Here is a 57,671-nt window from a genome sequence, read left to right on the forward strand (position 1 = left end):
CTCACAGGCCGGACGCCGCAAAGAAGCAGAGACCGGTGAGAAAAGCGATGAATTCAATCTCCAGAAGGGGATCATCATCGCCGTTATTTGTGGTGTTCTGAGCGCCTTCATGGCTTTCGCCATCGAGGCAGGCCAACCGATGCAGGATCTTGCAATCGAGCTGGGTGTCGATCCGCTTTACCAGATCATGCCAAGCTATGTCATCATCATGCTGGGCGGTTTCACCACCAACGCCATCTATTGCATCTACAAAGCCCGCCAGAACAACACGGTCCAGAAAATCCGCAATGACCGCAGCGGTCTCGTTCGCAATGCGCTTCTATCCATGGCTGGTGGCGTGATCTGGTACCTGCAGTTCTTCTTCTACGGTTGGGGTCATGTTCAGATGGTCGGCTCGAATCTCGGCTTCATCAGCTGGACCCTGCATATGTCATTGCTCGTCTTCTGCGGCGGCCTGTTCGGCTTCCTGATGAAGGAATGGGTGGGCAGCAGCGCGCTTACCCGACGTGTCCAGTATGCCGGCATGGGGGTCATCATCTGCTCCACCATCGTTATCGGCATTGCGGCCAACTAGGAGGAGGATCTCATGAAACGTGAAGCATTCAAGATGAAGCTGATCGGCGATGTCGCCAAGGAATATCAGCGCCGCCACGCAGAAATCTGGCCGGAGCTGGTCAAGCTTCTCAAGGACGCGGGCATTTCCGACTATGCCATCTATTTCGACGCAACAACCAATGAGTTGTTCGCGGTTCAGAAGGTCTCCGGCGAGGCTGGTGCTGCCGATCTCGGGGCAGAAGAAATCGTGCAGAAATGGTGGAGCTATATGGCGGACATCATGGAAACCAACCCCGACGACTCGCCGGTCTGCGTCCCTCTCAAAGAGGTCTTCTATCTGGCCTAAGGCTCCGCGCCAAAGAGGCGGTCGCGACAGTGAGACCGTCTCGGCTTATAGCAAAGCACTCAATTATCTGGAGAATTTCACATGACAAACCTCAAGCTAGGCGTATTCGGCATTGGCCTTGATACCTACTGGCCCCAGTTTGACGGCCTCAAGACACAACTGGAAGGCTATCTTGATCAGGTCGGCCAGAATATCGCCAAATCCGGCGTGGAAATCGTCAATGGCGGTCTGGTTGACAGCGTGGAAATGAGCGAAGGCGTCGAAGAAAAGTTTCGCGATGCTTCCGTCGATGCCCTTGTGCTCTATATCACAACCTACGCGAAAAGCGGCTCCATCCTGCCGCTGGTCCAACATATCGGCAAACCGGTTCTCGTTCTTGCCTTGCAGCCGCAAACCCGAGTGCCGGTCAATGAAATCAATAGCGTGGAAGACCGCGGCATCCGCACCGGTCAATGGCTCGCCCATTGTCAGGCCTGTACAGCGCCGGAACTGGCCAATGTCTTCAATCGTGCGGCCATTCCTTACGAAATGGTGGTGGGCTATCTTGATGATGAAGCAAGCTGGAACGAAATCTACGCCTACATCACCGCGCTCAAGACGGTAAAGACCCTTGGCATCACCAATGTCGGCATTCTGGGGCACAATTTTCAGGGCATGTATGACACCTATTCGGATGTCACCAACCTGTCTTCCCGCCTTGGTATCCGCTTCGATATTCTGGAGATGTGCGAATTGCTCGAATATCGCAACGCCGTCACGCCAGAGCAGAAAAAAGCCAAGTTTGATGAGCTGCATGCGGTCATGAAGGTAGAAGATAGCTGCGATCCAGCCGAAGTGGATCGAGCCGTCGTCACTTCCTGCGCGCTTGATCGGCTGGTTGAGGAACATGGTCTTGGCGCCATGGCCTATTATTACGAGGGCCGTCCGGCTTCACCGGAGGAGAATATCATCACTTCGGTCATTCTGGGCAACACCCTGCTGACGGCCCGCGATGTGCCGATCGCAGGTGAGGGCGAAATCAAGAATGTTCTGGCAATGAAGATCATGAGCCTGCTTGGTGCTGGCGGTTCTTTCTCCGAACCCTATGGCATGAATTTCGACGATGATCTTGTGCAGTGGGGCCACGATGGTCCGGCCCATCCAAAGATCGCAGAAGGAGAGGTCAAGCTGGTCGAACTGCCGGTCTATCACGGCAAGCCGGGCAAGGGCGTTTCCATCCAGATGTCTGTTGCCAACGGACCAGTCACCTTCCTGTCCGTGGTGGAAAAGCGCACCGGCGAAGTGGTTCTGCAATATGCTCAAGGACAGTCTGTTGCGGGTGATGTGCTGGATATCGGCAATACCAATTCCAACTACAGCTTCCCCATCGGGGCGAAGGCCTTCACGAAAAACTGGAGCCTTGGCGGCCCGGCACACCATTGTGCTATCGGTGTCGGCCATAAGGGAGCCGAGATCGAAGCGATAGCAAAACTTCTCGGTCTTGTCGTAAATCGGGTCTGCTAACTAACCCCAGCCCGTCATCAAGTGCTCTGATACCAAAGGGGGGGGGGAGAGGTGTTGCTTTCCGATTCCCCCTCCGCACTTCAACAGCAATATAATTTCCCTGACGTGCTCCCCTGTCCACCCTCTGACAATCTGGTTAAGAAAATTACTGCGTTTCGATCGAAGTGCTACATTTGTTGTCCCTTAACAACCAAACGGTTTTCAAGCCATTCCAGCATCAATTACTGGAACCCTAATATCTGATCATTATCAGATCCCATTAACTGGATGGTGGGTTGGAGGGAAATGTAAGAAGGAAACATCCATACCTACCTTCAATTTGTCGATTGTGATCCCGCCAAACATGTTTGGAAGCACGGCAGGAAGGACTATCGACCAGAAACGACCGCTGTCGCCCAAATATGTTTGGGCAGGTCCTATATGGTTTGAACCGGTCAGGGATGCTCTGCGTCTATGGGAGTAAATACAAGAACTGAGACGCTTTGAGATTGCTCATCGAGAGCAAGTGTACGACGAACGCATGACCAGTGGGCAAGGTTACTCAATAGACGTCGACACTCTTCTAAATCGGATGGTTGATAAAATCGAACTTGCTGCAGAACAGCCACAAATGAGAGCGCAATAGCGCGCGTTCTCATTGAGGGAAAATATAAGGATATACATGATCCCGAATCCAAAGGACTGTTTGCTTTTGCAATTGTTCATGGAGGTCGTAGTCCGTTAAAATGGCTGTAAAAGCAATAATAATGAGATGCATCGCCTTTCTGAAAAATTGAAGCAATTTAAACTGAGACGAAGGGATAGGAAGATCATCCCATTATCTCCGAGAGCCGTATTCGATTGAATCTGCAGCTATGGCATTGAGATTTTCTGCTATTGAATAGCTTTCTGGTTTCTTTTCAGAGGGAGCGTGACCGAAAAGACCGCACCGCCTTCCGGGGCATTGTGGCAGCTGGCGCTACCGCCATGGCTTTCGGCTATTGCCCTGACAACAGACAGGCCCAGACCAGATCCTTCGCGGCTTGCTGATCGGGACAGGTCTGCCCGCAAGAAAGGAACGAATGCATGCTTGATGAAATCGTCGGGTAATCCGGGGCCGGAATCCTTTACGCTCATGATGATATTCTGTCCGTCTGTCGCGGTGGAAATTTCAATTTCTCCCGGAGCGGCATGACGAAGGGCATTGTCCAGCAAAGCTAGCAACATTTGTTGCAACCGCGTCGCATCTGCCGTGATGCGACCTTCCCAGAGGGTGAGGCGAATGGTGTGGCCCGCATCGCTGAAGGCCGGGGTTATCAGCGCTACTTCAGATCTAATGACATCGGCAAGATCAAAGCGCTCAGGCTTGAGGTCGATATGACCAGCTTCCGTCAGGGTGACCACGCGCAAATCATTGACCAACCGCACAAGAGTTTCAGTCTGATCGAGCAAGCTTCGAAGCACAGTTTCGTCCGGACTGAACACGCCGTCTGCAAGGCCATGAAGTCGCCCTTTCAGAACTGTCAGTGGCGTTCTCAGTTCATGGGCAATGGCTGCGTTCCAGCGGGCGCGGTCTTGAGCCATCTGTTCGAGTCTGGCGGCCATAACATTGAAATCATCGATCAATTGGGAAATCTCATCTAGAGTTCGATCGCCCGCGTCTGCGCGAGAAGATAGATCTCCGCCCGCTATTCTGTCGGCGCTAAAAGCAAGCGAGTTCAGTGGGACTAACACCGTGCGGGCTAGTTTCACAGCCATACCCCCTGCAACCAGCAAGGTCACAAAGAGTGATATTACCAAAGCAAATAGATCTGGGCTGCTTGGCATTATGCTTTCGTTATTGATCAGTTCTGGAAATAGATGCGATACCACAGCGTAAGTGACATAAAAGCTTGCAAACAGGGTGAATGTTGCAATTAGCGTCACAACCACCATGGTTCTGAATATGAGGCTTCCAAGTTCTAGGTTGTTAATCATGGCTTGTCTGTCAGGCGGTACCCTACACCTCGGACACCGGGTAGTATGCCATCAATGCCTGCCTTGTGCAGTTTTTTACGCAGATTGCTGACATGACTATCAACAGTACGATCAAGGGCATTGTCGTCTGAAAGGCATGCGTCCACCAATTCACTGCGAGAGAAAACTTTCGTGGGCGTTTTAGCCATGTGGGCGAGCAACCTAAACTCGGTTAATGTTAATGCAATCGCGACGGGATCTCCTCTGCGTTCCACTTTTACCTGATAGCTATCAAGATCTATAGCAAGCATTCCGATGCGCAGAATACCATCCGAAGCTACCATTCCGGCACGCCGCAGAATGGCCTTGGCCCGTGCCACCACCTCCACCGGATTAAACGGCTTGACGATAAAATCGTCCGCGCCAATTCTCAGCCCCTGAAGACGGTCAACATCCTGATCAAGTGCAGTAATGATCATCACAGGAGTGTTTCCACGTCGGCGGACTTCCGAGAGAACCTCCCATCCATCAAGTCGCGGAATGTTGATGTCCAAAAGGAGAAGATCGGGCTTCAAGGCCAGATGAAGTTCCAGCGCAGCTCTTCCATCCACAACCTTCACGGTTCGGAAGCCCTCTCGCATTAAATAAGCGTTGAGTATTTCTCCGATTTCCGGGTCATCTTCTACAATTAGGATGAGAGAGTTCATGGCAGGAATAATCCTTGTTTGATCTTCCTCTTCTTGCCATGGACTGCGCCATCCGTCGAGAAACTTTGTGTTTCTCCATCATATCTCCACGTTATCTCCACGATATCCGAACACAAGAGGGAGATACCTCCATCAAATCAGCCAGAGGATGAATAGAAACCCGCAAGGAGAGAAGGGAACAACTCAGTGCTTGGCGTCCCCAAACAAGCACGCCCTGCCGTACCAGAGCCTTGCTTTGCTCCGGTACGGCAGGGATCCTGCTGAAAGAAGACGAAAGAATGGCGCTAGTATCCGGTATGACTCAAATTGGCCATGCATCAGAGGGTGATCAGTTTTCCTGATAGATGTGCCTACCTGTCGATCGATCTGAAGAGCCGATCAGATCTGCAGGCTTCCCAATATCTGATGGTTAGCAGTTCGATACCAACAGCCGTGCGCTCAATACGGAGATTATCTGAAGAAAAACAGTAAAACTAGATTGCAGGGCACCGGGTTTAACGACACCAAACGAACAAAAACTATGTAACATATGTGAGAGTTTCGAGGAATGGAAACCAGAAAATTGGGAAATAGTGGCCTCGAGGTATCAACAATCGGCCTCGGATGCATGGGCATCACTCAGGGCTACAATACTGCACTTGATGAGCGTGACGCGATCATTTTTCTGCGCAACGCCTACGAGGATGGGATCACTTTTTTTGATACAGCCGAAGCCTATGGCCCTTTTATCAATGAAGAGATTGTTGGAAAGGCTCTGGCCCCATTTCGGGATGAGGTGGTTGTCGCAACCAAGGTTGGTTTTGAGTTCAATGCTGCAGCCGGCGAACGTCAGGTCAAAGTGAATAGCGACCCAAGACACATTTGTTCTGCGGTGGAGCTATGTTTGAAACGCTTGAAAACCGACAGAATTGACTTGCTATATCAACACCGAGTGGATCCTCATGTTCCAATGCAGGATGTTGCGGGTACAATCGGAGAACTGATCGATGAAGGGAAGGTCCTGTATTTTGGCCTCTCTGAGGCGGGCATTTCGAGCATTCGAAAGGCGCATGCTGAAACTCCTGTCACCGCTCTGCAAAGTGAGTATTCACTTTGGTGGCAAGCACCTGACGAAGAAATTCTGCCAGTTTGTGAGGAACTCGGGATTGGCTTTGTTCCATTCAGTCCTCTGGGCGCAGGATTTCTTACCGGCTCGATTACCGCCCAGACCACATTTAAAAAACATGACTATCGTAATTCATCGCCTCGCTTTGCTATAGAGAACAGAGCGCAAAATCTGAAACTGGTCGAGCATATTCAAAAAATTGCAAAGCAAGTCAATGCAACACCGGCACAAATTGCAGTCGGCTGGCTTCTCGCGCAAAAAGATTGGATTGTTCCAATCCCTGGGACGACGAAGCGATACCGTTTACAAGAAAATATTGGGGCATCGGTTCTGAACCTTAACTCTGAAATTTGGGTCAAACTAAGCGAGGTCGCGGATTCATTCTATCTTCCCGGAGAGCGTTTTTCACCTGCAGCCCTTGACTTAACCGGTAGATAGCTATGCGCCCCAAATTCCTTCGAAGTAGGCTAGAATTCTCCTAGACGAATTCTCGACACTTAGTGCCCACTTGTTCAAGATGACACAGCAATGAATAATCCAACCTCTCTCAATGCGGCCAATCCCTGGACAGGGCTTGCTGTCATTTCACTGGCCCTGCTGCCCATTGGCATCGACATGACAGTATTGAATGTGGCCCTGCCACGCCTGACCACAGAGCTAGGCGCGACCAATGCTGACAAACTTTGGATGGTCAACACCTACAGCCTCGTTATGGCCGGACTATTACCGGGATTTGGCGCCTTGTCAGACAGGATTGGTCACAGAACACTCCTGTTGATCGGCCTTGCCCTGTTCAGCATTGCATCACTGGCAGCAGCTTTCGCACCAACAACCAACTTGCTCATTATGTTGAGAGGGGCTCTCGCCATTGGGGCTGCAATGATCCTTCCTGCCACTATCTCCATTGTCCGGCTCATTTTTGCCGAAGATAACCAAAGGGCAACCGCGATCGGAATCTGGGGTGGCGTTTGGTCGGGATGTGCTGCCCTCGGGCCAATCGTCGGCGGGCTTTTGCTCAATCATTTCTGGTGGGGATCGGTTTTCCTCATCAATCTTCCAATCGCTCTTTTGACGATGGTTCTGACGCTGACAAAAATACCTCATTTGCCAGCCAACAAAGACAGGCATTGGGATCTGTTGACGTCTCTTTATTTGATGATTAGCCTAATTGGTCTACTTTTTGCGATCAAGGGAGCGCTCAAGGCTGAGGCCATCTGGAACCATGTTGCAGTGGCGTTTGCTCTCGGCTGCCTTTTTGGCTTTTTATTTTTACGACGTCAGGCGCGTGTGCCCTCTCCGCTGGTCGATTTTACGCTGTTCAGAAATGCTCGCTTTTCTGCCGGGGCCTGCATTGCGGTTCTTGCCACTTTCGCTCTGATGGGAATGCAATACGTCGTAAGCCAGGAATTGCAGCTGGTCAGGGGCTTCTCGCCGCTCAATGCCGGTATCTATCTGCTTCCGATTGCCATTGCCTCCTTCTTCAGCGGGTTGGGAGCTGGCAGGGTCATGATGAGCTTTGGGATAGAACGGATGATGATCGCGACATGTGCTCTAGGGGTTTCTGGCACCGTTCTATACTGCTTTGGCGGGCATATGTCGCTACCGTGGCTAGAACTGACCACTTTGGCACTCATTGGCTTTGCCGCGGGCGGAGCCATGGCAACAGCGTCCACAGCCATCATGATCAGCGCCCCCAATGACAAGGCAGGAATGGCTGGTGCAATCGAATCCATCGCCTATGAGTTGGGCGGCACACTCGGGGTGGCAGTAATGGGTAGCGTAGTGGGCCATATCTACAGTAGCACTCTGTCCGCAACAGCATTGCCCGTCTTGCCTCGGGCTGCGCAAAAAAGCATGGAGGAAGTGATCGGGGCCGCCGCCCATCTGCCTCCCGATGCAGGAAGAGTGTTAATCACGACAGCCAAAGCCGCCTATCTCAATGGTGTCAATGCCAGCCTTGCACTTGCCGCTGTCGTGATGGCTGTTCTACTTTTGATTGTTGCAATCGTTAAGGGCAACAGAAAGGGAGTTGTGTAGCATGCTCCTAGCTTCATTTACCATCTCAATCACATTTGCGGACAGACTGATGTTTCGTCGCAACGCCCGTATACCCGCTTTCAACCGCCACCAAAAGTTCCAAAACTCATCCGTTTTTGGAGTTCACGAAAACGACCGTTTTTGGCAGGGGTATTTTGGGAGGGGGTTTTTGGAATTTTCCGGTTTTAGTAGGAGAGGGGGGGGATCAAGCTCGATCGAACGAGAAGGACGACGCGGGAATGGAGAGTTGGTCAGCGGACCAATTCGAAAATTGGGCGGGAAGCAGCCATTTGCCGAAGATGCGAGATCTCAGATGTTACCAACCGAAGCGGCCATTCAAAAAATCTCAGAGCGCGATCATCGCTCAGAACTCAAAACGTCAGAATTTAAGAGTTCGCTGGGATCTACAATGTGCTTCTTCGTTTCATTTGGTCACTCCCTATAACGCAATCTCTTGAAATGCCAATTTGCAGCTGTATAACGAGTTAGGAAGAGTGGGAGTACGTAAATGTGAGGTGGTCCCGGTTTTTTGGACAGGTTTGCAGCGTTTCTAAGGTGTATCGGGTTTAGGTTTCATGCTGCTTTTTGCTCTCCGCTACCGTCCCAGTATGCTTCGTCCGGGGTTCGCCGATCAAGCGCGGAATGAGGCCGTTCGGTATTGTACAACCGGGTTTAACAAAACCCATAAGACCACACAACGGCGCGTGCTTTATGAATATCATGCCTGGTCCGGGCAAGAAGTCCTGATCGAAAAGATCGTAAACAAGGCGGGTATTCAAATTGCTCGATGTCACCAGGTCGGTGATACGTCCAATATCGCACTCGAGATTCCCCTTTGGATGTTCGATCGGCAGACTTGTTTGTCGGTTCAAGTATGCCATTACCCACGTGTCGATGTGTCTGGTTTATCAGCGCTACATTTTCTTCTTGCCCAGATTGCCAAGGCCAGTGAACTCGATTTGTCTTCGAGTGCCCATGGTTTGAGCGCAGACTTTATGTCTGGTGATCAGAATCAGGGAGGTGATAATGCGTCGATTTCAACCAAGCCCCGAGCAACAGTTAAATCTATTCAGTCCATTGGAGGGACCGTACCACCCTCAGACGCCGCACTGGCAAACGCTGCCGCAGGAGACGCGCACCAAAATAACCAGATTAATGGCGCGAATGATGATGGAACACGGAGCCAATCACGCGTCAAAAGCAAGCATTGGCCAGGACATTCCACTCTTGGAGAAGGAGAGCGGTAATGTCTGAGAAGATTGAGCATCATCATCTGGAACGCAAAGCAATCGTTTATGTACGCCAGTCCTCAGTTCACCAGGTTCTACACAATAGAGAAAGCAGCACGCTTCAATATGCAATGCGAGACCGTGTCAGCCAATTGGGCTGGTCGCATATAGAAGTGATTGATGACGACCTTGGCCGTTCCGCCTCAGGCAGCGCGGAACGGGCTGGCTTTGATCGCATGGTTGCGGAAGTATGCCTTGGCAAAGTTGGAGCCGTTGCTGCTCGTGAAGTGTCCCGGTTTGCTCGTAATAGCCGGGACTGGCAACAATTGATCGAGATGTGTCGCGTTGTTGATACCGTATTGGTTGATCAGGAGACCATCTATGCGCCTCGTCAAAGCAATGATCGCCTACTGCTTGGCTTAAAAGGATCGCTCAACGAATATGAGCTTGATCTTCTGCGACAACGGTCACTGGCTGCTCGCTATGCAAAAGCAAAACGGGGAGAATTAATTGTCTCTGCACCCGTTGGGTTTGTGAAGGCTGGAGATCGCCTAGAGAAAGATCCCGACAGAAGGGTCCAAGAGGCCATCAAATTGGTGTTCGACAAAGTCTTGGAACTGGGCAGCGCTCGACAAGCATTGCTCTGGTTCCTCGAACATGGACTTGAGTTGCCAGCCAAGCAGCAAGATGGCCAGACTATTTGGCGCAGACCTTATTACCAAACAATCCACCGCATGATTACAAATCCTGCCTACGGTGGAGCATATGCCTATGGTAAAACAAAAGCTGTGGCAGGCTATAATGGCTTTGGCATGCAGATGAAGCATGAACATCGACCGCGCGATGAATGGCTCGCGCTCATGCCCGGCACTCATGAGGGATATGTTACCTGGGAGCAGGCAGAGGCAATACGTAAAATGGTGAGTGAGAACGTGCCATCAAGCAAACATCATGGTGCCGCCAAGCATGGCAATGCCGTGCTGGCAGGCATAGTACGTTGCCGGCGCTGCGGTCGTAAACTATCTGCTCGCTATTCCGGCACCAAGCACAACATTCCGCGTTATTCCTGTTGTCGCGGACAGCTCGACAATGGTGACCCCAAATGCATTGCTTTCGGCGGCCTGCGTGTTGACGATGCAATCGAGCAAACTTTGTTACAGGTTGTCGAACCTGGGGCACTCGAAGCTGCGTTGAAAGCCCGAATGGAAGCCAAAGAGAGGAGGGATCAAGTTCGTGAAGCCTTGTGTCGGGATCTGGAGGCCGCACACTATGAAGTCGATAGAGCCTTTCGGCAATATAACGCCATAGATCCAGAGAACCGACTGGTCGCTGGTGAGCTGGAAAAGAGATGGAATACTGCGCTCATCCGGCAAGCCGAAATCGAAAAGCAGGTTTCTGTCCATGACGCAAATATAGAAACTACGCAGAATAACTCACCCGTCTCCTTCGCGGGGTTGGCCGATGACCTGCAAGCTATCTGGAATGCACCAACCACAGACGCTCGGCTTAAAAAACGCATCGTGCGCACTGTCATTCATGAGGTTGTCGCCGATATTGACGATGATACTGTAGAGATTGTTCTCGTCATCCACTGGGTGGGGGGAGCCCATACCGAACTTCGCCTTCCTAAAAGGCGACGCGGGCAACGCAATAGCACGCCACAGGAAACCGTTGAAGCTGTCAAACAGCTCACTTTGATCGCCAAAGACGATCTGATCGCAGGCCTATTAAATAGAAATGGGCTACTCACCGGAAACGGCAATCGCTGGACACGGGAGCGTGTGTGCGCATTGCGCTCACACCGAAAAATCCCGGCATTCCACGCCGCGCAGAATGGTATGGAGCCTTGGCTTAATCTGACCAATGCAGCAAAATATTTGAACATAAGTCAGAAAACGCTCAAGCGGGCAGTCTTGGCCGGAGAAATAGCTGCCTTACATCCTCTTCCTGACGGTCCATGGATTTTTGAACGCTCTGATTTAGACAAACCTACGGGTCAAGCTATCGCTGAAAGGGTCAAAAACAAGGAAAACCACCCCGCAGGACACATAGCAGATCAACAAAACTTATTTACATCAATAACATAGAGAGATGGGCGTTATGGGACAGGATTGTACAATGAGGATCGGCCTCATTCAGCAATCGGATACAACGTTCCGATTGCTCTGCATAATCCCGGTGGCGTAACCAGCCCGTCACTGTGATGAAAGCCGGAAAAATATAATTCCCGGCGGTCCAAACTTGGGGCTCACTGCAGAATGTTGAATGTCATTAAAATCGGATGGAGTGAATGCTCATCCTGACTGCGATAGTTTAAAATCCATAGTACCATGGCATGAATATACTGAAGGTTGCCCATAAAATGACAATTAGTGGCAATCCCACACGCGCAAAATCGCTAAAACGATAATATCCCGGCCCCATAACAAGTAGATTAGTCTGGTAGCCTATGGGCGTTGCGAATGAACAGTTTGCTCCAAACAAAACGGCCAATGCGAATGGCATTGGATCTGCATCTAGTCCAGTTGCCAACTCTATGGATACTGGTGTGAACAAGATTGCTGTCGCGTTGTTGGATAGCACATTCGTGAGAATAGCTATCAGGAGAAACAACATCGAAAGGATAACGGCAGGCCCGGCATTTCCAATCAATCCGATAACACCATCAGCAAGATAAGCGGCTGCGCCGCTTTTTAGCATGGCCAAGCCAAGAGCCAATGAGGCTCCCACCATCAAGTAAATCTGCCGATCTAGAGCGTTCACGGCTTGTTCGAGTGTCAGCACTCCGGTCAGGAGCATGAGCATAACACCGAAGACTGCAGCTGCTGCGATTGGTAGGAAACCGGACACGCTGAGAAGGACGACGCCGACAAAAATTGCTCCCGCCATCTTTGCCGCTTGAGCTCCCGGCAGGGGACGTGCCGTCCCATCCAGAACGACAACTCCGGAGTGTTTTCGCATGCGTTCCACAACTTCACGGTCACCTTGTACTACCAGGACATCACCTTCCAGAAGAGTTCGTCCTGTCAGAATGCGGGTTATTCGAGAATGCTGCTCAACCCCGAGGACAAGACAGCCATAGCGGGAGCGAAAGTTTGCCTCTTCAATCGACTGACCAACGAGTTGTGAGCCTGGCGCGACCATGATCTCGACGACAACTTGATCGTTTGCAAGCAAAGCCTTTTCTTCTCTACTCGAAGTATGACCCCTCTTGCCCGATGTTGCAAAAATCAGCTTTGGGAATTTTGTTTGGGCTTCAGCTAAAGCATCGTGAGTTCCCATTACGATAAGGGTGTCGCCTTCGTGGATTTCGAGGTCTTGATAAGGCGGGACGAGGCGCTGCTCTCCTCTTAGCACAAGAATGAGGCGTGCCCCTCGAATGCTCAAGAGATTGAAGCAGATCCGTGCTCCGATCAGCTTTGTTTCATTTCCGACTGTAAACTGTGTGATGAATCTTCGATGATTACCTGACATGAAACGTTGGGCGGGCGAAGATCTCCTTGGAAGCAAATAGGGGGTGGCAACCCAGAGATACATGAGGCCAACACTGGCAAGAACAAGGCCCGGAACAAAGAACCCGAAGAATTCAAGTGGCTTTTGTCCCAGTTCCACCATGGTTCCGGACACAAGCAGGTTGGTGGAAGACCCAACCAATGTCGTCATGCCCGCGAGAATGGCGATGAAAGACAATGACATCATGACGCTGCTCGGTGATTTAGAAAACCGCTGAACGATTGTTTCAAGAATCGGAATGAAGATCACGACGACCGGCGTGTTATTGACGAAAGGACTGGCTATGAAAACAGCGACAAAACAAATGAAAATGGCGCCCTTGTAGCTTTTACCCGTTCTTTGGAACAACTGTTTAATTACCCAGTCCAACGCCCCGGCTCTCCACAAACCATTGCCAAGAACAAGCAACGCCAGAACGGCAATCAGGGCGGGGTTTGCAAATCCCACCAATAGGTCTTTGGTATCCAGAAGGATTTTTCCGTCAGGACTTCTCAACGGAATGAGTTCAAACAGCAGCAACAAGGCAACCAAAAGGACGAGAGCCGTTATTTCAACTTTAATGCGATCAATCGCAAACCCAAGGATCGCGACAATCACCAACGCATATGTCATCCAAATGTGGAAGCTTCCCGCTGCAAGACTAGACATTTCTGGATACACGAGGCCCTCCGAGCCGATAGCAGTCCGCTCATTTGAAGAGATACAAACCGAACCTTTTTCTGCTGATCCAAGTTGGATGCCTTGCAACTCTGGACATTGTCTTCAAGAACGGAGATGCCACATCTGACAGGCAAATGACTGTTGAACTGAAGCTCTCGTCGCTATTGATCTTGCCTCTTTGTTCCCAAAACCCCATCGGGGGCTGTCTCCGAAGGAGTAGCCGCTTTCATTGTTCTGATGAACTTGAATAGGTCACTGTCTGTTGAAAGAACGAGAGTTGTTTCTCCGGAAATAATGTCTTTGTAGGCCTGCAGCGTCCGGGTAAATTCATAGAATTCAACGGTCTGGAGGTCGGTATTATATGCCTTCGCATAGATACTAGCCGCTGTTGCATCTGCCACGCCTCGGATCTCCTCAACCGCTCGATAGGCCTCAGACTGAATCTTGTTTAGATCTCTTACGCGATTTCCTCGAATTCGTGCCGCTTCGCCGTTTCCTTCGGACAGGAAGCGTTCAGCGATCTGGCGCCGCTCGGAGATCATACGATCATAGATTTTCGGCCGCACGCTTTCGTTATAGTTAATGCGCTTGAACCGGATATCGAGAAGCTCAATACCGAAGACACGAACTTTCTCTGCCGCAGCCTCAAATATCTGTCTTTCTACAAGGGCTCTGCCTTTGCTGATTGGCACCAGTGCGCCAATATCCTGCGCTCGTTCTTCGTCCGTTAGAAGCGTGTCACGTAAGGGGGTCCGATCCTTGGTCGTTCGAATGATCTCGATTAACTCATGCTTGGCAACCGCATTGCGGGTCTCACTACCGAGAATGTCGTCAAGGCGAGACTGGGCACTGCGCTCATCTCGCAAGCGTAGAAAATACTGAAGAGGTTCTACAATCCGCCAGCGTGCAAAGAGGTCGACCGAGATATAGAGCTTGTCCTTGGTCGGCATATCGGAGGGACTTCCATCCCATTCAAGAACCCGCCGGTCGATCGGATGTACTTCTTGAATGAAAGGGATTTTGATCTTCAATCCGGCAGTGACAATCGGCTTGCCCACGGGCTTTCCAAACTGGGTAACAATGGCCTGTTCCACTTCGCTGACGGTGTATAGCGAACCACTGATAGCATAGACCAAAGCGATGGCGACCAGTCCTAGAATTGCGGATGTGATTTTCATGGCTGGCTTCCTTTTTGTCCGCCGAGATTGAGGAGCGGCAAAATGCTGCCTGTCGTCTGATCGACTACGATCTTGGACTTGATGCCCGGAAGAACAGACTGCATAGTTTCGATATAAATCCGACGGCGGGTAACCTCGGAAGCCTTCTTGTATTCGGAATAGAGCGCGGTGAACCGGGCAGCATCTCCCTCGGCTTCATTGACGCGTTTCAGCCGATATCCATCAGCTTCGCGGATCCGCTGATCCTTCTCACCTTCAGCGAGTGGAATAACTTTGTTGTACTCGCGGCGCGCCTCGTTTATGAGCCGCTCTTTTTCCTGTTGAGCCTGGTTCACCTCGTTGAAAGAAGACTGAACCGGTCCGGGAGGATTGATATTCTTGAGCTGAACCTGATCGATGCTGATTCCCATTGCATATTTTGAAGAGAGTGCCTGCATCTTCAAAAGGGCTTCACTTTCGATTTCTTGTCTTCCGATGGTGATAACTTCATCGACCGTGCGATCTCCGACAACCTCACGCATTACGGATTCAGAAACATAGCGTAGTGTTGCCCGAGGCTCGCGCACCTCAAACAAAAACTTGACCGGATCCGAAATTCGGTATTGCAGAACCCATTCAACCAGAGCTGCGTTCAAATCTCCGGTGACCATTTCTGTCTCCAGGCGGCCGTCCGTCGGGGTCTGGTAGGCGTCGTTGGCACCCGGTGTGGTGAAGCCAAATTCCTGTTTCAACTGCCGCTTGATCGGGACGATCGTTGCGACGTCGATACCGAAGGGGAGCTTGAAATGGAGACCCGAGGGGACTTCGGAAGAATATTTCCCAAACCGCTGCACAACCGCAATCGAGTCGCTAGGAACCGTGAAGTAAGAAGACCATGCAAACAGTGCTGCCAGAATCACGGTGCCAGCGATAATCACCGTGCGCAAGGGGGGCGGTCCATTGGGGAATATGTCTCCAAATGATGAGCGTCCCTGTCCGAATAAAGTGTTTAAGTTGTTTGGGTTAGAACGGTTCTTGGGGCTCCATGGCCCTTCACTGTTGGATCCGTTGCTTTGATCTGGCATGCGCTTTCCTTGATAGTCGTTATACGGAACATCTATGAACAATGGCATTGGCCAGAGAAGTTTTTGCCTTTGAAGTGATGCGCTCGTCATCTGCGTGCATACACTTCAAGGTGAGCGCTCAGCCTTTGGGCTTTTGCTGCTTCTGGACGGCTTTTTGAGGCGCGATATTGATTGGCGTGATCTTAGAGCCCTTTTTTATCGCATCTGTTTTTTTAGTCTTTTCAGCCTCTGCGGCCCGGGTTGTCAGATCTTTGAAAGACATCATATTCATCCTTTTGTTTGTAAAATTATTTTGGAACTCATCTCGATTGGTCTTCAACTTCGGCCTTGAGTGAGAATTTTCACGCTCTGTTTTTCTTGGATTTTATTGGCCCAGACACTGAAATTCATCAGGGTGTTCTTGCCAAATGTCTGTGTCAGAGGAACGTCTGCTGCGTCGCGTCCGCGCGCGACCAGAATGCGTCCGATGCGCCGGGTATTGTTGCGCGGATCAAAAATCCACCAGTGGCCAGAGAGATAGACTTCCATCCATGCGGCAAAATCACCGGGGGGATAGGGGCCTTGCTCTCCAATGTCACTGAGATAGCCGGTACAATACCGTGCAGGTATGTTGAGGCAGCGGCAAAGTGTGATGGCAAGTTGGGTAAAGTCGCGACAGACACCCTTGCGTTCCGTCATTGTTTCTGATGCGGTACGCGTCGCCCGTGCATGTTCATATCCGAAAGAGACATGGCCGTGAACAAAGTCACATATGGCCTGAACACGAGCCCAGCCGGGCGCTGTTGTCTCAAAGAGTTGCCACGCTTTTTCAGACAGAAGATCTGTTTCGCAATATCGGCTCCCCAATAGATAGACGAGCGTATCGGCAGGCAAATGCTGAACCTCGAATTGCACTGCATCAGGGGCCTCTGGATCGGGTTCGCCTTTATCACGGAATATGCCGTCTGTTGTCAGTTCGAAGTCTCCGGCCGGAGCAATCAATCTGGTACACCAGTTTCCGAAGCCATCACGATAGCTTTCCAAGGGTACACTTGGTGAGGAAACCATAAAATCAGGACGTTCCAAGTCGCCAAAATGTGAATAATGGACGTTCAGAACAGCAACCATTGGTGTGTCTTGCGGAAAGCTGAAATGAAGCCGGCTGCCAAGATTGATGCGCATATAGTGCCTCCAAGGCATTTGTCTCTTCGGCTCGTTTCTCAAGGAAACGGCCTAAAAGTGCGAGATTTCGGATCTAACTCCTTTGGGCTTTGAGGTAGATGCTTTTTAAGGCAAAATTGAAAAAGCGATGACGCCTGCAAGCAAAGCATCAGACGACTTTTGCGATCCGGATGTCTTCAGAATGGATTGCAGAGCCGAGTATATGGGGTTATCCCGGGTTAAGATGAAAGACAGCCAGTGTCTGAAACGACTATTTGTCGAGCTTAAGTGCAATGAGGCAGGCTTGAGCCAAATCACGGTCCGGCTTTTCTGCTCCCGGAACAGTCGCCCAGCCACTTTCCATAACAATGTCACGTCGCTTGTAACTCGATGCGTCCGTGATTTTGGTGAGGGTCGCCTGACGATTCAGGTCTTTGTTGGACTGATCGACACAGACCGGAACAAGGGCTGCGATCACATCGTCATGAGCCATGGACATCGCCATTTTGTTGGAGCCAGAGGATGTCATCCAGCCGCCCCACGCAAATCCTATAACACCAACGCATACCGCGCCAATCACTGCTCCATATAATCCAGGTTTGAGCCATTCAGGGGTTTTCATGTCAGGTTCTCCTGCGGTCAAAGCACCGCTTTTCTATGAGCAGGTTACTTCGCCTTTGCAAAACAGGTACTGATCAAGGTTAACCTCTCTAGACTATTTTTAGCTTGGCAAGCTCCCTTGCCAGCCGCGACCTCGCCTCCTATCGAGCTTTAATGCGAAAGAGCTGAACACGGGTCTAGAAGTTCGAATCTAGTCCTAATCTGTAGAAAGATTTCCTGGTCCTGCTATAAGCGCGCATCGCGGCATTCTGAATGCGAGATCTCAGATTTTCAAAGGCTTGCCTATGGGGTTGTCTCTCTTCGTCATGGGCCTTCATAAGATGATCAAGTGTTTCAAACGTCATGGAAAAGCGGATTTCCATGAGACCATCATATCCGGAAAATCGTATGATCCCTGTATCCTCGTCAACGTTGCAGGTCTGGTTTGGAAAGACTAAGCCCATGATGAGCTGCGGCTGAAAAAGCCTCTCTCTTCATTGGGGGTTGTAAGAGGCTGGTCTGAGGTTTCTTTTGGCGATCCTTCTTCCGATCTGTACATCATCTGGGCAGCCGTACACGTCGTGCTATTCTTCGTTTCCATATCCTTGTCTATTTCTGAGGGAGGCTTGGAAATGGCACTGTCTTTGTCCCGTGATCCCTCGGCCCCAGAGTGCCGAGCACATATGTCCATATTGCTCATTTTCTCGATCGCACCTCCTTCGTCCTCCCAAAGAGACAGTGCCGTCTGAGTGGGTCTCAAACGGTTTTTATCTAATATGCTATGCATCAATCTCTCCTTATTTTCTGTAACCCTGTTGGAGCGTCAGACAGCTCGGACTTAATTCCTCATTATTAGCTGCAAGGACCGCAAATAAATCACCCATCCCAGTCAATCATGGCAGTCAGTTCGTCCTGATCAACGGTATGCCGTTCTGTTTGCCCTTTGGTCGTGCCGATAGACGGAACATCGATGCAAATCGATTTGCAGCGATATGCCATCCAAGAGATACCTTCTATTGCCTCGTCTTCTCGAATGAGCGTGTAGTCACCGGCAGGATGGGTCTTGCCAGACCCGGGAAATTGGAATGGATGATCGAAGTGAATAATGGATGTTGTAATGCGATTGTTCATTTTGTCCTCATCGGGTCAAGGTAGCTTAAGAGCATTCGACATCATGGAATCAAAAAGATTGTCGTGTTACTTTGCCGCTAGCTAGCGGTGGCGAACTGAATTGCCCCCGGCAATGATTTTGTTGATCAATTCAAAAATCTGTTGATGTGTTTCGGGGGCAGAAGCGTCTTTAATAGCATTCTCATGTGCAGCTGCCGCATCTTCCAAAACCCCAAGGATCTGAGCTTCCGTCATGATCTTTTGATCATTCAACGCCAAAAGAAGCGACTCGCAAATTGAGAGCGCAGCAATCCCCTCAATGAGTTGTATCTCTCGCATGTGGTCATTCCCTCAGAGTATGAGCAAAGAATTGGCGACTATTTATTCATCCTATCTTCCCAAACATTCGGATATGATGGACTGATCAAGATCAGCATCTTGAGTTGTTTCTTCCGAAGGTTCAAAAGCGTGGTGATTCTATGAAGACTATTTTGAACACGCCAATCGCACTGAAACTAAGCGCTTGCATCGGGCTGTCAGAACATGAACTCGAGATTCTTGGGCAACTTCTCAAACAGAGCCGAAAAATTCGAGTTGGGCAGGATCTGGTGCAACAGGGCGAGACAAATCAGGCCGCCTTCATCTTGATGAGTGGCTGGGTGTGCTCCTACAAAATTCAGGCTGACGGAACCCGACAAATCGTTGACTTCCAGATACCAGGTGATTTTTTGGGTGTAAGAAGTGTTTTGTTTCACACTTCTGATCACAACATCGAGCCTGTAACAGAAGTTGAAGTATGTGAAATCTTGATACCTCGCCTACTCGATACCTTTGCTCAACACCCACGGCTTGCCATGGCTTTGCTCTGGGCATTGTCCAGGGATGAGGCCATGGTGGTCGAGCATCTGGTCAATATTGGACGTCGTAATCCTGCAGAGCGCATGGCCCATTTTCTTCTTGAGCTAAGTGCCCGCCTTTCTCTCATCGGAGCTGGCAGCAAAACCGGCTTTACCTGCCCGCTCACTCAGCCCCTTCTTGCCGACGCGCTGGGCCTGAGTGCAGTGCATGTCAATCGAGTCTTGAGACAGTTACGAGAAGTCGGAATGGCGACTTTTCGCGATGGACAGGTAGTCTTTGACAATTATGATCGCTTGGTCGCATTTGCTGATTTTGACTCATCTTACCTCGATCAGGCTGGCCCTCTGCTGACATAGACCAACCAGACTACTCGTTTCCATGCTTGGGCTTATACCACCGAGCAGAATTCAGAACCTATGGGCCCATTCTCGCAATCCGATGGACATTATGATCCACGGCTGCTCGACAAGTTTGCTCCAGGCATCGCAACATATAGCGAGGATTTCCTCGTAGGATGAGAAGATCCGGTTGGAAAGCCAATTGTCCCGCATGAACTGCCAGATATTCTCAACCGGGTTCAATTCCGGAGACCTTGGTGGTAGTGGCAACAGGGTGATATTGGCGGGCACTTCGAGATTTTGCGTTGTGTGCCAGCCAGCCCGATCCAGAATGACGATCGCATGAGCACCATTTGCAACTTGGCAGGAGATTTCTTCCAAATGCCATTGCATTGCTTGCCTGTTGCAATAGGGCAGAACCAAACCTGCCCCTACGCCACGGGCCGGACAGATAGCCCCGAAGACATAGACTGATTTTGTCCTTTGATCTTTCGGAGCGACTGGTCGAGTACCGCGTTTTGCCCAACGACGTGTGATCTTGGTTTTCTGCCCGACACGGGCCTCATCCTGCCACCACACTTCTATCGGGGTTCCTTTCGGGAGCTTTTTGCGGACTGCCGCCAACTCGGCTGGGAAGTTTTTTAAAACTCGTCCATCGCAAACTGGTTCTGCCCTCTATGACGAGGGCGAGCCGAGAGTTTGGCAAAGCCAAGGGCACGCAGTTCGCGACCAACAGAGGATTCCTCCAGAGAGATACCATATTCCTCATAGATCCAGCGAGCCAGATCCTTGCGCCGCCAGCGCACAACACCATGAATGGACGGGATCGGGCCTTGCTCGACAATAGCTGCGAGTGCTCTTCGCTGACCACCATTCAGTTTGCTTGGTGCTCCGGAACGGGCCTTGTCGATCAAACCCGGTGGGCCTTCCATATTAAAGCGAAGCACCCAATCCCGGATGATTTGCAAGGTAACGCCGCCAATGCGGGCTGCATCACTCCGTTTACCGCCATCGTAAATTTCGGCCAGAGCCAAAAGTCGACGGCTCTGGTTGGCATGTTTGCTTTGCTTGGCCAACTGCCGCAAAGCCTGCCCGTCATAATCGTCACGAAGTGATACTGCTCTGCCCATCCTGAAGCCCCCAAATCAATGAAATCCATTGATTCAGAAAATGCACAAAAAGGGAATCCCTAAATTGAGTCTGAAATTATGCTCGTTGGTATTACTTAGCAGCATTAACCTTGATCAGTGCCGAATTTTAAAAGGCTGATAGCTTGAATAGATAACCTTTGGCAAGCGATCCGGTCTTCACGCTGTGCGTTCGTATGGAAAGAAGCTGATCGATACTGTTGTCCTCTAGTTTTCAAAAACGAAATGACTGCCTACTGCCATAGGTTTCTGCATTGCTTTGTCACACCAGTGGCACAGTGCGAAAGGGTTACAATGATACCTCTGTCATTTCTTGCTAATTTAAATGGACGAGCCTTCAGGCTTTGGAGGGATACCTCTCCGATCAGGGAAGAGCTATTCAGCGCCGAGCGCCTAGAGCTTCATGCGAAAACGCTCGCAGTCGCACAAGTGGTTTCGCCAAACCCTCCAAGAGTGCCCACGCTGCAAAAGCGCCTCAAAGAGAATGCCAATGCGATTCATGCCGCTTATCTTTCCAACGCTGAAGAGCTGGAAAACCACCAAAATTTGGTTCCCGCTGCGGAATGGCTTCTCGACAACTATTATCTGGTAGATGAGCAGATACGCGCCATTAAAAGCAGCCTCCCTCCAAGCTATTACCAGCAGCTGCCCAAATTGATTGATGGACCCTTGGCTGGCTATCCTCGCGTTTTCGGCATAGCCTGGGCCTTTGTTGCTCATACAGACAGTCATTTTGATCCCGAGATATTTCTAAGATTTATTCGCGCCTATCAAACAATCCATCCGCTTACCATGGGCGAACTTTGGGCGCTTCCGATTACGCTCCGTATTGTGTTGATTGAAAATCTTCGACGTCTGGCAGATCAGATCGTCGCCGGACGAAACAGCCGCATTGCGGCCGACACCCTCGTCGATCAGGTGCTGATGAAGAAAATTGCTTCTGATGTCGCTCTGGCCGAGATTTCATCAGCCCCTTTGCCCGAACGGTTCGCAGCGCAGCTGGCCAAGCGTCTACGTGAACATGATACCGATGACATACCCATATTGGCCTGGCTTGAAGAGAGGCTATCCAGCGAAGGCTGCTCTATTGATGAAGTTGTCTTGCGCTCTCAGCAAAATCTTGGTGCCTCCAACCTGACCGTCCGCAACATAATAACCAGTATGCGCCTGATTTCCGGTATTGAGTGGTCGGAAGCGTTTGAAAGCGTGAATCTGGTTGATGCCGAGCTGCGCAAAAGCAAAACTTTTTCTCTGATGGACTTCGCGACGCGAGACATGTATCGCGACGCGATTGAGGTTCTGGCACGTAGATCGCCAATATCGGAAATCGAGGTGACGAGGCAGGTCATGGCGCTGGTTTCAAGCGCGGGCGGTGCAGATTCGCAAGACAGCCGCCTCTCAGATCCCGGTTACTATCTGCTTTCAAATGGGCGACCGCTGCTAGAAACCAAAATAGACTTCAAGCCCCCCAAGCGCCTGTCGATACTGCGCTTTAGCCAACGGTTGGGCGTTGGCGGCTATGTCGGTCTTATCTCCTGTCTTGCCCTCATGATGCTATGGGCATGCATTTGGGCTTTGAATATCTCAAGTATCCCAGTCGGGATTCTGCTTTGTTTGGCCGGCTTCATTCCCGCAACGGAGGTTTCGACAGCATTCGTAAACCGGTTCGTGACCTGGAGCTTTGGCGCGGTGATCCTGCCCAGCATGGAGTTTGATCACGGCGTCTCCATAGACTCGCGAACCATGGTGGTCGTCCCGACCATGCTGAGCAATTCGGAAGAGCTCCTCAGGCAGATCGAACACCTCGAAATCCATTATCTGTCCGGCCCGGAAGACGATCTCACATTTGCATTGCTGCTCGATCGTATGGATGCAGACCAGAAGTTCCTCGCTGAAGAAGATGCTATGATCGCAGATGGCGAAACGGCAATCGAGCAATTGAATAAACGTTATGGAGCAGGCGTAGCAGGCAAGCGTTTTCTTCTTCTTGTTCGAGATCGACAGTTTAATGCTTCTGAGGGCAAATGGATGGGCTGGGAGCGCAAGCGTGGAAAGCTGCAAGAGCTCAATCAATTGCTGCGAGGGGCAAAGGACACCACTTTCAACGCTCTCGATGGCACTATTCCATGGGTGCCAGACCAAGTTCGCTATGTAATCACGATGGATGCTGACACCCGATTGCCAAGGGATGCCGCCCGCAAGCTAATCGGCAAAATGGCTCATCCCCTCAATCGCCCGATTTTCGACAAAGAGACACAACGCATTATTCACGGCTACGGTATTCTCCAGCCACGAGTAACCCCTACGTTGACAGCCAAGGGGAAGAATACTCTTTTTCACAGGGTCTTTTCTTCACCCGGTGGCATAGACCCTTACTCTTCTGCCATTTCCGATGTCTACCAGGATCTATTTGGTGAGGGTTCATATACCGGCAAGGGAATTTATGACGTTGATGCCTTTGAGGCAGCTCTGGCCAATCGCATTCCGGAAAATACTGTCCTCAGCCACGATCTGCTCGAAGGGATATTCGTTCGTTCAGGTCTGGTTTCAGACATTGAAGTCATCGACGATTTTCCCTCTCGCTACGATGTGGCATGCAAACGCCAAGACCGCTGGGCCCGGGGCGATTGGCAATTGCTCCCATGGATATTGGCATGGCACAGCCACATTAAGTCTGTAGATCCGATTGGTTTTGCAAAAATTCTCGACAATTTGAGGCGATCCCTTGTTGCCCCCACCTTGTTAGCCTGCCTCGGGCTCGTTTGGATGTTGCCTTTTACGTCGGCGCTGTTGGGTACGTGTTTCGTTCTCTGTGCCATGGCTATTCCCGAATTTGTTTCTTGCTTCTTTGCCGTTATTCCCAGGAATATGGGTATACGCATCAATAGCCATTTCCGAATGCTGGGGGCGGAATTCAACGCCGCGGCAATCAAGACCATATTGTCGCTCGTCTTCCTGCCTCATCAGGCTGCGATCATGGGACGCGCTATCATAAAATCAGTCACGAGGCTCTATGTGACTCACAGCCATATGCTGCAGTGGGTTACGGCGGCTCAGGCAGAGCTTGCGTGTGAACTGAAGCTTTCGGGGTTTTACCGACTAATGATCGGTGGAACCGTGTTGGGCCTTGTGATGATCACGGGACTGGCGGTTTTGTCACTTCAGTCGTTGCTGATCACGGGAGTTTTTGCCTGTTTTTGGCTTATCGCGCCTCTCGTTGCCTTTCAGATCAGCCACACATCTGACAAAGCAAAGAACCCCGAATTATCTCCGAGTGAGAAAGAGCGTCTTCGCACTATAGCCCGCCGCACTTGGCGCTATTTCGAACGATTTGTCACTCCCGCTGACAATATGCTTCCTCCTGACAATTTTCAGGAAGATCCCAAACCTGTCATTGCACACAGGACATCTCCGACCAATATCGGGCTTTATCTTCTATCTGCCAGCGCAGCATATGATTTCGGATGGGCGGGAAAAAGCGAGACGATTGAACGGCTGGAGGCATGCTTTGAAACCCTGCGCCGCATGGAGCGGTTCCGCGGTCATTTCTTTAATTGGTATGACACAACCAACTTAAAGGTTCTCGAACCGGCTTATGTCTCCACGGTGGATAGCGGCAACCTTGCTGGTCACCTGATCGCTCTGTCAAAAGCATGTGCTGAATGGAGAGCCGACTTACCCATAGCCACAGTGCGAATGGGAATGAACGACACGCTCATGCTGGCGCTTGAGGCCTTTGAGACCGTCATGGTCAAGTCTGCCAGCACCCAACGCCTTGGCCTGCTCTATGAAGAACTCAAGTCCGGGCTGAATGGAGATCAGGGCCTAGAGGTAATCGCGCCAAGATTGGGTCGCATTGCCAGAAAATCGGTCGTCCTGGCAAACGAGCTTTCCGTCATCCCGGAAAAAGACCGTATGCCGGACCTGGTCTACTGGACCACAGCACTTGCAAACAGAATCCGCGAGTTTGAAAGGGATCATTCCGCCTCGCCAGAGGTACGGGATCATTTGAGCCTCCGCTTGGACGCTCTGGCTGATGAAGCGCGAGCCATGGCTTTGGCTATGGATTTCACATTCCTCTTTGTCCAAAAGCGGAAGCTGCTCTCCATCGGTTATGCTCGTGCCGAGAACAAGCTTGATGAGAATTGCTATGATCTTCTCGCCTCAGAAGCCAATCTGGCGAGCTTTGTAGCCATAGCAAAAGGGGATATTCCAACACGCCACTGGTTCAGACTTGGTCGACAACTAACACCAGTCAAAAACGGGGCTGCCCTCATTTCCTGGTCAGGGTCCATGTTTGAATATCTGATGCCTTCCTTGGTGATGCAGGCTCCTGCGGACAGCCTTCTCAATGACACCAATCACCGCATTGTGGCGCTTCAGCAAGGCTATGGCAGAAAGCTGAACCTACCTTGGGGCATCTCTGAATCTGCGTTTAACGCCCGGGATATCGAGTTCACCTATCAATATTCCAATTTTGGGGTTCCCGGTTTGGGATTGAAGCGCGGGCTTTCTGAGAACCGTGTGATTGCACCCTATGCGACGGGGTTGGCCGCGATGTTCGACGCCCGCAATGCCTCGATCAACTATGATCGGATAGCTGATATGGGAGGATGCGGACCTTACGGATTTTACGAGGCCCTGGATTTTACGCAATCCCGATTGCCCGACGGCCAGAAAGTGGCAATCGTCCGCAACGTGATGGCCCATCATCAGGGCATGACCATTGTTGCCATCGCCAACGTTATGCATGATGGGCTCATGCGATCCCGTTTTCACAGTGATCCACTCATCATGGCCAGCGAGCTTTTGCTACAAGAACGCAGACCGCGTTATGTGTCGTTGGTCCATCCCGGCGCTGAAGAAGTGAAAGCCTCAACCGAAGAAGCCATATCCAACGAGCCCACAATCCGGTGCTTCAAGTACCCACTGATTGGGGCACCAATTACCCATTTGCTCTCAAATGGCAGCTACAGCGTGATGTTGACAGCGCGTGGCGCTGGTTACAGCCGGTGGGGTGAGATTGCCATTACACGCTGGAGTGAGGATTCCACACGCGAAAACTTCGGTTCTTTCATCTTCCTCAAAGATGTCGATTCCGGTTCTGTTTGGTCTCCTGCCGGCCATTTGGTCAAACGAGACCTGAAACAACAGCAAGTGATCTTTGCTGAGGATTATGGAGAGTATTCTTGCCGCAACGGACTACTCACCTATCGTTTGGATGTTCTGGTTTCAGGCGAAGATGATGGTGAGGTTCGACGGATAACACTCTCCAACACGGGATTGAGATCTCGTCATATTGAGTTAACATCCTATAGTGAGTTGGTTCTTGCATCCCCGGTATCGGATGCCGCTCATCCGGTCTTTTCCAAGATGTTTGTTGAAACGGAGTATCTACCCGAATTTGGGGGGCTTTTGGCAAATCGTCGTCGTCGTTCACCAGATGATCCTGAAATCTGGGTCTGTCATTTTGCTATTGTAGAAGGGGAAATAGCTCAAGAGCCACAATATGAAACGGACAGACTGAAGTTTTTGGGGCGCAATCGCTCGCTTGCCAACGCGAAGGCTTTAAACGACAAGGCTTCGCTATCCAATACAACAGGTACTGTCCTGGATCCGATCTTTTCCCTAAGGCATCGGGTCAATATCGCTCCCGGCGAAACATTGCGCGTCACTTTTTGGACGCTGGTGGCAGCATCTCGTTCCGAGTTGATGAATTTGCTTGATAAGCATCATGACCACAATTCCTATGATCGTGCAAAAACCCTGTCCTGGACACAGGCGCAGGTGCAATTGCGTCACCTGAACGTATCTTCAAGTGAAGCGGCAGATTTCCAGAGTTTGGCCTCGGCACTTCTCTATTCCGATTCCCGATTTCGTGCGTCTGCTTCAGTGGTTGCCAGCGGGGCAGGTCGCCAATCAGCTCTGTGGCCTTTGTCAATTTCCGGAGACCTTCCAATTGTCCTTTTACGAATATCGGATCTGGATGGTATGCCATTGGTGAGACAGCTACTGCGTGCTTATGCCTATTGGCGTATGAAAGGGCTTCATATTGATCTCATCATATTGAACGATCTTTCAACCAGCTATATTCAGGACTTGCAGTCCGCAATAAAAACTGCGATGAGATCGTCTCAGATCCGCAATGAAAATGAACAAGGATCTGTCTTGCTTCTACGCTCAGACCAGATCAGTTTGGAAGCGAAATCCCTCCTGATTTCTGTCGCGCGCGCGTCGCTTGTAGCCAATCACGGGTCTCTCTCGGAGCAATTGGGCCGCATTTTCCAATCGGACCAATCGTCATCAACGACAAACTTTGACAATGCATCTCTTACTCCTGTGACGATCTCTGAGCAAGACCTCTTACCGCAGCCAACAGATCTGGAGTTTTTCAACGGCATTGGAGGCTTTGACAAAGACGGTACAGAGTATGTCATCACCATGAAGGATGGCGACAAAACGCCTGCACCATGGATCAATGTGATTGCCAATCCACATTTCGGCTTCCAGGTATCGGAGACTGGTAGTGGATATTGCTGGGCAGAGAATAGCCGCGAGAACCAGTTAACGCCATGGTCCAATGATCCTGTGGCTGATCCTGCGGGTGAGGCAGTTTATATCCGCGATGAGGAGAATGGTGCGGTTTGGTGTCCAACGGCTCAGCCCATTCGTGACAAAGGCACCTACATAACGCGCCACGGGTTCGGCTACAGCAGGTTCGAGCATGCCGCCGGAGGGATCCATTCCAATCTGGTGCAATTCGTTCCTCTGTCAGATCCGATCAGGATTTCCAAGTTAACATTGACCAACAGGTCCAACCGAAGGCGGCACTTGTCCGTCACCCTCTATAACGACTGGGTTCTGGGCTCATCCCGAGCCAAGTCCGAGCCTTTCATTCTAAACGAGCGAGATGAAGAAACCGGCGCTCTGTTTGCAACCAAACCGTGGAATACAGCCTTCCCCGACAGGGTTGCATTTGCCGATTTTAACGGTCTTCAGCAGGAATGGACGGCCGACCGAACCGGCTTTATCGGACGAAACAGCAGCCTTGCCCATCCGGAAGCCATGAGAAGAAAAAACGCACTTTCTGGTGCCATGGGGGCCTGCCTTGATCCGTGCGCAGCACAGCGCATCTCCGTCGTGCTGGAACCGGGCGAAAGCCACGATTTTGTCTCCCTTTTTGGGCAAAGCCGCACCAGGGAGAACGCTCGTGAAATTATCACGCGATACCGCGCTAGTGATATCGATGCCTGTCTTAATGAGGTTCAACGGTATTGGAAGGATAGTCTGGGAGCGGTGCAGGTTAAAACCCCCGATCGAGCCATGGACATCATGCTCAATGGTTGGCTCCTCTATCAGACGCAGGTCTGCCGCATCTGGGCGCGCTCGGGATTTTATCAGGCAAGTGGAGCCTATGGGTTCCGAGACCAGATGCAGGACCACATCGCACTGACCTTCTCTCAACCGGAGGAAACACGAAAGCACCTTCTCCTTGCTGCTGGGCGGCAGTTCGTGGAAGGCGATGTTCAGCATTGGTGGCTCCCCCATTCGGGGCAAGGGGTCCGAACGCATATTTCCGATGACCGGGTGTGGCTGGCCTTTGCCACGGCAACCTACATTGTCCAAACCGGGGATGAGGCCATTCTCGATGAAGAAGTGCCGTTTCTGGATGGTCCTCTGTTGGCAGCAGGGACCCATGACGCCTTCTTCGTACCGGAAATTTCCGACGAAACAGGAAGCCTGTTTGAGCATTGCGCCCGTGCGCTGGATTTGTGTCTGGCTTTGACGGGAGAAAACGGGTTGCCGCTGATCGGCACTGGCGACTGGAATGACGGCATGAACCGTGTTGGTGAAGCAGGTAAGGGAACAAGCGTCTGGCTCAGTTGGCTGCTTTTGCGGAGCATTTATCTTTTCGTTCCGATTGCCCAACATCGAGATCTAGAACGGGCCAAACTCTGGACCTCGCATGCAACCTCCTTGCTAACGGCTCTTGAAAATATTGCGTGGGATGGGGAGTGGTATCGCCGAGCAACCTTTGATAGCGGTGTTTGGCTGGGATCTGCTGCTAGTGAAGAATGTAAAATCGATTCCATCGCCCAATCATGGGCTGTCTTATCTGGAGCGGCAGATGGGGATCGTGCGCGAGTGGCCATGCATTCCCTTGAACAACATCTTGTTCTCAGGGACGAGGGGTTGGCGCTGCTGTTCACGCCGCCTTTCGATCAATCTGCCAGCGATCCTGGTTACATCAAGGGCTACCCGCCGGGGTTACGAGAGAATGGCGGCCAATATACCCATGCGGCGATGTGGGCGATCCTTGCTTTTGCACAGCTGGATGAGGGCGAAAAGTCCCACTCACTTTTGGCTTTGGTAAATCCCATCAATCATGCGCTAACACCAGAGGCAACAGAGCGATACAAGGTGGAACCCTATGTGATTGCTGCAGATGTCTATTCTGTCGCACCCCATGTCGGACGAGGAGGATGGACCTGGTACACTGGATCGGCCGGCTGGATGTATCAGGCAGGCATCTCTGGTATTCTTGGCTTGAGACGCGAAGGAAAAACACTGACTATCGCTCCCTGCATTCCGAGAAACTGGCGGGGCTTTGAGTTGCGTGTAAGAGTTGATGAGACCGACTATGACATTGCCGTTTCGCAGACTTATGTAGAGAGAGAGGGCAGATCGACCGCTACTCTAGATGGCAAACCGTATCCGGCGTTTCACAACAGCGTAAGCTTACGACTGGATGGAGAAAATCATCGCTTGCAATTCGATTTGCAAAGGCAAAAGGGGGGGTAAGCAGATTTCTCAAAGAAGTAGTATGCTCACTACTTTCTAGTTTTTTCTCGTTCTGCTCTTAAGACAATTATTAAAAGGTACCGTCGAAACCAACTTTGGGCAGGGAAACCAAATATTTGTTCCAATAAATCACGCAATCTTTGCTTCTAAGTTTATGAGACAAGAAGGTAGTACTCTGATTTGCTAAATAAAAGTTGCCTCGCTTGGTGGTTGAAAGGGATAGGTTTCTCACGGAAAAACCCGGCTCCCGCCACGACGAGCGTAATTCGCTGCCCATTCAATAAACACAAACCTTAGGACAGCGCCTCAGCCCCAAACAGCAGGCGGACAGAACAACCATGGTAAGATTGAAGATACAACATCTCACTATTTATCGATATGCAAGTAAAGTCTCACTTGGCCCACACAGGTTGTTATTGCGGCCATGCGAAACACGAGACTTAAAGCTCATTTCATTCAACATTGAAATGTCTCCTCAAGCAAAAATCATCTGGTCACATGACGTTTCAGGAAATTCTATTGCAAACGCTGAGATTTCATTGCTCACTGATTATCTATCTATTCACAGCCATTCGATCATAGAGCTCACAGCTGCTACATGGCCTGTTTTCGAGATTGCCGCTTCGGCCATGAATTACCCTTTTCTATACTCAGATAACGATTGGGCAGATCTCGGTGCTCTTCTTCATCCTCAGTTTGAGGACCCGGAAAACCAGTTAGCAAACTGGATTGAAGGCTTCATCATGCAACGACCGACAGATACCCTGTCACTGCTCATGGATATTTCAAACGGAATATCATCGCAAATCTCTTACAAGTCCAGGGAAGCAGAAGGAACACAGGACCCCACCGAAACCTTAAACAACGCATCTGGTTCATGTCGCGACTTTGCGGTCTTTTTTGCGGAAGCCGCGAGAACACTTGGCTTCGGTGCGCGTATTGTCTCAGGCTATCTATACAATCCTGATGAGAGCTATATCGGATCGGCTGGCTCCGGGGCAACTCATGCATGGGTAGAGATTTATGTGCCGGGAGCAGGTTGGATACCTTTCGACCCCACAAACCGAACAGTTGGATCAAGTAATCTCATCGCCGTTGCTGTAGGGCGCGATATCCGGCAGATTGCACCAGTAACAGGCAGCTTTCATGGAACAGACCGTGATTTCATAGATATGTCAGTGAAAGTAACGGTCGAGAAAGAAACTGAAGATGCTCTGCGCCCTTAAAACTGGTAGAGACATGGGGCGCAGGTCGTCACTACTTCACACGATCATCGGCAAAGTCGCTCTTGCGAAATTCAAGGCTGAGTGCAAGCAAAGCGCAAATGGCCTGAGCCACATCCGGGCGGATATGAATGTGCCATGTCTGATGGGCAATCGGCTCTGGTGATGCGAAAGCAGCAGGATCAAGAACCTGAAGATTGGCACCAACTCGCGGATCTCGAACCGATTGATAACGAATGATCTCCGCCTGCGCTTCTCTTGCCTTGTCTGCGAGATCAAGACAGGTATTGAAGACCTGTTTGTTCGTCCAGAGGTCTGTATCCTTCGCCAAAGGATCAGACTGAGGCCTTGGTTTTTTGGCATGGGCTGGCCGCGATCGACGCTCCTTACTTCACCGAAATTTGAAGCATCTGCCTGAGGATGTGGATTGGACAATCTCGTATTATGGGGATGACCGCGAGCGCCAGAGGATAGAGGCAGCTGCTATCGAGATCAGCATACCCTCCGAGCGTGCGCACTTCGCCCTCCTGCGCGACCTATAGGCCTAGCCTCTACCTGGCCGTTAATCGGATGCTGATGCTTCGTCCCAACATACGAGGGATATGGGGTGAGGCCTTCTTGCTTATACCCGCAAAATTGCAGGCAACGCCAAAAGCCCGGTTGAATTGCCGGGTCGAGATGGGATCGATGCGGTTGCGACCGAGAAACAGCCCCCCCCTTCGGCCGAGCTTCCCGATAATAATCACGCAAGAGTTCAAGCAGGCTCGAAGACAACATAACTTGTCGATCCTTGCGGCCCTTACCTTGCTCAATCCGGATCAGCATCCGGTCACTGTCAATATCACTGATCTTGAGATGGGCGACTTCGCTCGCTCGTAGACCTCCACCATAAGCCACGCTGAATGCCGCGCGATACTTCAAGCCAGGTCCAGGGGCCGCTTCCAGAATGGCTACGACTTCTTCAACGCTCAATACAACGGGTATTTTCTTGGCCATTCTCTGATAACGCATGTGTCGCTTCATCTCGGGGCACGGGCAAGTGGTCGAAAAGAAAAAGCTCAACACTGTCAGCCGATTGTTATAGGTCGCAGCCCCGACGCCGTGATCCTTCATATCAAGCTGGAAAGCCCGCAATTCTTCAGGTGTTGCACTGTCGGGTGAATGACCCAGGAAGCGTGTGAACTCCTGCATGGCCCGCAGATACATCGTCTGTGTCTTGGGCATCAAACCCTTGATACGCATACCGGCCATTTGCTAGTCAGCGCTTGTTTCAACGAAGCTTTCCCATTGCTGCCATTCACGCAAACTGCAGCATTTTGATACAAGGAACTTCAGCAACGCGGACGTGGACGAAACCGCTCTCGCGGTATTGGTGCTCGCTGCGTTTTTTGTGCCTCATTCTGATTGCTGATTTTATAGATGATCCTGTCTGTCGTTGAATTGGGTTTTCTCAACCCAGCGACAGGAGATCTTCATGTCCAATCAACATATGCCGGCACTTCGCCTTCGTTTTCTCGAAGATATCGGCCGGCTACGTCACCGACCTTATTATGTTCAAATCACACCCACTCAAGTTGCGATAGGCGGCCAGATTTATGAGGGCCAGCTCGCGAACTGCCCCAGCAAGTTCGAGCTTGACACGAACCGCCCAAACCGATCGCTATCCGAATTTTCGGGCAAGAAGATCTTTGATGCGCTCGGGCTCTCGCCCCAATAGTCTTTCCAAGGTTGGATCAATCATCGCGAATTCTCCCTCCCGGGCAGCGCGATAATAGCCCGCCATAACGTTAATGACGCTGTCCGGAAGCCCATGACGCCGAGCATTCTCAACCATGGTGCTTTCGCTAATGAGACTCCGCTTGATGGTTTGGCCGACGATTTCTCCTGTCAGCCGTGCAAGATCCCCCATATCGAGTGCTTCACTGCCGACCAAAGGAGGTGTTGGGCCTTCGTGCGTTTCGTGACCGCTCAGGAACAGGGCGTCCACCTCGGCCAGGTCTTGGTGGGTCGTCCAGGCAACCTTGCCGTCCTCAGGGCCGGTCAGACAGCGGCTCTCAAGCCCTCTTGCATGCATACTGATGGCGCTATCAGCATAAAACCCGTGACGTAACGCCGTCCATGCGAGGCCGGAATGTGCCAGCATCGCCTCGGTCGCAGCGTGATCTCTGCCCGGAGGGAAGTGTGATTGTGAGTTGCTTGAGACCTGGCTGGTATAGAGCAATCGCTTCACGCCCAACTCCTTTGCCACAGCTATGGCTGTTTCATGTTGGGCCAGTGCATTGCCTCCGGATGCAGCTGCATTTGAAGACACAAGCAGCAGTCGCGCTGCACCGTCCCAAGCAGAGCGCAAACTGTCAGCATCGTTGTAATCGCCCTTTCTGACACGGACACCGCGAGCGGCAAGGTGAGAGAGCTTTTCTGGTTCTCGAACACTTACACCAATCTGCTCTGCTGGCACGAGGCGCAACAGCGCCTCCAAGACAAGTCCGCCAAGTTTTCCCGAGGCCCCGGTAACAACAAGCATTGTTCAATCTCCAATCGTAAGTTTGGTGGCACTGACGCCCAATTCATTTTAATTGTTCGACACAATGACTGTTTTCAAATAGTAAGATAAGAGAGCCAAATTCGAACAGGTTGTTCTGTATGGAGAGCAAAGTTTCCTTTGATGATCTAACCGTCCTGCTTGCCGTGCTTCGTGACGGGGGCTTTCGTGCGGCCGCCCGCCGACTTGGTGTTGCACCATCTAAGGTCAGTGCGACAATCTCGCGAATTGAGGCGCAGCTTGGTGTGCCGGTTTTGCGTCGCACGACCAGAAGCCTGCATCTCACCGATGAAGGAAAATTGCTTGTGGAGCGGGTTACACCGCTCTTGTCTGCCGTGGATGCCGCTTGTCTTGAGGTGGTCAATCTTGGCGGGCGGGTGAGAGGGCGTCTGAAACTGAATGTACCCGGTGCAGTAATGCCAGATATCCTGCCTCCACTGCTTGCCGAATATCGCCTCCAACATCCAGAGGTGGAGGTGGAGATCATGGTCGAAAACGATCTGGTGGATGTCGTAGCCGCTGGTTGTGATGCAGGTATCCGCTATGGCAGTGTGCTGGAACAAGACATGATCTCTATCCCGATCGGTCCTCGCACACAGCAGATGGCATTGGCTGTAGCCCCCACCTATTTTCAGGAACATGGCATGCCTCTTGAACCGGAGGATCTAACGGCACACAGGGCGATCCGGTACCGCCTGAAGGACGGCCCGCTGTTGCCTTGGACGCTGTGCCGAGAGGGGCAGTTCATCGAGGTAAAGCCAAACAATGCCCTCATCCTGAGTGTGAATGCAATTGACACGGGGCTGCGTTACACGAGAGCGGGTATGGGTATCATTCAGACATTCCGTAACTGGCTGGATGAGGATTTTGCCAACGGCAGGCTGGTGCCGGTTCTTCCAGATTGGTGGCCCGAGATGGATGGACCACGTCTTTACTATCCCAATCGGTCCGCGCCGCAGCCTCTGCGCAGCTTTATCGAAATTTGCCGGTCCACCGTTTAGATGTGTTGCTCTAGTTCCGTTTTAGATGTGCAAATTTGACAATACGATTGGGAGTGTGGCGAATGTCCGCTTCAAGGAAACTGCAATGCAGCATTCAAAGATTGGTCAATGCCCGTTCTGGGCCGCGAATGCAAGTCCCTTGCTTAAACCAATATTCCGGTATCCAACAACCATTGGCGGGAGCGGCATATGTCTTCGCCATTGTTCGCCCAACCATGACCTGCATTGAGATTATGCAAGGTTACTTTAGCATTTGCATTCGCGAGTTGAGATTTGAGGGTGATGGCCGCCTCGACCGTTCGCCTTTCGTCTCTCTGTCCAGACAAGATGAGGATTGGTTTGCAGCCCATGTCTTTAAATCGAAAATCTGTTGCTATCGGTTCTGGGCGCAATAGTATTGCCCCAGAAAATCGATCAGGTTCAAGAGACAGCAGCGCTTCAGAAAAGATGGCACCGCTGGAATAGCCAACAAGCATTATCTCGCTGAGGTGCCGCTTAACGAGCCACAATCTTGCCTGTTCCAGCAAACTCTCAGGATCAATCCGAAGGTCATCATCCCGTCTAAAAAAAGTGAAGCCGTCTTTCTCGACCAGCCCACCTCTGGGTAAAAATCTTGTACTGCCAGGAGCAATAGCATCAACAAATGGATCTAGGGATGTCTCAGTCTGACCAGATCCATGAAAGGCGACGATACATGACATAAGAGTTTCCAAGGTTCAAGATTGTTTGGAGAGATTTGACACAGCTTCTGATAATGGGCAACGGCTGGCACAATCGCTTCGCTGCGAATGGCAGGAATGCGGAATCTGCCCTGCGGCTTGTGGCAACCTGCAAATGACCGCATTGGGCCGCGAGAGCAAATCACAATCTAGATGACTGCCCTCAATCCGCTCGACAGGCGGCGGGTGTGTGCTTTGCGGGACTACCAACGGTCCGTCATTCCAGCCCCTTTCTTTCTTCTACGCGACTGCCGCTCGGGGTCGAACGCACGTAGAACCCTTGTGGAATAGCCTCCTGCACCAGCCCGACGTGCGAGATCAGGCCCACAGCCCGGCTGCCTTCTGTCAGCGCAGCAAGGACCTGGATCACTTGGTCCAGTGTGCCCGCTCCATTCTCTGTATCGAGGCTACCGAAGCCTTCGTCGATGAAAATCGTATCCATCCTGATTTTGCCCGACAGGTTCTCGACCACATCGGCGAGCCCGAGTGCGAGGGCCAGGGCAGCGATGAAGGTCTCGCCACCTGACAACGTGGCTGTCGGACGCGCCCTGCCGGTGTTGATGTCGAAGACCTCGATTTCGAGCCCACGCTTGCCGCGCCCACCCGATGTTTCGAGCCCGCGCGATAGCCGATAGCGACCGCGTGTCATAGGGTCGAGCCGCATATTCGCAGCTTCGAGCACCTGGTCGAACATGGCGCCAATCGCGAAAGTCTCGAGCGTCATCTTGAAATCGTTCTTGCCATTGGCCAGATCCGCCAGCCCCCGAAGGGGCCCGGTTTCGGACTCAAGCTGATCGGTTTTGGACAAGGCCTCAGCCAGTGTCTCCTTGAAATTGGTCAGGGACGATACATCCATTTCCGCTGTGGCAAGTGCAGTGTTGGCCGCGTTCAAGGTCTGAGTGGCGTTTGCCAATGCCAACTGAAGCGGGGCAAGGTCCGGGCGTTCACGATCCGCACAGGCAGCCTTTGCGTTCTGAAATGTCGTGCGAGCTGCGATCAAGCCATCGCGATGATCGGAAACAGTCTTGCTGTCGGTGTCGAGAGTTGGGAAATGCGCCTTGCAAGCATCATATCCCGCTTTGTCCAGCCCGACCTCGGCAAGTCGGGCGTCAAAATCACCTTGCGCCTTTTCCACCCGTTTAGTCTGCGCGTCGCACGTCCGCTTAGCTGCTTCAAGCTGCTCTTGCGCACGGGTTAGCGCTTCGCTGGTCGTTCTATCCTCCTGCGTCGCCACTTCCAGCGCCTCCGAGCGTTGGCTTTGCTCGCGTTGCAGAGCCTCCCGCCGTGCGGCAACAGCCTCGGGAGTGCGCAGCCCTTCCGGCAGGGCCTCGACCACCGTATCCCACTTGGCGCGCGCCTCCGCAAGAGTCGCCTCGGCCTTACCTGCAGCGGTGCGCGCTGTATTCGCGGTAGCTTCGACCCCAGTCACTTTCCGCTTGAGTTCGGCCAACTGTTCTGCCGCCGCGTTCAGGTCGACGGCCTCTCCAAGCTCCACAAAGGCGCCTTCCAGCCGGGTGATTTCAGCTTCGAGTTCTGTCAACGTTCGCTCAGGACGTTCCTGTTCCTCCAGCACCCGCTTCTTTTCGTCGAGCCGCGTTTGGCAATTTCCGAGTTCACTTTCCGCCCGAACCCTGGCTTCGGCTTCGGTTCTCGAAAGAACTTGCGCCTTACGAAACGCTTCGGTCAAACCTGATTCTTCGGGCGTACCACGGGCCGGCGTAGGATGGTCTAGGGAACCACAGACAGGGCATGGCGCACCTTTGGCCAATTTTTCGGCCAGAATGATCGCTTGAGTGCGCGAAAGCCTTGCTTCGGCTTCGACAAGGGTTGCGTCGGCGGCTTTCGCCGCTTTGGTCTTGGCCGTTAGGTCCTTCTCCGCCGCTTCAACCTGTCCCTCTGCCTTCTCGACATCCTTTTGCGCCTTTGCATGCACCTTCGCTTTGGACAGTTGCTGATTGGCTTCGGCCAATTCAACCGTCAGCTTGCCTCGCGTCGCCTCGGTCTTTCGCGCCTGTTCAAGCATCAGATCGATCGCATCGCGTTGAGACTGCAGTGTTTCGTGTGCGGCTACAGCCTTGGTCAGCGCCTTTTTCGCCAAATCTTCATCCGCCATAGCCTCGTCAAACGCTTTTCTTAGTTCCGCTGCCTGCTCGACCTGGTTCTCGATTCCCTCCAACCGTGCCAGGTCAGCTTGAATGGCCTGAAGTTTGCCCTCACCCGCTTTGGCCTCAACCAGTTTTTGCTCAGCCTCGTTCCGCGCTGAATTCGCTCCGACGAGCACCGCGTCTGCCTCGGTCACGGCTTTCGCCGCTTCTCGGCTGTCCCACTCCGCTTCGTGCCAGGCCGTTTCAAGATCACGAGCTTGCAAGGCATGCTTGACTGCCTCAACTCGACTGGCCAGAGCATCGACCTCACCTGTTTTTGCTTCGAATTCGTCGAGTGCCTGCCGTGCCATGTCGACAGCAGAAAAGGCTTTTTCGATCTGCTCGCCTTCGGTCAAAGCTTTACGCGCAGATTCGTTTGACATCTCCGCGTCCTGTTGAATGCCTCTCTTTTCTTCGACTTTGGCTTCGGCTGCGGCAATCCCGAGTTCCAGCGCTTCGGCGCTCTCGAAGCCACGTTCTTCGAGCCGAGCCACGTACAGAGCGCGCCGGTCGCGCAACTCTCGTTCTGCCTCTGAGGCTTCTTCCTTCAGCCGTGCGGCGAGATCGCGATAGATCTTCACATCGAAGAGATCCCGCAATATCTCGACCCGCGCATCGGTCTTTGCGGATAGGAACGTTTCAAACTTGCCTTGCGGCAAAAGCACAATCTGTCGAAACTGATCTGCCCCATAGCCCAGCAGTGTCTCGATCTGCTGCCCTACCAGCGAGACCTTTTTCTCAGCAATGACACGGCCAGACAGACCCGGGCCAAGCGTATCCACCGGGATACCCGTGGCGTCGAAAAGCGAGGCTTCCGCTGCGTCCTCGGTTGTTCCTTCCCCACGCGCTTTCGGGCGCTCTTGCGCCGGACGACGCCGGATCAGGTATGTCTTGGTGCCCACTTCAAAGACAAATTCGACTTCAGTAGGTAAATCCGGCGCGGAGTGATCTGAGCGCAGAGAACGTGTCTCTTGTTCGGTTTTTGTTGGAGCCCCGAAAAGCGCAAAAGAAATAGCCGAAAACAGCGTTGACTTCCCGGATCCTGTCTGCCCGTAGATTCCAAACAACCCCGTCTCAAGAGCGGAGCGGAAATCGACCACTTCGGTTGTCGCGAACGGCCCAAAGGCCTGAAGTGATAGCCGAATGGGTCTCATGTCTACTCCTCCCCGGATGCTGCTGCATGAAGTTTGTCAGCTACGATAGCAACTTCGTCTTCATTAGGCTCCCGACCGCGAACAACCATTATGAAGTCGCCAACCATCTCGATCGGCGTGATTGCTGCGCGCCCAACTCCTTGCATTTTGGTCTCCGCTGCATGCGCTTGTCGGGCGTAAGCCAGATGGCACGCATTGGGATAGGTGGCGCGCAACCGCTTCATCGGATCGACTAAAGGGTTCGTATCCGTCAGGATGGCCTGGATGAAATCTTCAGATGGCGTCCCTTCCAAAAGATCCGAGAATGCCCCGGTAAGCGAGCGCACCTGCCGGATTGGACGGAACGGTATGGTGCGGATTTCGACATCTTCAGGCGTTAGATCGACGATCGCCATGGATTTTTCATTTCCCGCCTCGTCGAAACCGAAAGCGAGCGGTGCTCCGGAATATCGAATATGGCGTGCGCCCACTTCCTGCGGCTTGTGCAAATGCCCCAGTGCAACATAGTCCGCGCCCTCGAAAACATCTGATGGCACGGTTTCGATGCCTCCGACCCTAGTTAGGGCGCGCTCCGTCTCGCCGACTGAACCGCCCGCGACAAAGGCATGAGCTACGACAACCCAGCGTGCCCCTTCGGGCACCTGCGCCCTCGCCGCGGATATCTGAGCTGCGATGACATCCGCTGGCGCGCTGATCCCCTCATCCCCAAACACCTCCCGCGCTGCGTATTCATAAGAAAAGGGCAGCGCGGAAAAGGCAACCTCGCCATATTCGTCGCACAACACAATCGGGGTTTCGACCGCGTCGGCGATACCACGCACCAACACCCTCGATGCTGTAGAGAAGACAGACATTGCTTCAATCCGGTCACCGGAGTCGTGGTTTCCCGAAATCATCACCACCGCGGCTCTGGTCTCCTCGGCTACGCGTTTGAGGAAGCGATTGAACTGTCGGATTGACGAATTAGGCGGCGAAGCACGATCAAATACGTCCCCTGCAATCACCAGAACATCGGCTCGCTCGCTCAAAAGCGCCTCCAGAATCTGGCTCAGTATGACCTCCTGATCTTCTTCGAGGCTCAAACCCATGAACTGTCGTCCCAGATGTAAATCTGCTGTATGAAGGATTCTCATTCTTACACCATCAATTTCTACACATGTAAAAAATAGATGGACAAGGGAGGCGAGTCAAGCTAGATTTGAACCATGACCTTCGATGACCTAAAATTTGCCCAGCGGACACGCCTGGAATACCTGGATAGACTGTTTTTCTGGGACGGTGCGGCGACACGCGCTTCCCTGATCAAACGGTTTGACATTTCGAATGCACAAGCCGCGCTCGATTTTCGTACATATCTCGCCAAAGCTCCTAAAGACGCGTTGCAGTATGACGCATCCTCACGCCAATATTTGGCTCATGAGAGCTTTGAGCGACTAACCGGAAGGGCGTCATCGTTGGAGTTTGAGCAACTCCTCTCCGGCGAACCATCTGCAGTATTCGATAGGTTGCCTGATCTGCAGCGCACCCAAGACATGCGTGTTCTACGACCGCTCTACCGTGCTTTCAGAGCCAAACAGGCAACGAAGATCGTTTATCAGTCGATGCGAGATCCAGAACCAATGACCCGCTGGATTGCACCTGTGCGTTTTGCCTCTGACGGGGTGCGACTGCATGTGCGCGCCTGGTGTTTTGAACGTGAGGGTTTCCGTGATTTCCATCCCGCTCGCATAGACGCAGATCGTTCTTTCGATGAAACCAAAGCGGCAGAAGAAGTTCCGCGTGACGATGATTGGTTTACCTGGGCCATCCTGAAGCTGAAGCCACATTCAAGATTGACCGACGCGCAACAACGAGTGGTTCGCGTTGAATTCGGGTTCACATCAGATGTCCTTGAGGTGAAAACGCGAAAAGCGCTTGCGTTCTATACAGAACGCCGATGGGGTCTTGAGCAAAAGGAACCTCGTCTTGAACGGGTCTGTATCGACTATGTTCCCATGAGCGAGGAGGAGATCAATGCAAATTGACATGCAACGTATTGATCCCTCCCTCAACATGAGCCGGTTCTATTCCGTTGAACTGATAAAAGATCTCTTCGGTCAACACGGTATCCATAGACAGTGGGGGCGCTTTGGGACATGGGGTCGGCATCGCCACTATTGGTATGCGACTCAAACCGATGCAGAAGCTGCTCTTTCCGATCTGGTCAAACTGAAGCTGGCTCGCGGCTATTTAATCAGGCTGTCTGTGTCAGAAATCTAAGAGGGATGGAATGTCGTTGTTTGGCAAATGGTCGCAGCAAGGTGTCCCCAAAAAAGGTTGGACCTGCATCGGATTTGAGGATCTAGGTGAACCCTCCACCCAATGTGAAATGTGCGAAAGTCAAGACATTCGGTATGTTCATCAGATGCAGCACCCTGACTATCCGGACATTCTCGAATGTGGTTGCGTTTGTGCTGGCAAGATGGAGGAAGACTACGCGGCCGCTTTGAAGAGGGAAACTGACGGCAAGAATTTGGCCCAACGCCGCGCGCGCTGGTTGACACGCAAATGGAAGATTTCGAAAAGTGGAAATCACTTTCTGAAAACGGATGGGTTCCACATCGTAATCTTCCCAAAGGCCGGTGGATGGAGCGGGACAATTACCCAGCTTAGCACCGGGCTCACAACGCACGCTCGCCGTCTTTACGACACTCAAGATAAAGCGAAGCTTGGCTCTTTCGACGGCATGGTCTGGCTAAAGAGGCACTGACGGTCGATTGTGACACCACGCTTCGGAAGACATCAAAGGCATAGAGAACCGGAGGTTCAGCCATCACATTCCTTCGTCCTTCTTCTCAATCTTCACGCAAACCAAAGCCTTTTGTCATATCCATTTTTCGAACTGTTGCGGGTTCTTCGGTGTCAGCCCGAACGCTGCAGATCTTTCTATGAATAGACGCCCGATTGAACCGACAGCAAGTAGGCAAGAACTCTGTCAGATTTGCGCTCCAACACCAAATCAAACGCAGTTTTTCCGGCCCAACCAGGAATTGGTTGATGTTTAATCCAAAGAGCCGCACGCTGATCAGACCCAGTCATCTCGCTTGCTAAGCTGAGAATGCGCATTAATGGGCGAATTGCTTCATTCAGCTTGCGCAAACCTGATTGCCGATAAAACGAATGTCGATCGATACCGGTCAACTTAGCCAATTCTGTCTGAGTGATTCCAAGTCTCTTGGCGAATGCTCGTGCAGATATGATCTGATTGTTGCTATCAAAGTGCGTGGACATGGTTGGGTAGCCTCTCTGCAAAGCAGGCCTTTGAAGTTCAGTCGAGATAAGCCAATTCTGTGATCATCTCTCGATCAATTCAAGCCTTTTGAACCACCAAAGGTTTGCCGAAAGCGATCATCTTGTGACAGATGGTTATCCAATTACCTGCAGTCAGGTCGACGAAAGCAGCTGGCTTTGGGCGGAATTTATCGCGATACGCCAGTGCCCATCCTTGTCCCGTAGGGCTTTTGTTATCCTTGGTCTGAGCAGAAAATCGGTGTCGGCTTCGCTGAAATAGTCGATTGCCGCCCGGGTAGAACGGCATTGCTCATGGCGTCACCGATCAGGCTCAGACTGTGCCGTCGAAAGCTTCAAAGGAAGAGCTTCATTAAAGAGCCCGCGCCCGTGTCAAATCTTCATGCTCAAAGGCGCTCGCCATGCGCTTGATCTCGGCAGGACGCGCACCGACATCTCTGGCTGTATCGCGCCAGGTTGCGGTCACGGTTGCCACTTCCTTGATGATGGTGCGAGCTTGTGCCAGCGTCAAAGCAAAATATCCCGAAGCTTCTTCCAATAGATCGAATGAACAAGTGCTTTCATCGAGATCGATGTTGGTTGACAGCACTCGAGCCTTGACGTCGGCGGGCACCGGATTAAGGTCATAGGCGGGAGAGAGTGACCAGCCAGATTTTCCAGACCAAAGAAAGCCGTGGTTGCGCAGATGATCGTCCACATTGGAGATCATCACATTCAAGACAACGCGACGATAGAGCGCCTGCGCATCGGTCTTTCCCTGAGCGCCATGTTCGGCAAGAACGTCAACGATCTCGGGATAGCTGCCGCGCTCACCATCCTTGGCACCCATCATGGCCATTGCCGTTAAAAAAGGAATTCGGACTGCACCATTGCGATCAAAGCGACGCGACAACATCACTTTCTTGCCCGCGACATCGACGAGTTTATGCATTGGTGTGACGATGCCAGCATCTTCTGCCAACAGCAGGGCGATCTCTTCCCACGTCTCTATGCTGTAATCATCGGTATCCTTGGGAAACTTGGCGATGGAGAGGTGGCCATGTTGGTCGACCACCGACGCCTTGGGCCGGGCACCGCCCAAGGAAGAGCCGGGGGCAAAGATGAGTTGAAGGTCTTCGTCGGTTTCTTCATCCAAGAGAATCCGTTCGGTAATCTGAAGCAAACGGCCAAGTTCGATGATCGCAGGCACTCCCGTCTGGATAGGTGCCAGGAATGTTTCTCCTCCGACCCTGCGGAATCGCAGTGCGCCAAGCCGGGTCTCATCGGCGACACCAAGAAGATAATCACTCTCGGTGAGGGTTCGGACGGTTCGGCCTTCTCGTTCGGCAAGGCGACGTTCTGAGCGTTGCATCAAACGGCGCCCCCATGTGTCGGGTGCAGAATCCCCGATAGAACCGAAGGTTGCGAACCCAGCAGGTGGTGCGAAAGCGCCGCGGCTCAAAGCAAGGGCGGGCTCCAGAGAAAACCTGGCGGGATCATCCAACCACGCATCGTCGTATTCAAAAAGAATGGTCTCTGTACCACGAACACGATTGCTCCGCGCCAGCCCTATCTGTCGCGTGCGACCATCCAGGTCGATATGGACTTCGAAATCAGTCATTTCGCGACGATCCGGTTAATCGCTTGAGATGGGCGTGTTTCGGCAGGTCGGCGCTGGCTAGAGCTTGCCCGACTCTGTCGTTGCTAATGTCGGCGATTTGGTTCAATCCATCCAGTAGCCCGAGAGCTTGCAAAACGCTGGCATAGATACCAATGCTGACGTTGGTGTCGCCAGCTTCGACCCTTTGTAAGGTGGAACGAGAGGTGAAGGCGCGTTCTGCAACAACGGCCATCGGAAGCCGTCTGCGTCGGCGCGCGTCATGAATGTCAGCCCCGAGCTTGCGCAACGCACGGCGTACGGCGGCAGGAGGGTTGTGTGGCGTTGGCATTTTGGCACCTTCGTTTTACAGATTAGCAAAATATGTAGCACGAAGATTACATTTCTTCAAGAAGCATTTCAACCGGCTTCTTCAATAGGAAGCGAAGGTTCGATCTTACCGCCACCTCAAGGACATCAACAGAGATGCTTCGGACTGCAGCAATTGTGGCGATTGTCGCTTTCACGTCTGAGTGTTCGCTGGGAACGACCATCAGTCTCGGGAAGTATCCACCAACTCATCACATGAGTAGCTAAGTCCGAGTGTTCATTGATTGGCTGAGTGAACTATTTGAGGCTCACACACAATTCTCCTAGGAGCGATAACGGACAGCCTCGAGAAACAAACGGAATGCGCGAGATGCCTGGTGGCGGTTGGGATAATACAGATGATAGCCTTCAGTTATCGGGCAGCTGTTTTCCAGAACGCGCACCAGTCGACCGTCTTCGATATAGGGAGCGATCAGGTCGTCGGGCAGATATGCAAGGCCGTGACCGTCGAGGGCGGAGTCAAGGATCGGCTTTACACTGTTGAAAGCCATCTGTCCGTTCACACGGACGTTCAGAATTTCCCCTTCGACTTCAAATCGCCACGGATAAAAAGCGCCCGAAGTCATCGAACGGCGGTTGATGCAGTTAAATTTCATCAAATCGGCAGGAACCTTCGGGCTTTCCACTCCAGCCAGATAAGATGGAGCCCCAACCACTGAAAAGTAAAAGTCTGGCCCGATCCGCATTGCGATCATGTCCTTGCTCACCGCATTGCCAAGCCTCACCCCCACATCAAGTCCTTGTTCCACGATATCCGTGAAGCCGTAGTCAATGACGAATTCGATCTGGATGTCTGGATAGAGCCGCAGAAACTCGTTTAGCTTTGGGCGGAAAATTGTGTCGATGACATAGTCATTACACGAGATCCTGATCTTTCCGACCGGATGATCCCTAAAATCTCCCAGACTCGACAGCTGTAGGTCGATTTGCTCAAAAAGAGGCCCTACTGACTCTTGAAGACGCTTGCCGGCTTCCGTCGTCGAGACATTCCGTGTGGTCCGCGTAAGAAGGCGAATGCCAAGGCGTTCTTCCAAACCGCGAACAGCGTGGCTGAGCGCGGACGTCGTAACGCCTTGCTTGGCCGCAGCCTTGGTGAAACTGCGCTCATGGGCAACAGCAAGAAAGGCAGCGATTTCAGTGTGGGGTCCAACAGCCATATTTGAATTTTCCTCAATAGTACATGTCTAATTTGCGGGATTATCGTTGTAATGGTCAAGCGCTATATTGCTTTCAAGAATGAAACAGGTAGCGGAACCGACACTCATCAAAGCAAATAAAAAGGCCATATCCTCCTTGCATATGGCGCGGTTCCGATTGCCTCTTTGAAAATCCTGATTTGGAGTAAACGCAATGCGCAAAGTAATCTTTGAAGAATTCGGCGGACCGGAAAAACTGCTCTTAAAGGACGCACCAGATCTGGTGCCGGGTGAGGATCAACTGTTGGTCGCGGTGGAAGCGGCTGGTGTGAACTATCTCGACATCACCCAACGCAGTGGAGCCTCTGCCGTTCATGTCATCAAACCTCCCTTTGTTCTCGGCCTTGAAGGCGTTGGCCGCATCCTTGCCATTGGTAGCGGCGCCGAAAACGCCAAAGACGGATTCAAGGTGGGCATGCGTGTCGCATGGATCGATGCGCCGTCTTCTTATGCCAGTCAGGTTCTTGTGCCTGCCTGTCGGGCGATTGTCGTGCCGGATGACCTGGAGGCGCATCAAGGCCTTCTGTTCCAGGCATTGACCGCACACTATCTGGTGCATGAATATCGGGCCATCCAGCCGGGAGACCGGGTTTTGGTTCATGCGGCATCCGGCGGACTGGGACAGTTGCTTGTGCAATGGTTCAAGCATCTGGGCGCCTTTGTGGTGGGCACCGTCTCCAGCGAAGAGAAGGCAGAGACCGTCCGCTCTGTTGGCGCCGATGCTGTCGTGATCTATGGCAATACCTATGATTTCAAAGATCAGGTCCTTGATCTTACACAGGGCAAGGGCGTCAATCTGGCAATCGATGGCATTGGTGAAAAAACACTGCTCAACACGATTTCCGTTCTCTCTCGTGGAGGAACGGCCGTTGCCATTGGAGCTGCCTCCGGGCCGATCCCGCAGATTACTCCGACGATCCTGACGCCTAAAGGGTTGCGCCTTGCGGGTGGGGCCGTCTTCAGTTGGGTTGCTGATCCTGTAGAACTGAAGGCACGAGCCGCTCAGGCGATCGAGGGTATCGAGGCGGGTTGGTTGAAGCTGGATGCGGCAACCTCCTACCCGCTTGATCAAGCCTCAAAGGCGCACGAAGACATCGAAAGCCGGCGCAGCAAGGGCAAAATCTACCTCATCCCCTGATCCCTGTTTCAAACCTCTCCGGAGAGCGTTTCTACTAAGAAGCAGGCTCTCCCGATTTTTGAGCAACGAACAAACAAGAAAGACAAAGCAAATGCTTATTGGATTGAAAGACAAAGTGGCCATTGTCACTGGTGGCGGAAATGGCATTGGACGCGGTATCACCGAGCGGCTCGTCGACGAAGGAGCCAAGGTGGTTATCGTGGGCAGAACGGAGAATACTCTTGTTGAGACCGCAAGCCAGTCTAACGATATTTCTTACAAACTTGCTGACATCAGCAAGACCGAAGACGTAACCCGCCTTCTCAAGGATGTCGTCGACCAATATGGCCGCCTTGATGTACTGGTCAACAATGCAGGCATGGCACCAGTGACCCCGTTCAGTAAACTGGACATGGTAGAATTTGACGCTGTATTTGCCACCAACGTACGCGGACTCGTTGACCTTTCGCTGCAAGCATTGCCTATGCTGAAGCAAAGCAAGGGCAGCATTATCAATATCTCCACATCCATCGTGGGAAAGCCGATGGCGAACATGTCGGTTTATGCGGCCAGCAAGGCTGCAGTCAACAGCTTCACCCGTGTTTGGGCAAAAGAATTGGCTGGAGACGGCGTACGCGTGAATTCCGTCGGTGTTGGTCCGATTTGGACATCCATCTACGAGAAAACCCAGCTTTCTGAAGAAGAAGCGCAGGCTCACGTTGAACGGGTCAAGCAAATCGTTCCGATGGGCCGTTTTGGTACCGTTGAGGAAGTGGCTTCGATCGTTGCTTTCTTGGCGTCAACAGAGGCCAGCTTTGTCACCGGAGCCGATTACGCCGTAGATGGTGGCTTTGCTGCTTGATGAAAGTTGCTGGGTGGCTCTGATCCGGTCGTATGGAACTGCAGGGAAGCAGGCCTTCGCGATCCAGCTATCGGCCAGACATCATCTGCCTTCGCTTCTTACGTAATGTTTCAAGCAAGATGCGAAAGGCAGGTTTTGTCTGTCGGGCACTTGGGTAGTAAATGTGATAGCCGGGATAAGGTGGTGTCCAGTCGGATAGCACCTGTACCAGACGCCCCTTTCTTATGTCCTCAGTGACCAAAGCTACAGGTGAAAAGGCAAACCCCAAACCGCGCAGAGCCGCAGAGCGGATTGGTAAGATGCTGTTGAAGGTCACGGACCCACTCACGGCGACTTCTTGCGTTTCATCGCCCTTCTCAAATTCCCAGGCATAGATGTTGCCGTAGGTCGGCAAACGCAAATTGATACATTGGTGATTGACAAGATCTGATGGCACTTGCGGGGGTACGCGATCCTTCAGATAGTCAGGTGCAGCCACCACTACAAGCTGGAGTTCCGGTCCTATGGGTAGGGCTATCATGTCTTTTGCAATCATGTTCCCAGATCGAATCCCGGCGTCAAATCGGTCGGCCACGATATCTGTGAGCCCAGAGTCAATGACGATTTCAATATGAATGTCCGGATAGGCTTTGCCGATCTCCTCGACGGTGGGCATGAGCACCGCTTCGACAGCATGTTCGTCGCAACTGATACGAAGGTTGCCGGCCGGTTTATCCCGCAACTCAGACAATCCCTCCAGATGCGTATCCAACTGCTCCAACATCGGAGAGAAGACAGACAGGAGGCGCTCCCCGGCCTCTGTTGTCATGATACGCCGCGTTGTCCGGTTGAGCAGTTGAACGCCCAGTTCGGCCTCAAGCTTTCTGATCGTGTGGCTGACCGCCGAGGTGGAAATGCCGATCTTTGCCGCCGCTGTCGTGAAGCTGCCCGCTTCGGCGACCGCAACAAACAAACTCAGATCATTCAGATTAGGTCGTTGCATTGTGAAATTTTACTCAACATATCATCCCATTTATCACATCTGGTTTTATAGCAATCCGCCACTAAATTGCCAATGACGAAAATAATCAGGGAGGGAGGCTCTGAGCTCACGAAACAGTCAGGACTACAGAATGAGTGAACAAAAACAACCAAACACGGCAGCTTGGGGTGCTGTCTTCGCTGTTGCGGTAGGTGTGGCGGCCCTGATTACAGTAGAATTCCTGCCCATAAGCCTGCTTACCCCCATGGCAGAAGGGCTCTCCATTTCCGAGGGTGTCGCCGGGCAATCCATTTCAGCAACAGCACTGATTGCGATCTTTTCCAGTCTGTTTGTCACCCCGCTCACCCGCGGTATCGATCGCCGTATCGTGGTGCTTGGCTTCTCAGTACTACTCACATTGTCGAGCATTATTGTCGCTTTGGCTCCGAATTTTGCCTGGCTGGTAATCGGGCGAATGCTCCTGGGATTGGCTCTGGGCGGCTTCTGGGCATTGGCGGCGTCTCTTGCCATGCGGTTGGTCCCTGGCAAGGACATTCCCAAAGCCCTATCTATCATTTTCGGCGGTGTTTCCGTATCCATGGTCGTCGCCGCTCCCCTGGGGAGTTATCTCGGTGCTGTTATAGGATGGCGGGGGGTGTTTCTTGCTGCATCTGCTTTCGGAGTAATCTGCTTTCTTTGGCAAGCGATTGCATTGCCATCCATGCCGGATCGATCTCGCAGCAATGTCTCGGCCATTTTCTCTCTTGCCGCAAGATCTGATGTAAGAGTGCCGATGCTGGCGATCTTCACTGTCTTCCGCGGCAACTTTGCCTTGTTCACCTACCTTCGACCATTTCTGGAGCAAGTCTCTCATTTTGATGTAGCAGCCCTATCGCTCATTTTGCTCGGTTTCGGCATCGCCAATTTCATCGGCACGACTTTTTCATCCTTGCCGCTCAAATACTCTTTGCATGGCACGCTTGCCATCGTGCCGATGGTGATGGGCGTGAACGCTGTTCTGATGGCAGTCTTTGGCACTCATCAGGTCGCGATCGCGATGCTGATATTGCTGCACGGAGCGGGCTCGGGGCTTGTTCCTGTGGCCTGGTCGACGTGGGTCACACGAGCGCTCGGAGATGAAGCGGAGGCTGCTGGAGGATTGCAAGTGGCAGTCATCCAATTGGCCAATATGGCAGGTGCCATGGCCGGAGGCTTTGCCTTCGATTCAATCAGCCAATTTGCCCCCATGGTGTTGGGTGGGATGTTGCTGACCCTCACTTTTCTGCTTGTCGGATTTGGCATGACACGTCGTGACAGAAAAGGAGCGGTCAATGCCTGAACCGCAATTTGCAAGGAAAGCAGCAGAGAACCGATCAACATCTGCTGGGATGCTACCGTTGTTGCAGGTCATGGGCGTCGTCCTTCTGGGCTTTGCGACCATAGGATTGGGACTTACAACTCTTCCAGTTCATCTCCACGATGGCCTGAAGTTTGCCCCTTTCATCGTGGGCGTTGTATCAGGTGCGCAGTTTTGTGCTGCCATCGTTACCCGGTTCTGGGCCGGCAATCTTTCTGATCGCAAGGGAGCGCATGTCGCTGTTCGGATCGGTCTTGCTCTTGCGGTAGCAAGCGGGGCTTTCTATTGCTTCTCCGTTTTTGCCGTGACGGACCGCCTGAATGCTCTGGTTCTGCTCCTGATCGGTCGCACTTTGCTGGGTGGAGCAGAAAGCCTGATCATCACCGGTGGCATTGCCTGGGGATTGGGACTGGTCAGCAGAGAACGCCATGGCAAGGCGATTTCTTGGGTTGGCATGGCCATGTTTGCCGCTCTTGCCTTTGGCGGCCCCATGGGTGGTTGGCTCTATGAGCAATTGGGGTTCGCTCCGATTGCAATCGCCACATTTCTGGCGCCTTGCCTGTTGCTAATCCTGACCAGTGCAATGCCAACAGTGCCAGCCGTTCGCACCCAAAGGGGCGGTATTGTCAAAGTGATGCGTGCGGTTGCGCTTCCCGGCTTCGCCTTTGCTCTGAGCGGCATGACCTACGGCGCAATGATCACATTCATAACATTGCTCTTTGCCGACAGGCAATGGACCGGGCAAACTCTCGCCTTTAGCCTGTTTTCCATCTGCCTGATTGTTGCGCGTCTTGTTGGGGGGGGATTGCCTGATCGTGTTGGCGGGGCGCGTCTTGCCAAATGGTGTCTATTGCTTCAGGCAGCCGGACTGTTGCTGATCTATCTCGCACCGGAACTGACCGTGGCGCTTCTGGGCGTCGCTGCCACAGGGATGGGCTTTTCGCTGGTGTTTCCCAGCCTCGGGTTGGAGGCCATGAAACGGTCTCCCCCAGATGCCCGTGGCATGGCGATGGGTCTTTACAACGCCTATCTTGATATCTCACTTGGGCTGTTCAGCCCGGCACTGGGATTGGCAGCCCAATGGTTTGGCTTCGAAGCCGTATTTCTGCTTTCAGCAGTGGCAGCCGCCAGTGCCATCCCGCTGGTTAGCCTCATGACATCGAGAACAGAAGTGTCAGAGCTTGCAGTGACGTGAACCTAAGGTTTTCGCGGGGTGTTCTCGACCAGATAGTCAATCAACGCGCGGATGCGTTTGGCGCGCTGGCTGTTTTGCGGAAAATAGAGATAAACCGGAGGGTAGGTCCGCCAATGGGGCTCAAGCACCGGCAGCAGGGTATCACGATCTGGCAGCCTGTCGTAAAGTGGCTCAAACAGGCGGCCAATCCCGAGGCCCTCGCGTATAGCGTCGGTGATCACCTCGGTATCATTGGTAACCAGCCGTGATGGCATGTCGATAGTTAGCTCTTCGCCATCCCGCTCAAGGATCAGCGGCAGGATACGGTTTGCCGTGATGAAGCGGTAACCGATCAGCTTGTGGCTCGACAGGCCTGCCGGATCATCAGGAAGATCATGACACCGAACATAGGCTTCAGAAACATAGAGCCCTTCCCGGAAAGGATCCATCAGGCGGCGAGCTACCATGCCTTCTTCAAGCCGGTCACCAAATCGGATGCCCATGTCGAACCCCTGCTCAAGAATATCGATGGTACCGTCGTAGAGGGATATCTCGAGGCTGATGTCAGGGTAGGCTTTGCAGAAGCGACCAAGCAAGGGTTTCAGAACCGTAAGATAGGCGAAACGGGCAACCGTGATGCGCACAGTCCCGCTCGGAGTCTGGCCCAGATCCTGAACGCTCTCGACCGCAAAGCGCAAGGATTGCAAGGCATCGCTCGTGCGATTGAGCAGCATCTGCCCTGCTTCAGTGATCTCCAACCGTCGGGTGGTGCGGTTGAATAGAGGCACGCCCATGGTCTCTTCCAGCGCCTTGAGAGACTTGCTGATCGCGGGCGACCCAAGCTCCAACCGCCGGGCTGCGCCAGCGATGCTGCCCTCTGCGGCAATTTCCTGAAACACCGTCAGCTGACCATAGAGTGCATTGTCCATCGGCATGTCGTCTCTCCAAACTCTTTCCAATATGGAAATAATAATTTCGCAGATAGCGATCTAATCGTCAAGAGTTCGACATGCTATATCCGCTTCATCAAACCCGACACGACACATTCAAGGAATACAACAATGACAAAAATACTGGTCATTTCCGGCCATCCCAATCTGGAGGCATCGCTTGCAAACCGCACCATTCTGGGGTGACTTGCAAGATGAGGCGGGCCTCACGATCGAGACCAGATATCTCGATCGCCTCTATCCTGACTTCAACATTGATGTCGCGGCCGAACAGGCAGCTCTGGTCTCTGCTGATGTCATCGTCTGGCAGTTCCCCTTCTACTGGTATGCCCTTCCGGCCTTGATGAAGAAATGGGTCGATGACGTGCTGGTCTTTGGCTTTGCCCATGGAGTGGGCGGCGACAAGCTACAAGGCAAGAAGATGGTTCTCTCCTTCACGACGGGGGCAGGGGCAGAACTCTATAATCATGGTCAGGCGATGAACTTCACGGTCGAGGAATTCCTGCCGCCATTGCGCCAGACTGCCAGCCTTTGCAGCATGGAGCTGCAACAGCCGATCTATTCCAATGGCATGAGCTTCATTCCCGGTGTCAGTTCCGACGAGCATAAAGCCGAGGTCGAAGCACGCGCCCATAATCATGCCGACCGGCTGATGGCCCTGATCCGCACTCTCTGAACAAAGCTTTACTCCGAAAAGGAAAGCCCAATGAGCAAACCAGCCTATTTCGTCCTCGAAATCGCCATTCACGATGAGGAGGGCATGAAGCCCTATCTCGAGAATGTCGGGGCGACAATTGCCGCCTATTCTGTCGAGCCCCTCGCCAATGGTGGCAAAATTGTTCCTCTGGAAGGCGAAGCACCCAATGGCAAGGTCGTCATGCTGAAATTCGACAGCATGGACGATGCCCGATCCTGGTACGCCTCGCCGGCTTATCAGGAAGTTTTGAAGCATAGGCTCGCCGCAGCAGACAACCGGGCCTACTTCGTTGAAGGCCTGTAACCCGGACCATACAGATCAAGGGAATTGAAAAATGCAGAATAATATCGAAAACAAGACCGTCATCATCACCGGGGCCTCTTCCGGCATTGGCGAAGCCACCGCAAAACAGCTCGCATCCAAAGGGGCCAAAGTCGTTCTCGGCGCACGACGCGCTGACAAGCTTGAGCAGATCGTTACAGACATCACCTCAGCCGGTGGCGAAGCCATCTATCAGGTGCTCGACGTGGCCAGTCAGGCCGAGAACGACGCCATCGTGAAACTGGCAAAGGAAACCTTTGGCCGCGTTGATGCCATTTTCCTCAATGCCGGTCTGATGCCAAGCTCTCCCGTCTCTGCGCTGAAGACCGATGAATGGCACCGCATGGTCGATGTCAACATTACCGGTGTGCTGAATGGTGTGGCAGCTGTCATGCCTGAATTCACCGCTCAGAAATCCGGTCACATTCTGGCGACCTCGTCCGTTGCCGGTCTGAAGGCCTATCCGAATGCGGCCGTTTATGGCGGCACGAAGTGGTTCGTCCGTTCCTTCATGGAAGTATTGCGTATGGAATCTGCCATGGAAGGCACCAACATCCGCACGGCAACCATCTATCCGGCAGCCATCAACACCGAGCTGCTCGAAACCATCAGCGACAAGGGCACTCAGGAAGGCATGAAGGCGCTCTATGACACCTACGGCATCTCACCTGACCGGATCGCCGATGTCGTCAGCTTCGCTCTCAATCTGCCAGCAGATACCACTGTCAATGAATTCACTGTCGGACCGGCAAACCAGCCCTGGTAATGCATGAAGCCTGCCTATAGCCGGAGGGGAGGGCAGGCCAACACGGCCAATGACAAGGTCGGACTGGCGGGCTGCCAACAAGTTGAAACAGTCTTCTCCAAAGGCTGCCCGCCCCACTTATACAAGAGTTTATCATGTCAGAAACAAAGAAAATCGCTCTCATCACGGGTGCCAACAAGGGCATCGGATTTGAAATCGCAACCAAGGTCGGATTGTCCGGTGCTTTGGTTTACATTGGTGCTCGCAACAGGGAACGCGGCATTGCCGCCGTTGAAAAGCTGGCAAAGATGGGCATTGATGCTCGCCATGTCTTGCTGGATGTTACCGATGTGGCGTCGGTTGAGGCCGCTTTCCAAACCATCGCCGATGCGCATGACCATCTCGACATTCTGGTCAACAATGCCGGTCTGATCGATCCGAAGGACACCGTCCCAAGTGCCATCGATCTGGACGTTATCCGCCATACCTTCGAGACCAACTTCTTTGGTGCGGTTCAAGTGGCCAAAACCATGTTGCCGCTGTTGCGCAAGGCCCCGTCTGGACGCATTGTCAACATCTCGAGCGGTCTCGGCTCTTTGGCACTCAACGAAGACCCGACATGGGAATTCGCCAATACCAAACTGATTGCCTACAATGCGTCAAAAGCTGCGCTCAACATGCTGACCGTTCAGCTTGCATGGGAGTTGCGCAATACCAACATCAAGGTGAATGCTGCAAACCCGAACTTCACTGATACCGATCTGGTTCCGGGAGTTGTTGGCGCCCAGCCCATCGAGGACGGCGCAAAAACAGCAATCGAGCTGGCACTCCTGCCTGATGACGGCCCAACCGGCGGTTTCTTCGAGAATGGCGAACGGTTGCCATGGTAACAGAACGAGCGATCCCTTGTGTCACTCAGATGCAAGAGATCTTCTCATTCTCCTATCCCGCTCCCCGCCCAAATTGAGACCTCAATTGACCAAACAAGTTTCACAAAAACCCGCGTCGGTTGGCATGTCCAATCGCCTCGTTCTTCTTTTCGCCCTTGCAGGTGGCATTGCAGTGGGCAACCTCTATTGGGCGCAACCGCTACTCACGGAAATGGGAAACAGCCTGAAGGTGGGTGAGGCAAGCGCCAGCCTGCTTGTAACCATCACCCAGATTGGTTACGCGCTTGGCGTCTTTCTCATCGTCCCGCTGGGTGATGTGGTCAACCGGCAAAGACTTGTGCCAGTGCTGGTCGTCTGCTCATCCGTGGCATTGGCTGCCTGTGCCCTCGCGCCTTCCTATTCGTTTCTGACGATCGGGCTTTTGGCCGTTGGTCTCTCAACGGTCACCGGCCAGCTTCTCACACCCCTTGCTGGCGATCTGGTCGAGCCGGACCGGCGCGGAAAGGTGATCGGTCAGATCGTTTCCGGCCTGCTGACCGGCATCCTGCTATCAAGGACCATCAGTGGCTTTGTCGGGGATTTGCTTGGCTGGCGAGCCATCTACTGGATCGCCGCCCTGGTCTCGATGATCATTGGTGTGGTTCTGTTTGCCGCTCTGCCCCGAGACACCAAACGCCAGGGCCTTTCCTATCCATCCCTGCTGAAGTCCGTCTTCACTCTGGTCCGACGCTATCGGACGGCGCAGATCACATTGCTTCTTGGCGCAATCGTCTTTTGCGTCTTCAGCATGTTCTGGACCGGACTGACCTTCCTTCTCAGCACACCTCCTTTTTCCTATTCGTTATCACAAATTGGTCTGGTGGGCCTTGCCGGGTTGGCTGGCGCTCTTGCTGCGCAACGGTCCGGCGTGTTGCACGACAAAGGCCTTTCGGTTATCGCCACAGGCGTTGCGCTGATCATAGCGCTTTGCGCTCTTGCCATCGCAGGGCTTGGCAAGGCGACCATCATCACAATTCTTGTGGCCGTGCTGGTGTTTGATATTGCGGTTCAAACGATGAATGTTCTCAACCAGACACGCCTGTTCTCTGTCGATGCCTCCGCGCGCAGCAGGCTCAACACCGCTTTCGTCAGCTGCAATTTCATCGGAGGGTCAATAGGCTCCTCGCTGGCAGGCTTATTGTGGGAACACGGCGGTTGGAAGAGTATCATTCTTATCGCAATGTGCCTTCTTTCATTGGCCTTTATCCTCTGGTGGACGGCCAAGGCTGATCTTCAGGGTTAGTTGTCGATGCTTGACACGCCATCGCCGTACACTGAATTGAGACGCTGCTTTGACGAGATGGAAACGGATGGCCCAAAAGAAAACGCCTATCAGAACCTATCCATATTCTTGCTGCGCGAAAACCTCTCCGATCTGATTGCTCTTTCGACCGTTGCAGAAGAATGCAGTTTTACGAAAGCAGCTGCACGGCTGAATGTCTCTCAGTCTTCTCTCAGCCACTCAATCAAGGCACTAGAAAAAAGATTGGGCGTTCGATTGCTAAACCGAACAACACGAGCTGTCTCTCCTACCATTGAGGGAGAAGGGCTATTACAGGCTCTGGGTCCGAGCCTCGATACGATTGAAAGGCAGCTAATCACCCTGACTGATAGACAGGGAAGTCCGATCGGAACTGTGCGTATTGCCGCCACAGATTACGCAATAGAAAAACTCCTTTGGCCAAAACTTGGCCCAGTCCTGAAGCGTTATCCTGATGTGAAAGTGGAGTTCGTTATGGACTATGGCTATACGGACCTTGCCATATCACAATGTGACGCGGGGGTCCGCTATAGAGAGCAGGTTAACGAAGGTATGATTTCTGTTCGCATCGGCCCGGATGAGCGAATGCTCTGTGTCGGTTCGCCGAGATACTTTGAGGAAAAGGGAATACCGTCTTCCCCGGCAGACCTTGACGAGCACGAATGTATCAACCTACGTCTACCGACCCATGGGGCACTTTATGCATGGGAATTTGCAGAAGAAAATGGTCGTGAAACCAGCGTGAAAGTAAATGGCCAACTTTGTTTCAACACCGCGCCGCCTATTCTTCATGCCGCGCTTGAAGGGTATGGTCTGGCACTCTTGCCAGAATTGTTAATCAAACAGGAAGTCGAGGAGGGTAGATTGCGAATCTGCCTTCAGGAATACTCACCTCGATTTCCCGGTTTTCATCTCTACTATCCAAGTCGCCTGCACAGCTCGTCTGCCTTTCGTGTGGTGCTGGATGCCCTCAGAGAACGCTCATGAGCAGCCGGCAACCTAGCCGATTTGCTACAAAACAGGCGGCCCTGTCGAACCAATTCGATTAATCGACGCGAGGCGTTCTTTCCATTGAGAGAACATAAATTATAATCGAAACAAACATCACACTGTAGTTGGCTGCGTCTCTTGATAAAATGGACAAATACAATATTCATCGGAGTCCCTTGCTCGATGAGTGTCATACTATCCCAGCCGCTCTTCATAATCCTTCCGCGCCTGTTCGATCGCTTCAAAATGCGCTTCTGCCCATTGCCATACCCCGCAGAAGGCTTTGCTCAAACCAAGCCCCAACTCGGTCAAACGATACTCTACCTTTGGCGGAACAACCGGATAGACAGTGCGCGTTACGAGCCCATCCCTTTCCATGGCGCGCAGGGTTTGAGTCAGCATCTTCTGGCTGATCCCTTCGCACGCCCGGCTCAATTCTCCAAACCGACAGCATTCATTGTCCGTCAGGATTTCGATCAAGAGCATGGTCCACTTATCAGCAACACACCCGATAATCTCTTCGACCAGTCTGTCGATTGCCGGGTCCGATTGCGGAAGGTTGCGCAGTTCTTCTCGCAGGGTGCGCTTGGACATTTTTCTTACACTCTCTTTTTGGTATGTATAAATCTTTCTGGTGCCTACTTTCGAATTGAAACAATAATGAATATGTTCCAGCCAGTCAAACAAAAGGAGGCCACCATGGCTATCACCAATCGTACCATTCTTATCACTGGCGGAAATTCCGGAATTGGCCAAGCTCTTGCTGAAGCGCTCCAATCAAAGGGAAATCGTCTGATCATTACAGGACGCAACCCAGACACCCTTAAGGCGGTCCTGGATCAGAATCCGGAGATGGCCGGCTATGTTCTAGATGTCACAAATGAAAAAGAACTGGCTGAATTTTCGAGCAAACTGCTTTCCGAACACCCGGATCTCGATACCGTGATCCTTAATGCAGGTATCATGGAAGCAGAAGACTATACCGCAAATCCAGTGGAACTGGACGTCGCGGAGCGCACCATCTCGACCAATTTTCTGGCCCCAATCCGCATGGCGGCAACCTTGCTTCCCCATTTGCAAACGCGCCCGCAAGCATCACTCTTGAACGTATCTTCTGGCCTAGCCTTTGTGCCAAGAGCCGCCAATCCGGTTTATTCTGCGACAAAGGCCGCTATTCATTCTTGGACACAGTCGCTGCGCCATCAACTTAGAGACACAACCGTCACTGTCCATGAAATCGCACCAC

The 57,671-nt window shown here is 52.3% G+C and carries 50 protein-coding genes (1 of these 50 running past the window's edge); 25 read left to right on the top strand and 25 right to left on the bottom strand.

The window, feature by feature from the left end:
• The 3 genes from ACHZB8_RS17170 to ACHZB8_RS17180 form a co-directional block, all read left to right on the top strand.
• A partial coding sequence (locus ACHZB8_RS17170; protein WP_316862113.1) for an L-rhamnose/proton symporter RhaT occupies positions 1-574 on the top strand: 574 nt, incomplete at its 5' end.
• Between the two features lie 12 nt (positions 575-586).
• On the top strand, positions 587-901 hold the full coding sequence (rhaM, locus tag ACHZB8_RS17175) for an L-rhamnose mutarotase (RefSeq protein ID WP_316862115.1): 315 nt from the start codon (positions 587-589) through the stop codon (positions 899-901).
• Positions 902-982: 81 nt separating this feature from the next.
• Positions 983-2,404, top strand: a complete 1,422-nt coding sequence (locus tag ACHZB8_RS17180; RefSeq protein ID WP_316862117.1) for an L-fucose/L-arabinose isomerase family protein — start codon at positions 983-985, stop codon at positions 2,402-2,404.
• An 873-nt stretch (positions 2,405-3,277) separates the two neighbouring features.
• Here the strand turns inward: ACHZB8_RS17180 and ACHZB8_RS17185 are convergent.
• Both ACHZB8_RS17185 and ACHZB8_RS17190 read right to left on the bottom strand, forming a co-directional pair.
• Positions 3,278-4,360 carry an ATP-binding protein gene (locus ACHZB8_RS17185; protein WP_316862118.1) on the bottom strand — a complete coding sequence of 361 codons (1,083 nt, stop codon included), beginning with the start codon at positions 4,358-4,360 and terminating at the stop codon, positions 3,278-3,280.
• Positions 4,357-5,046 (bottom strand): response regulator, encoded by a 690-nt coding sequence (locus ACHZB8_RS17190; protein WP_316862120.1) that lies wholly within the window; start codon positions 5,044-5,046, stop codon positions 4,357-4,359. Before ACHZB8_RS17190 ends, ACHZB8_RS17185 begins: the two co-directional genes overlap by 4 nt.
• A 547-nt stretch (positions 5,047-5,593) precedes the next feature.
• Between ACHZB8_RS17190 and ACHZB8_RS17195 the strand changes: the two genes are divergently transcribed.
• The 4 genes from ACHZB8_RS17195 to ACHZB8_RS17210 all read left to right on the top strand — a co-directional run bounded on the left by ACHZB8_RS17195 (position 5,594) and on the right by ACHZB8_RS17210 (position 11,504).
• Positions 5,594-6,589 carry an aldo/keto reductase gene (locus tag ACHZB8_RS17195; RefSeq protein WP_316862122.1) on the top strand — a complete coding sequence of 332 codons (996 nt, stop codon included), beginning with the start codon at positions 5,594-5,596 and terminating at the stop codon, positions 6,587-6,589.
• A gap of 90 nt (positions 6,590-6,679) precedes the next feature.
• On the top strand, positions 6,680-8,188 hold the full coding sequence (locus tag ACHZB8_RS17200; RefSeq protein WP_316862123.1) for an MFS transporter: 1,509 nt from the start codon (positions 6,680-6,682) through the stop codon (positions 8,186-8,188).
• A 575-nt stretch (positions 8,189-8,763) separates the two neighbouring features.
• On the top strand, positions 8,764-9,435 hold the full coding sequence (locus ACHZB8_RS17205) for a hypothetical protein (RefSeq protein ID WP_316862125.1): 672 nt from the start codon (positions 8,764-8,766) through the stop codon (positions 9,433-9,435).
• Positions 9,435-11,504: a recombinase family protein gene (locus tag ACHZB8_RS17210; protein ID WP_316862127.1), complete on the top strand. Its 2,070-nt coding sequence runs from the start codon at positions 9,435-9,437 to the stop codon at positions 11,502-11,504. The genes ACHZB8_RS17205 and ACHZB8_RS17210 overlap by 1 nt, the downstream gene beginning before the upstream one ends.
• Positions 11,505-11,730: 226 nt before the next feature.
• Here the strand turns inward: ACHZB8_RS17210 and ACHZB8_RS17215 are convergent, their stop codons facing one another.
• The 9 genes from ACHZB8_RS17215 to ACHZB8_RS17255 form a co-directional block, all read right to left on the bottom strand.
• The gene (locus tag ACHZB8_RS17215; protein WP_316862129.1) at positions 11,731-13,590 is read right to left on the bottom strand and encodes an SLC13 family permease; all 1,860 of its coding nucleotides are present in this window, start codon (positions 13,588-13,590) and stop codon (positions 11,731-11,733) included.
• A gap of 161 nt (positions 13,591-13,751) precedes the next feature.
• Positions 13,752-14,768 (bottom strand): protease modulator HflC, encoded by a 1,017-nt coding sequence (hflC, locus tag ACHZB8_RS17220; RefSeq protein WP_316862130.1) that lies wholly within the window; start codon positions 14,766-14,768, stop codon positions 13,752-13,754.
• Positions 14,765-15,685: an FtsH protease activity modulator HflK gene (gene hflK / locus ACHZB8_RS17225; protein WP_316862223.1), complete on the bottom strand. Its 921-nt coding sequence runs from the start codon at positions 15,683-15,685 to the stop codon at positions 14,765-14,767. The genes hflC and hflK overlap by 4 nt, the downstream gene beginning before the upstream one ends.
• A gap of 265 nt (positions 15,686-15,950) precedes the next feature.
• On the bottom strand, positions 15,951-16,094 hold the full coding sequence (locus ACHZB8_RS17230) for a hypothetical protein (RefSeq protein ID WP_316862132.1): 144 nt from the start codon (positions 16,092-16,094) through the stop codon (positions 15,951-15,953).
• A 53-nt stretch (positions 16,095-16,147) separates the two neighbouring features.
• Positions 16,148-16,993 (bottom strand): transglutaminase family protein, encoded by an 846-nt coding sequence (locus ACHZB8_RS17235; RefSeq protein WP_316862134.1) that lies wholly within the window; start codon positions 16,991-16,993, stop codon positions 16,148-16,150.
• Positions 16,994-17,243: 250 nt separating this feature from the next.
• A complete protein-coding gene (locus tag ACHZB8_RS17240; protein ID WP_090075577.1) occupies positions 17,244-17,594 on the bottom strand; it encodes a hypothetical protein in 351 nt (116 codons plus the stop codon).
• 175 nt (positions 17,595-17,769) lie between these two features.
• Positions 17,770-18,036 (bottom strand): DUF1488 family protein, encoded by a 267-nt coding sequence (locus tag ACHZB8_RS17245; protein WP_090075576.1) that lies wholly within the window; start codon positions 18,034-18,036, stop codon positions 17,770-17,772.
• Between the two features lie 412 nt (positions 18,037-18,448).
• On the bottom strand, positions 18,449-18,703 hold the full coding sequence (locus tag ACHZB8_RS17250) for a hypothetical protein (protein WP_316862137.1): 255 nt from the start codon (positions 18,701-18,703) through the stop codon (positions 18,449-18,451).
• Positions 18,704-18,784: 81 nt separating this feature from the next.
• On the bottom strand, positions 18,785-19,021 hold the full coding sequence (locus ACHZB8_RS17255) for a hypothetical protein (RefSeq protein WP_090075573.1): 237 nt from the start codon (positions 19,019-19,021) through the stop codon (positions 18,785-18,787).
• A gap of 104 nt (positions 19,022-19,125) precedes the next feature.
• Here ACHZB8_RS17255 and ACHZB8_RS17260 point away from each other — a divergent pair, with 104 nt between their 5' ends.
• Entirely contained in the window at positions 19,126-19,896 is a 771-nt protein-coding gene (locus ACHZB8_RS17260) for a Crp/Fnr family transcriptional regulator (protein WP_316862139.1), read from the top strand.
• A 51-nt stretch (positions 19,897-19,947) separates the two neighbouring features.
• On the opposite strand, the gene ACHZB8_RS17265 is transcribed toward ACHZB8_RS17260, so the two are convergent.
• A protein-coding gene (locus ACHZB8_RS17265; protein WP_316862141.1) for an IS630 family transposase occupies positions 19,948-21,008 on the bottom strand; the annotation gives its coding sequence in 2 pieces (ribosomal slippage) (positions 19,948-20,522 and positions 20,522-21,008; 1,062 coding nt in all).
• Positions 21,009-21,320: 312 nt separating this feature from the next.
• Here ACHZB8_RS17265 and ACHZB8_RS17270 point away from each other — a divergent pair.
• A complete protein-coding gene (locus tag ACHZB8_RS17270) occupies positions 21,321-29,828 on the top strand; it encodes a GH36-type glycosyl hydrolase domain-containing protein (protein ID WP_316862143.1) in 8,508 nt (2,835 codons plus the stop codon).
• A gap of 338 nt (positions 29,829-30,166) precedes the next feature.
• The gene (locus tag ACHZB8_RS17275) at positions 30,167-31,054 is read left to right on the top strand and encodes a transglutaminase family protein (RefSeq protein ID WP_316862145.1); all 888 of its coding nucleotides are present in this window, start codon (positions 30,167-30,169) and stop codon (positions 31,052-31,054) included.
• A gap of 31 nt (positions 31,055-31,085) precedes the next feature.
• On the opposite strand, the gene ACHZB8_RS17280 is transcribed toward ACHZB8_RS17275, so the two are convergent.
• The 3 genes from ACHZB8_RS17280 to ACHZB8_RS17290 form a co-directional block, all read right to left on the bottom strand.
• A complete protein-coding gene (locus tag ACHZB8_RS17280) occupies positions 31,086-31,382 on the bottom strand; it encodes an RES domain-containing protein (protein WP_316862147.1) in 297 nt (98 codons plus the stop codon).
• 161 nt (positions 31,383-31,543) lie between these two features.
• Positions 31,544-32,302 carry a tyrosine-type recombinase/integrase gene (locus tag ACHZB8_RS17285; protein WP_316862148.1) on the bottom strand — a complete coding sequence of 253 codons (759 nt, stop codon included), beginning with the start codon at positions 32,300-32,302 and terminating at the stop codon, positions 31,544-31,546.
• 409 nt (positions 32,303-32,711) lie between these two features.
• On the bottom strand, positions 32,712-33,575 hold the full coding sequence (locus tag ACHZB8_RS17290) for an NAD(P)H-binding protein (RefSeq protein WP_316862150.1): 864 nt from the start codon (positions 33,573-33,575) through the stop codon (positions 32,712-32,714).
• Between the two features lie 119 nt (positions 33,576-33,694).
• Between ACHZB8_RS17290 and ACHZB8_RS17295 the strand changes: the two genes are divergently transcribed.
• A complete protein-coding gene (locus ACHZB8_RS17295) occupies positions 33,695-34,594 on the top strand; it encodes a LysR family transcriptional regulator (RefSeq protein WP_090075567.1) in 900 nt (299 codons plus the stop codon).
• A 143-nt stretch (positions 34,595-34,737) separates the two neighbouring features.
• On the opposite strand, the gene ACHZB8_RS17300 is transcribed toward ACHZB8_RS17295, so the two are convergent.
• The 3 genes from ACHZB8_RS17300 to ACHZB8_RS17310 form a co-directional block, all read right to left on the bottom strand.
• The gene (locus tag ACHZB8_RS17300) at positions 34,738-35,295 is read right to left on the bottom strand and encodes a dienelactone hydrolase family protein (protein ID WP_316862153.1); all 558 of its coding nucleotides are present in this window, start codon (positions 35,293-35,295) and stop codon (positions 34,738-34,740) included.
• Between the two features lie 235 nt (positions 35,296-35,530).
• Complete coding sequence (locus ACHZB8_RS17305) at positions 35,531-38,611, bottom strand: SMC family ATPase (RefSeq protein WP_316862155.1); 3,081 nt, start codon at positions 38,609-38,611, stop codon at positions 35,531-35,533.
• Between the two features lie 2 nt (positions 38,612-38,613).
• On the bottom strand, positions 38,614-39,744 hold the full coding sequence (locus tag ACHZB8_RS17310; RefSeq protein ID WP_316862157.1) for an exonuclease SbcCD subunit D: 1,131 nt from the start codon (positions 39,742-39,744) through the stop codon (positions 38,614-38,616).
• A gap of 72 nt (positions 39,745-39,816) precedes the next feature.
• On the opposite strand from ACHZB8_RS17310, the gene ACHZB8_RS17315 reads away from it, so the two are divergent.
• Genes ACHZB8_RS17315 through ACHZB8_RS17325 form a run of 3 tightly spaced genes read left to right on the top strand, consistent with a single transcriptional unit; the run spans position 39,817 to position 41,360 of the window.
• Complete coding sequence (locus ACHZB8_RS17315) at positions 39,817-40,635, top strand: WYL domain-containing protein (RefSeq protein ID WP_316862158.1); 819 nt, start codon at positions 39,817-39,819, stop codon at positions 40,633-40,635.
• A complete protein-coding gene (locus ACHZB8_RS17320; protein WP_316862160.1) occupies positions 40,625-40,870 on the top strand; it encodes a WGR domain-containing protein in 246 nt (81 codons plus the stop codon). The genes ACHZB8_RS17315 and ACHZB8_RS17320 overlap by 11 nt, the downstream gene beginning before the upstream one ends.
• Before the next feature lie 10 nt (positions 40,871-40,880).
• Positions 40,881-41,360 carry a hypothetical protein gene (locus ACHZB8_RS17325; protein WP_316862162.1) on the top strand — a complete coding sequence of 160 codons (480 nt, stop codon included), beginning with the start codon at positions 40,881-40,883 and terminating at the stop codon, positions 41,358-41,360.
• Positions 41,361-41,536: 176 nt separating this feature from the next.
• On the opposite strand, the gene ACHZB8_RS17330 is transcribed toward ACHZB8_RS17325, so the two are convergent.
• From ACHZB8_RS17330 to ACHZB8_RS17345, 4 genes are all read right to left on the bottom strand, one after another.
• Positions 41,537-41,881 carry an antitoxin Xre/MbcA/ParS toxin-binding domain-containing protein gene (locus ACHZB8_RS17330; protein ID WP_316862164.1) on the bottom strand — a complete coding sequence of 115 codons (345 nt, stop codon included), beginning with the start codon at positions 41,879-41,881 and terminating at the stop codon, positions 41,537-41,539.
• A gap of 370 nt (positions 41,882-42,251) precedes the next feature.
• Positions 42,252-43,499, bottom strand: coding sequence for a HipA domain-containing protein (locus ACHZB8_RS17335; RefSeq protein ID WP_316862166.1), 1,248 nt, complete (start codon positions 43,497-43,499; stop codon positions 42,252-42,254).
• A complete protein-coding gene (locus tag ACHZB8_RS17340; protein ID WP_316862167.1) occupies positions 43,492-43,827 on the bottom strand; it encodes a helix-turn-helix transcriptional regulator in 336 nt (111 codons plus the stop codon). Before ACHZB8_RS17340 ends, ACHZB8_RS17335 begins: the two co-directional genes overlap by 8 nt.
• 301 nt (positions 43,828-44,128) lie before the next feature.
• Entirely contained in the window at positions 44,129-45,022 is an 894-nt protein-coding gene (locus ACHZB8_RS17345) for a LysR family transcriptional regulator (RefSeq protein ID WP_316862169.1), read from the bottom strand.
• Between the two features lie 193 nt (positions 45,023-45,215).
• Between ACHZB8_RS17345 and ACHZB8_RS17350 the strand changes: the two genes are divergently transcribed.
• Positions 45,216-46,199 (top strand): quinone oxidoreductase, encoded by a 984-nt coding sequence (locus ACHZB8_RS17350; protein WP_316862171.1) that lies wholly within the window; start codon positions 45,216-45,218, stop codon positions 46,197-46,199.
• Between the two features lie 91 nt (positions 46,200-46,290).
• Complete coding sequence (locus tag ACHZB8_RS17355) at positions 46,291-47,040, top strand: SDR family oxidoreductase (protein ID WP_316862173.1); 750 nt, start codon at positions 46,291-46,293, stop codon at positions 47,038-47,040.
• A 67-nt stretch (positions 47,041-47,107) separates the two neighbouring features.
• On the opposite strand, the gene ACHZB8_RS17360 is transcribed toward ACHZB8_RS17355, so the two are convergent.
• Complete coding sequence (locus tag ACHZB8_RS17360; protein WP_316862175.1) at positions 47,108-48,022, bottom strand: LysR family transcriptional regulator; 915 nt, start codon at positions 48,020-48,022, stop codon at positions 47,108-47,110.
• 130 nt (positions 48,023-48,152) lie between these two features.
• Here ACHZB8_RS17360 and ACHZB8_RS17365 point away from each other — a divergent pair, with 130 nt between their 5' ends.
• Together ACHZB8_RS17365 and ACHZB8_RS17370 are read left to right on the top strand one after the other, a co-directional pair.
• Entirely contained in the window at positions 48,153-49,340 is a 1,188-nt protein-coding gene (locus ACHZB8_RS17365) for an MFS transporter (protein ID WP_316862179.1), read from the top strand.
• Entirely contained in the window at positions 49,333-50,553 is a 1,221-nt protein-coding gene (locus ACHZB8_RS17370) for an arabinose transporter (protein WP_316862181.1), read from the top strand. The genes ACHZB8_RS17365 and ACHZB8_RS17370 overlap by 8 nt, the downstream gene beginning before the upstream one ends.
• Positions 50,554-50,555: 2 nt before the next feature.
• On the opposite strand, the gene ACHZB8_RS17375 is transcribed toward ACHZB8_RS17370, so the two are convergent.
• Positions 50,556-51,467 carry a LysR family transcriptional regulator gene (locus ACHZB8_RS17375; RefSeq protein ID WP_316862182.1) on the bottom strand — a complete coding sequence of 304 codons (912 nt, stop codon included), beginning with the start codon at positions 51,465-51,467 and terminating at the stop codon, positions 50,556-50,558.
• 175 nt (positions 51,468-51,642) lie between these two features.
• On the opposite strand from ACHZB8_RS17375, the gene ACHZB8_RS17380 reads away from it, so the two are divergent.
• The 6 genes from ACHZB8_RS17380 (at position 51,643) to ACHZB8_RS17405 (ending at position 56,422) form a co-directional block, all read left to right on the top strand.
• A complete protein-coding gene (locus tag ACHZB8_RS17380) occupies positions 51,643-52,158 on the top strand; it encodes an NAD(P)H-dependent oxidoreductase (RefSeq protein ID WP_316862183.1) in 516 nt (171 codons plus the stop codon).
• A gap of 30 nt (positions 52,159-52,188) precedes the next feature.
• Complete coding sequence (locus tag ACHZB8_RS17385; protein ID WP_316862184.1) at positions 52,189-52,482, top strand: DUF1330 domain-containing protein; 294 nt, start codon at positions 52,189-52,191, stop codon at positions 52,480-52,482.
• A 31-nt stretch (positions 52,483-52,513) separates the two neighbouring features.
• Positions 52,514-53,266: an SDR family oxidoreductase gene (locus ACHZB8_RS17390; RefSeq protein WP_316862186.1), complete on the top strand. Its 753-nt coding sequence runs from the start codon at positions 52,514-52,516 to the stop codon at positions 53,264-53,266.
• Between the two features lie 134 nt (positions 53,267-53,400).
• Entirely contained in the window at positions 53,401-54,135 is a 735-nt protein-coding gene (locus tag ACHZB8_RS17395) for an SDR family oxidoreductase (protein WP_316862187.1), read from the top strand.
• A gap of 85 nt (positions 54,136-54,220) precedes the next feature.
• Positions 54,221-55,417 (top strand): MFS transporter, encoded by a 1,197-nt coding sequence (locus tag ACHZB8_RS17400; protein WP_316862189.1) that lies wholly within the window; start codon positions 54,221-54,223, stop codon positions 55,415-55,417.
• Between the two features lie 108 nt (positions 55,418-55,525).
• Positions 55,526-56,422, top strand: a complete 897-nt coding sequence (locus ACHZB8_RS17405; protein WP_316862224.1) for a LysR family transcriptional regulator — start codon at positions 55,526-55,528, stop codon at positions 56,420-56,422.
• 198 nt (positions 56,423-56,620) lie between these two features.
• Here the strand turns inward: ACHZB8_RS17405 and ACHZB8_RS17410 are convergent, their stop codons facing one another.
• Positions 56,621-57,019 carry a helix-turn-helix domain-containing protein gene (locus ACHZB8_RS17410; RefSeq protein ID WP_316862192.1) on the bottom strand — a complete coding sequence of 133 codons (399 nt, stop codon included), beginning with the start codon at positions 57,017-57,019 and terminating at the stop codon, positions 56,621-56,623.
• A gap of 105 nt (positions 57,020-57,124) precedes the next feature.
• Between ACHZB8_RS17410 and ACHZB8_RS17415 the strand changes: the two genes are divergently transcribed.
• A protein-coding gene (locus ACHZB8_RS17415) for an SDR family NAD(P)-dependent oxidoreductase (protein ID WP_316862194.1) crosses the window boundary here: on the top strand, positions 57,125-57,671 show its 5' portion. The gene runs 200 nt beyond the window's last position; 547 of the gene's 747 nt are visible here — the first part of the coding sequence; it begins with the start codon at positions 57,125-57,127; its stop codon lies off the right edge, out of view.

The organism is uncultured Cohaesibacter sp., from assembly GCF_963556055.3.
Classification (GTDB): Bacteria; Pseudomonadota; Alphaproteobacteria; order Rhizobiales; family Cohaesibacteraceae; genus Cohaesibacter.

Excerpts from the sequence above, each read along its gene's own strand:
- ACHZB8_RS17210 (WP_316862127.1), top strand. The coding sequence starts at position 9,435 with ATGTCTGAGAAGATTGAGCATCATCATCTGGAACGCAAAGCAATCGTT.
- ACHZB8_RS17390 (WP_316862186.1), top strand. The coding sequence starts at position 52,514 with ATGCAGAATAATATCGAAAACAAGACCGTCATCATCACCGGGGCCTCT.
- ACHZB8_RS17285 (WP_316862148.1), bottom strand. The coding sequence starts at position 32,302 with ATGGCCGGTATGCGTATCAAGGGTTTGATGCCCAAGACACAGACGATG.
- ACHZB8_RS17205 (WP_316862125.1), top strand. The coding sequence starts at position 8,764 with ATGCTGCTTTTTGCTCTCCGCTACCGTCCCAGTATGCTTCGTCCGGGG.
- ACHZB8_RS17395 (WP_316862187.1), top strand. The coding sequence starts at position 53,401 with ATGTCAGAAACAAAGAAAATCGCTCTCATCACGGGTGCCAACAAGGGC.
- ACHZB8_RS17385 (WP_316862184.1), top strand. The coding sequence starts at position 52,189 with ATGAGCAAACCAGCCTATTTCGTCCTCGAAATCGCCATTCACGATGAG.
- ACHZB8_RS17410 (WP_316862192.1), bottom strand. The coding sequence starts at position 57,019 with ATGTCCAAGCGCACCCTGCGAGAAGAACTGCGCAACCTTCCGCAATCG.
- ACHZB8_RS17290 (WP_316862150.1), bottom strand. The coding sequence starts at position 33,575 with ATGCTTGTTGTTACCGGGGCCTCGGGAAAACTTGGCGGACTTGTCTTG.
- ACHZB8_RS17235 (WP_316862134.1), bottom strand. The coding sequence starts at position 16,993 with ATGCGCATCAATCTTGGCAGCCGGCTTCATTTCAGCTTTCCGCAAGAC.
- ACHZB8_RS17255 (WP_090075573.1), bottom strand. The coding sequence starts at position 19,021 with ATGCGAGAGATACAACTCATTGAGGGGATTGCTGCGCTCTCAATTTGC.
- ACHZB8_RS17295 (WP_090075567.1), top strand. The coding sequence starts at position 33,695 with ATGGAGAGCAAAGTTTCCTTTGATGATCTAACCGTCCTGCTTGCCGTG.
- ACHZB8_RS17270 (WP_316862143.1), top strand. The coding sequence starts at position 21,321 with ATGATACCTCTGTCATTTCTTGCTAATTTAAATGGACGAGCCTTCAGG.
- ACHZB8_RS17330 (WP_316862164.1), bottom strand. The coding sequence starts at position 41,881 with ATGTCCACGCACTTTGATAGCAACAATCAGATCATATCTGCACGAGCA.
- ACHZB8_RS17200 (WP_316862123.1), top strand. The coding sequence starts at position 6,680 with ATGAATAATCCAACCTCTCTCAATGCGGCCAATCCCTGGACAGGGCTT.
- ACHZB8_RS17275 (WP_316862145.1), top strand. The coding sequence starts at position 30,167 with ATGGTAAGATTGAAGATACAACATCTCACTATTTATCGATATGCAAGT.
- ACHZB8_RS17340 (WP_316862167.1), bottom strand. The coding sequence starts at position 43,827 with ATGCCAACGCCACACAACCCTCCTGCCGCCGTACGCCGTGCGTTGCGC.
- ACHZB8_RS17185 (WP_316862118.1), bottom strand. The coding sequence starts at position 4,360 with ATGATTAACAACCTAGAACTTGGAAGCCTCATATTCAGAACCATGGTG.
- ACHZB8_RS17240 (WP_090075577.1), bottom strand. The coding sequence starts at position 17,594 with ATGAAAACCCCTGAATGGCTCAAACCTGGATTATATGGAGCAGTGATT.
- ACHZB8_RS17365 (WP_316862179.1), top strand. The coding sequence starts at position 48,153 with ATGAGTGAACAAAAACAACCAAACACGGCAGCTTGGGGTGCTGTCTTC.
- hflC (WP_316862130.1), bottom strand. The coding sequence starts at position 14,768 with ATGAAAATCACATCCGCAATTCTAGGACTGGTCGCCATCGCTTTGGTC.
- ACHZB8_RS17345 (WP_316862169.1), bottom strand. The coding sequence starts at position 45,022 with ATGGCTGTTGGACCCCACACTGAAATCGCTGCCTTTCTTGCTGTTGCC.
- ACHZB8_RS17375 (WP_316862182.1), bottom strand. The coding sequence starts at position 51,467 with ATGCCGATGGACAATGCACTCTATGGTCAGCTGACGGTGTTTCAGGAA.
- ACHZB8_RS17305 (WP_316862155.1), bottom strand. The coding sequence starts at position 38,611 with ATGAGACCCATTCGGCTATCACTTCAGGCCTTTGGGCCGTTCGCGACA.
- ACHZB8_RS17320 (WP_316862160.1), top strand. The coding sequence starts at position 40,625 with ATGCAAATTGACATGCAACGTATTGATCCCTCCCTCAACATGAGCCGG.
- ACHZB8_RS17250 (WP_316862137.1), bottom strand. The coding sequence starts at position 18,703 with ATGAACAATCGCATTACAACATCCATTATTCACTTCGATCATCCATTC.
- ACHZB8_RS17310 (WP_316862157.1), bottom strand. The coding sequence starts at position 39,744 with ATGAGAATCCTTCATACAGCAGATTTACATCTGGGACGACAGTTCATG.
- rhaM (WP_316862115.1), top strand. The coding sequence starts at position 587 with ATGAAACGTGAAGCATTCAAGATGAAGCTGATCGGCGATGTCGCCAAG.
- ACHZB8_RS17335 (WP_316862166.1), bottom strand. The coding sequence starts at position 43,499 with ATGACTGATTTCGAAGTCCATATCGACCTGGATGGTCGCACGCGACAG.
- ACHZB8_RS17370 (WP_316862181.1), top strand. The coding sequence starts at position 49,333 with ATGCCTGAACCGCAATTTGCAAGGAAAGCAGCAGAGAACCGATCAACA.
- ACHZB8_RS17230 (WP_316862132.1), bottom strand. The coding sequence starts at position 16,094 with ATGTCTTTCAAAGATCTGACAACCCGGGCCGCAGAGGCTGAAAAGACT.
- ACHZB8_RS17195 (WP_316862122.1), top strand. The coding sequence starts at position 5,594 with ATGGAAACCAGAAAATTGGGAAATAGTGGCCTCGAGGTATCAACAATC.
- ACHZB8_RS17245 (WP_090075576.1), bottom strand. The coding sequence starts at position 18,036 with ATGGGCTTAGTCTTTCCAAACCAGACCTGCAACGTTGACGAGGATACA.
- ACHZB8_RS17350 (WP_316862171.1), top strand. The coding sequence starts at position 45,216 with ATGCGCAAAGTAATCTTTGAAGAATTCGGCGGACCGGAAAAACTGCTC.
- ACHZB8_RS17325 (WP_316862162.1), top strand. The coding sequence starts at position 40,881 with ATGTCGTTGTTTGGCAAATGGTCGCAGCAAGGTGTCCCCAAAAAAGGT.
- ACHZB8_RS17180 (WP_316862117.1), top strand. The coding sequence starts at position 983 with ATGACAAACCTCAAGCTAGGCGTATTCGGCATTGGCCTTGATACCTAC.
- ACHZB8_RS17300 (WP_316862153.1), bottom strand. The coding sequence starts at position 35,295 with ATGTCATGTATCGTCGCCTTTCATGGATCTGGTCAGACTGAGACATCC.
- ACHZB8_RS17360 (WP_316862175.1), bottom strand. The coding sequence starts at position 48,022 with ATGCAACGACCTAATCTGAATGATCTGAGTTTGTTTGTTGCGGTCGCC.
- ACHZB8_RS17315 (WP_316862158.1), top strand. The coding sequence starts at position 39,817 with ATGACCTTCGATGACCTAAAATTTGCCCAGCGGACACGCCTGGAATAC.
- ACHZB8_RS17190 (WP_316862120.1), bottom strand. The coding sequence starts at position 5,046 with ATGAACTCTCTCATCCTAATTGTAGAAGATGACCCGGAAATCGGAGAA.
- ACHZB8_RS17355 (WP_316862173.1), top strand. The coding sequence starts at position 46,291 with ATGCTTATTGGATTGAAAGACAAAGTGGCCATTGTCACTGGTGGCGGA.